Origin of the sequence: Tuberibacillus sp. Marseille-P3662 (genome assembly GCF_900178005.1) — a bacterium.
In the GTDB taxonomy this organism is placed as follows: Bacteria; Bacillota; Bacilli; order Bacillales; family Sporolactobacillaceae; genus Marseille-P3662.
The window spans coordinates 170,163-211,614 of sequence record NZ_FXBS01000002.1 but is presented as its reverse complement, the minus strand read 5'-3'; the positions used below and the strand labels follow the sequence as shown (position 1 = coordinate 211,614).

Genomic DNA, 41,452 nt, shown 5'->3' with positions numbered 1-41,452 from the left:
GATAAGTGCTGAAAGCATCTAAGCATGAAGCCCCCCTCAAGATGAGATTTCCCATGGCGTTAGGCCAGTAAGACCCCTTAGAGATGATGAGGTTGATAGGTCCGGTGTGGACGCGTGGTGACACGTGGAGCTGACGGATACTAATCGGTCGAGGGCTTATCCTAACAAGAGATGCATGTCTACCTTTCGTTGTTCATTCAGTTCTTGATTGCCTTTTATACAATTCCATAACAAGTCTGGTGGTGATGGCGAAGAGGTCACACCCGTTCCCATCCCGAACACGGTCGTTAAGCTCTTCAGCGCCGATGGTAATTGGGGCTTTGCCCCTGTGAGAGTAGGACGCCGCCAGGCATTTTAATATAAAGATAGGTATTTATACCTATCTTTTTACGTATTTCCGGAAATGCTTTCCGCTTCTAATTCTGGAACATCATGTTCTAGGCTGTTAGATAATATTTGATATGAAGGATGTTGACATTGATTTTTGGCTCAACATTGTTCTCATATATAAGCGGCAGTTATGTTAGAATTTAAATGAACATAATATTTGGTAAATTCCGTTTTAGTTAAGGGAGGAGTAATATGGGGATTGATCATGAAACTTGGGTAATCATTATTCGTTTAATGATTGCAGGGGGGCTCTCTGGATTAATCGGATTAGAACGTGAGGTTAAGCGGCATCCTGCTGGTTTTAGAACACATCTATTAGTAGGTGTTGGCTCATCCCTAATGATGGTTTTATCCGTTTTTGGATTTGAATCTTATCTAAGTACACATCCTAATCTAACCGGCTTTGATCCATCGAGGTTACCTTCATATGTTGTAAGCGGGATTGGATTCTTGGGAGCCGGGACTATATTGGTTCACGGGGTCACGGTACGCGGATTGACGACAGCAGCTTCCATTTGGGTTGTTGCTGGAATTGGTCTAGTTGTTGGAATTGGAATGTACTACGTGGCTATATTTGCAACAATTTTAGTGATTTTAAGTTTAATTTTCCTTAATAAATGGGAAAACTTATTTATGAAGGTAACGAAGACACAATCGCTATTTATTCTAGCGGAATACCGAAAAATTACACTTTCCTCGATAATTTCAGTAATGGAAGATGAAGGTATAAGGGTTGAGAAAATAACAGTTGAAGACCCTCCTGATAATGAGGACACTTTGATTAAGTATCATTTTTTTGTGGTTATGCCAAGTTCGAGATCGTTAATACCTATTTATGATCGTTTAGCAGAAACGGAATATGTCGAAAAAGTTTATACTGTAGATTAAGGCTTAAGACTTTTTAATTGACTATTTTTTGTGCATAATTATAATTATAGTCAAAGAAAGTCAAAGTCAGAAGGGAGGGCGTACATTGCAAAATATCTCGGATATTATTGAAGCTTATATAAAGCAAATGCTTCAGCAAAATAGCACGGCTGAATTACGTAGAAATGAATTGGCTGAAAAGTTCCAGTGCGTCCCTTCACAAATTAATTATGTTTTGAAAACTCGCTTTTCGCTTGAAAGAGGTTATGTCGTTGAAAGTAAGCGTGGCGGTGGAGGTTATATACGTATTATAAAAGTAAGGCCTGAGACAAATAAGGAGCTTATTGATGAAATGATTCAATTAGCCGATTCTAGAATTACGCAGGCTAATGCTCAATCTTTAATTGTCCGTCTACTTGAAGAAAGTATAATAAGCAAAAGGGAGGCTAGGTTAATGATTAGTGCCATTGATCGCTCAGTTATTAATTTAAGTATCCCTGTCAGAGATCAAGTAAGAGCTAACATTCTAAAGTCAATGCTACAAGCTCTTAAGTATAAGATGTAGTGAGGCATTTAAAGGGGCACATCCCTGCTTCACCAAGGACGAGGATATCATTTTGGGTATTAGGGAAATAAGGAGGCATATTGTCAATAGACTTTAACCTCCTGATTGTTGAACCGATGCTAACACATTCTGTGGGCCGCAACGAAATGATCATAGAGGGAGTGGTAACTTTATGGAGTGCCAAGAATGTCACAGTAGATCAGCAACATTGCATTTTACAAAAATCATTAATGGCGAAAAGATGGAATATCATTTATGTGAAGAATGTGCGAAAGAAAAAGGCGATGCTGTTTCCGAATCAAGTGGATTCTCAATACACAATTTGCTATCAGGGATGCTGAACTTTGACCAACCTATGGATAGTCAGGGTACCGCTAAACAGACTCAGCAAGTTTTACAATGTTCTAAGTGCGGATTAAGTTATCAAGAGTTTGCCAAAATAGGTAAATTCGGATGCGAAGAATGTTACGAAACATTTAAACATAAACTTGATCCTGTTTTGCGTAAGGTGCATAGCGGTAATACCACTCATTCAGGTAAAATTCCGAAACGGGCAGGCAAGGATATTAGCATTCGTAAACATATCAACTCTCTCAGGGAACAGTTGAAAACGCATGTGGAACAAGAAGAATTTGAAAAGGCGGCTGAGCTCAGAGATGAAATCCGATCACTGGAGAATGGGGGGGAAGCCTAGTGTCATTACAACATTTCATTAATCAAGCGGTCAGTCCTTGGATGAAAACTGACGGGCCTGATGCTGATATTGTTCTAAGCAGTCGAATTCGTCTTGCCAGGAACCTTAAGGATTACATTTTTCCAGTCATTGCTTCGGATCAGGAAACAGTTGAAGCCTACAATCATATGAAACATCATTTGGATGGTGCAACTTATCATTCAATGGGTCCATTCGAATGGTTGCAAATGAACAATATGGAGCCAATTGAAAAAAAAGTGCTTGTCGAAAAACACCTTGTGAGTCCGGCATTAGCTGATAAATCCCCTAATGGCGCTGTTTTACTCAATAATAATGAGTCCGTCAGTATTATGGTTAACGAGGAAGATCACCTAAGAATACAATGCCTGTTCCCGGGCTTTCAATTGAATGAAGCCCTAACGCTAGCGAGCGGTATTGATGATTGGCTTGAGGAAGAATTTAATTACGCATTTGATGAGCAGCACGGTTACTTGACGAGTTGCCCCACCAATGTTGGTACCGGCATGCGGGCATCAGTCATGATGCATTTGCCGGCGTTAATGATTACCCAACGCATGAACCGGATTGCCCCTGCCATTAATCAATTCGGCCTTGTCGTCCGTGGTATTTATGGGGAAGGTAGTGAAGCTTTAGGTAACGTGTTTCAAATATCTAATCAAATCACACTCGGAAAGTCAGAAGAAGATATCGTGGAAGATTTGCGAGGTGTGGTGATGCAATTAATTCAACAAGAGAGAGATGCACGAAAAGATTTAATGCAAATGTCCCGTGTCCAATTAGAGGATCGTGTTTTCCGTTCTTATGGAACGTTAGCATATAGCAGAATTATACCATCTAAGGAAGCAGCAAAATGTTTATCAGATGTACGTTTGGGCATCGATTTGGGTATGATTGATAATGTCTCAAGTAATATACTTAATGAACTTATGGTGATTACCCAGCCCGGCTTTCTTCAACATTATTTTAAGGAAACACTAGGGGCAAATGAAAGAGACGAACGTCGGGCTACATTAATACGAGAGCGATTGAAACTTGAAGGTTTGGGAAATTCTGAGGACTAAGGAGATGACGATCATATGATGTTTGGAAGATTTACGGAACGCGCACAAAAAGTATTGGCACTGGCTCAAGAGGAAGCTGTTCGACTAGGTCATAACAATGTTGGCACTGAACACATTCTTTTAGGTCTTGTGCGTGAAGGTGAAGGCATTGCTGCTAAAGCTTTGAATGCACTGAATTTGAGCTCAGAGAAAATACAAAAAGAAGTTGAAACCCTCATCGGTCGTGGTAATGAGACAGGCCAGACCATTCACTATACACCTAGGGCCAAAAAAGTCATTGAGTTATCAATGGACGAAGCGAGAAAAATTGGTCATTCCTATGTAGGTACAGAACACATCCTTTTAGGACTCATTCGTGAGGGAGAAGGTGTCGCGGCCAGAGTATTAAATAACTTAGGTGTCAGTCTTAATAAAGCGCGGCAACAAGTTCTGCAACTGTTAGGCAGTCATGAGTCATCAGGGTCGTCACAACAAGGTCGTAATGCAACAAGTGCTAATACACCGACACTTGATGGATTGGCACGTGATTTAACAAACATTGCCAAGGAAGGCGGCTTAGACCCTGTTATTGGCCGAAGCAAGGAAATTGAACGAGTGATTGAAATATTAAGTCGTCGAACAAAAAATAATCCTGTACTCATTGGTGAACCCGGAGTGGGAAAAACAGCTGTCGCTGAAGGGCTGGCACAGCAAGTTGTTAACAATGAAGTTCCAGAAACCTTACGAGAAAAACGTGTGATGACTCTGGATATGGGGACGGTTGTTGCTGGGACAAAATATCGCGGTGAATTCGAAGACCGTCTGAAAAAAGTGATGGAGGAAATTCGCCAAGCGGGTAATATTATTTTATTCATTGATGAGCTTCACACCTTAATCGGTGCTGGTGGTGCTGAAGGTGCTATTGATGCTTCCAATATCCTGAAACCATCATTAGCACGAGGTGAACTTCAATGTATTGGTGCCACGACTCTTGATGAATACCGCAAATACATTGAGAAAGACGCAGCCCTTGAACGTCGGTTCCAACCTATTCATGTGGATGAACCAACGAGTGAGGAGTCTGTATTAGTTCTAAAGGGGTTACGTGATCACTACGAAGCCCACCACCGGGTCAAAATTATAGACAGTGCTATCGAAGCTGCGGTTTCATTGTCTGACCGTTATATTTCAGACCGATTCCTTCCGGATAAAGCGATTGACTTAATTGATGAGGCAGCTTCAAAAGTGCGCCTACGTTCTTACACAGCGCCGCCGAACCTTAAAGAACTTGAGCAAAAGCTTGATGAAGTCAAAAAGGAAAAAGACGCGGCTGTCCAAAGCCAGGAATTTGAAAAAGCGGCGTCACTTCGTGATACAGAACAAAAACTGAAAGAAGAACTTGAACAGACACAGAGGGAATGGAAGGAGAAACAAGGGCAGGAGAATACAGAAGTTAAGCCTGAGGACATTGCTCAAGTTGTTTCGACATGGACGGGAGTTCCGGTTTCTAAACTAGAAGAGGCTGAAAGCGAACGTCTAATGAAGATGGAAGAAATTCTTCACAATCGTGTCATTGGCCAAGAGGAAGCAGTGAATGCTGTCTCCCAAGCGGTCCGTCGGGCTCGTGCTGGATTAAAGGATCCCAAACGACCGATTGGTTCATTTATATTCTTAGGGCCAACAGGTGTTGGTAAAACGGAATTAGCTCGTGCGGTAGCAGAAACGTTGTTTGGTGATGAAGAAGCCATTATTCGTGTAGATATGTCCGAGTTTATGGAAAAGCACACAACCTCACGTCTTGTGGGTTCACCACCAGGATATGTAGGTCATGATGAAGGTGGACAATTAACGGAGAAAGTACGGCAAAAACCTTATTCAGTTATTCTTTTGGATGAAATTGAAAAGGCTCATCCTGATGTGTTTAACATCTTGTTACAAGTTTTAGATGATGGACGGTTAACGGACTCTAAAGGGCGTACAGTTGATTTCAGGAACACAGCTGTGATTATGACATCCAATGTCGGAGCTAATGAATTGAAACGGAATAAGTATGTCGGCTTTACTACTCAAGGTGAAGGTCGAGCTTATGAAGAGATGAGAACCAAAGTGATGGATGAATTGAAGAAATCATTCCGTCCTGAATTTCTTAATCGAGTTGACGAAATCATTGTTTTCCATGAACTAAATAAAGACCAATTGAAGGAAATTGTGACCTTAATGTCACAAGAATTAACCAACCGTCTTAAAGAACAGGGGATTGAACTTGAGTTAACAGAAGCAGCCAAAGAAAAGATTGCTGATGAAGGCTATGACCCTGAATATGGCGCCAGACCGCTTAAGCGAGCAATTCAACGGAAAGTTGAAGACCGTTTGTCTGAAGAATTACTTCAAGGAAATCTTAGTGAAGGAAGCCAAGTCGTCATTGATTATGAGAATGAGGCGTTTGTTGTTAAAAAACAGGCATATTCCGAATCATAAAGAAGATTTTATACTTCTTTAAGTGACAAAAGCCGGGAACTTTTCCCGGCCTTTTTTCGTATAGATATTGAAAGGTGGGTGTGAATCGTGGCCAAAGCCAAAGCAAAAACGGTTTTTTTCTGTAAGGAATGCGGCTATGAAAGTCCCAAATGGATGGGAAAGTGTCCCGGCTGCCAGGAGTGGAATACTATAGTAGAGGAAAGAATTAAACCTGAACCCACGCATCATGGTGGGGCTGCTTTTATGAGCAAGTCGACCAAGCCACAGCCTATAAATCAAGTGGAACAAACCAAAGAAATACGTATTAAGACGCAAAATGGTGAATTCAACCGAGTTTTGGGAGGCGGCATTGTACCAGGATCTTTAATCCTTGTTGGCGGTGATCCGGGGATTGGTAAGTCAACGATTCTCTTGCAAATGTCTAATGAATTAGCCTTAAAGTCTCATAAAGTGCTATATATTTCCGGTGAAGAGTCAATGAAACAAACAAAAATGCGTGCTGAACGGCTTGAAATTCATTCGGACAACTTATATGTACTAGCTGAGACGGATATACATGAAGTAGAGAAGCAAATTAATGATGTTAATCCAGCTTTTATTGTGGCTGATTCAATTCAAACAATCTATAACAGTGAGTTATCGTCGGCCCCAGGAAGTGTTTCACAAGTCCGTGAATGTACGGGAAGTCTTATGAAAATCGCTAAGAACAGAGGCATTGCCATCTTCATTGTTGGTCATGTAACAAAGGATGGAGGTATTGCTGGTCCACGTTTGCTTGAGCATATGGTTGATGCTGTTCTGTATTTTGAAGGGGAAAGGCATCATACTTACCGTATTTTACGTGCGGTCAAAAATCGATTCGGTTCAACCAACGAAATAGGTGTTTTTGAAATGAAGGAAGATGGACTTGAGGAAGTGACCAATCCATCTGAGATCTTCTTACAGGAACGGACTAATGGTGTGGCTGGTTCAACGATTGTTGCCGCTCTTGAAGGTACAAGAACAATGCTTGTCGAAATCCAGGCGCTTGTCACTCCGACAAGCTTTGGAAACCCCAGACGCATGGCTACAGGTATTGACCATAACAGAATTTCCCTGCTGATGGCGGTGCTGGAAAAACGCGTTGGGTTACTAATGCAAAATCACGATGCTTATGTTAACGTGGCTGGCGGTGTTCGCTTAGATGAGCCAGCGACAGATCTAGCCGTGGCATTGAGTATTGCTTCAAGTTTCAAGGATGATACGACTCAACCAACGGATGTCATGATCGGGGAGGTGGGTCTGACAGGCGAGGTGAGACGTGTGTCGCGAATTGAACAGCGTGTTCATGAAGCTGAGAAAATGGGCTTCACCCGTGCATTAATTCCGAAGAAAAACATGGAAGGATGGACGATTCCTGAAAGTATTGAGGTCGTAGGTGTTTCCACTGTTCGAGAAGCCATGGATATTTCATTGGGAGGAGCCGCACATGAATTTTCAACAGCAACAGACCATTAATCATTTCCTTAAGTTTGTTGCACCGGGAACACCGTTGCGAGAAGGGATAGAAAACGTTTTACGGGCGAAGACAGGCGGTTTAATTGTTGTCGGTTATAATGAAAAGGTTAAAAGCCTAGTTGAGGGAGGATTTTCTATTGATTGCTCTTTTTCTTCGGCATCCCTTTATGAACTAGCGAAAATGGATGGAGCGATCATTCTAAGTGATCATGGAGAAAAAATTCTTTTCGCCAATACCCAACTCATACCCGATTCATCAATCATTTCGTCGGAAACGGGAATCCGGCATCGAACGGCTGAGCGGGTTGCCAAACAGACAGGCCAATTGGTGATTTCAATATCACAACGACGCAGTGTTATTACACTATATAAAGGAAATATCCGTTACTCACTAAAGGACATTGGTGTTATTTTGACAAAAGCCAATCAGGCTATGCAGACGTTGGAAAAATATCGGACTGTGATGGATAAAGGACTGGTTAACCTTGGTGCTTTGGAATTTGAAGAAATGGTCACTTTTCAAGAATTGACCCAAGCGATTCACCGGATTGAAATGGTATTGCGGATTCGCGATGAAATTCGAAATTATATTAATGAATTGGGAACAGAAGGTCGTCTTATTAGTATGCAGATGTCTGAATTGGTCGCCAATGTTGAAACGGAAGCGAAACTGTTAATTAAGGACTATATGAGTCTTCATGGTCTACCGCCCGAAAAAATTTTAAGCCGTTTGCGAACATTAAATAGTGACGACCTGCTTAATGAACATATTGTAGTGAGACATTTGGGATACATCCAGAGTAATGATAGCTCGGAAGAAGTTATTCTTCCAAGAGGATACCGCGCTTTAAATCGTATTCCGCGTTTGCCGCAACCGATCATTTCGAAACTTGCCGAAAGTTTCGATGGATTAAATTCTATTATGAAGGCGACTATCCAAGACCTCGTTAAAGTTGATGGGGTCGGAACCAAACGGGCAAAGAAAATTAAAGATGGTTTGGAACGCATACAAGAACAGCTTTTTATTGACCGGGTTGTTTAACGAGGATGTTGACAATGATTTCTTTTTTTGATAGTTTAAAGCTGTCTATATTGGAAATTTTTTATATAATATTTTGTGAAATTAACCATATTTAGGTTTCGAATAAGGGAATTTGTCTATAATGAGAATAGGAGGTGACTCGGGTTTTGATTAAGCGATTTTTGCAATTGTTTTTTGTTATTGTAGGTGGGACTTTAGGCTTCGTCTATGTACCCGACATTATCGAATTTATGTTTAACGATTATGAAGGTTGGATGGCTGCACCTTATACAGGAGCTATTTTTGGGGCGCTCTTATTTTTAATACTGACATTTTGGTTTGTTGATAGTCTTGTACGCCTTATCAAGCTTTTTGAAGAGAAGATTGTTAAGGCTCCTGTGACGGATGTGTTGTGCGGCACCTTGGGGCTAGTATCTGGTTTAATTGTTGCATTTTTGTTCCAGATCCCCCTTAATAATATCAAAGTAGCTGCATTTAGTACGGTTCTCCCGATATTTCTGACGGTGTTTTTAGGTTATCTTGGTTTTCAAATTGGTTTTAAAAAGCGCGAGGAATTAAAAAATCTCTTTATGATTTCCAAAGCTAAGGACAAGCGGAAAGAGACTCAAGATCATCAACCAGAGAAATCAGATGAAGATATTCAGCCAACAGGCCACACCCTCAAGATTCTAGACACCAGTGTCATTATTGACGGTCGAATTGCGGATATCTGTCAAACGGGTTTCCTGGAAGGCACCTTAGTGATTCCGCAGTTTGTCTTAGAAGAGCTTCAGCACATTGCCGATTCTTCTGATGTACTCAAACGTAATAGAGGCCGGCGTGGATTAGATATCCTAAACAAAATCCAAAAGGAACTACCGGTTCATGTCGAAATCTATGAAGGTGATTTTGAAGACATCGCCGAAGTTGATAGTAAGCTTGTTAAGTTAGCCAAACTCGTATCTGGCATTGTTGTCACCAATGACTTTAATTTAAATAAAGTTTGTGATTTGCAAGGTGTGTCTGTTTTTAATATTAATGATTTAGCTAATGCGGTCAAACCTGTTGTTCTTCCTGGAGAAGAGTTAGAAGTCCAACTGATTAAAGATGGTAAAGAGCATAATCAAGGGGTTGGTTACCTTGATGATGGTACCATGATCGTGGTTGAAGAAGGTCAAGGCTATATCGGAAAAACAATTGATGTCATTGTTACGAGTGTATTACAAACGTCGGCTGGCCGGATGATCTTTGCGAAGCCGAAGCTCATGGAACAAGCGTTATAAAAGGAGATATGGAGGTCTCAATGGGTTATCAGGTGATTTTGCCAGCTGCTGGAAGTGGCAGCCGAATGGGGGCATCATCCAATAAAATTTTTTTGGAACTTCTTGGTGCTCCTCTAATTGTGCATACACTTAAAGTATTTGAACATGATTCACAATGTAACAGTATTATACTTGCAATAAAAGAAGAAGAACAATCCATTTTCGAGACACTCATTCGTGATCATCATCTGACAAAGGTTAGACAATTCATTCATGGCGGTTCTGAACGCCAACATAGTGTCTACAATGCTTTAAAGGCGACGAGTGAAGAAGCCATTGTTCTCATTCATGATGCGGCAAGACCCATGATTCATCAACAATTAATTGAAAAGGTATATACGGCTGCTGTCCAGGAAGGCGCAGCCGTTTTGGCCGTACCGGTAAAAGATACGATAAAAAAAGTATGCGATGGGTTTGTGGACAAGACCCTCGATCGATCCGATTTGTGGGCGGTCCAAACACCGCAAGCGTTTCATCGATCGTGGATTCTTAGTGCCCATGAAGCAGCGGCCAAGCAGGGATGGGCGGTGACTGATGATGCTTCACTCATTGAGCAGATGGGTGGAAAAGTCACGATTGTTAAAGGTGATGATCGCAATCTTAAGGTGACGACACCGGAAGATTTGTGGGTGGCTGAGCATTTTATGCAGATAAGGAATGGTTAAGAAGGGGAGACAAGCATGAGGATAGGGCAAGGTTTCGATGTCCACCGGTTTGAAGTCGGGCGCCCGCTCATTATCGGCGGTGTGGACATCCCTTACGAAAAAGGTTTAACAGGTCACTCGGATGCTGACGTTTTATTGCATGCGATTTGTGATGCATTGTTAGGGGCCATTGGAGCTGGTGATATTGGTCGACACTTTCCCGATCATGATCCAGCTTATAAAGACGTGGATTCTAAAGTTTTGCTGACGAATGTTTGGGGAATGGTACAAGAAAAAGGTTATCAGTTGGCTAATTTAGATTGCGTGATTATGGCTCAAGCCCCAAAAATGGCGCCGTATATTGATGATATACAACATGTTATTGCTGAATATTTAGGAGCACAAACGAACCAAATTAATATTAAAGCAACCACAACCGAGAAGCTGGGTTTCACCGGCCGTGGTGAGGGAATTGCAGCTCAAGCGGTCTGCTTGATTGTCTCATCATGACCCGTTAATATTATTTAAAGAAGTATATTTGCTCTCATATTGTTTTTTGAAAATAAGATGGTGGTGGAATGAATGAATCAAATCAGGGTAAGGTATGCACCAAGTCCAACGGGCTACTTACATATAGGAAATGCGAGAACAGCCCTATTCAATTATTTATTTGCTCGGAGTCATAACGGTCAGTTTATTATCAGGGTTGAAGATACCGATCAAAAACGCAATGTTGAAGGTGGTGAATACAACCAGCTCAACTATCTCCAATGGTTAGGAATGGATTGGGATGAAAGCATTGATGTCGGCGGCGAATATGGCCCTTACCGGCAGATAGAACGTTTAGATATCTATAAAGATTATTGGCAGGACTTGCTTGAGCGTGGCTTAGCTTATAAATGCTATTGCACAGAAGAAGAATTGGAGCAGAGTCGCGAGGAGCAATTGAATAACGGTGAAGCCCCTAAGTATGATGGGAGATGCCGTCATTTGACCAATGATGAAAGGCAGCGCCTTGAGGCAGAAGGCCGGACGCCGAGTGTCCGCTTCAAAGTACCTAGGGATCAAGAATATGTTTTTGAAGATGTCGTTAAGGGAAAAGTATCCTTCGAGTCTAATGGCATTGGTGATTTTGTGATCGTAAAAAAAGATGGCGTGCCAACCTATAATTTTGCTGTTGCTATTGATGACCATCTTATGAAAATATCTCATGTTCTTCGCGGTGAGGATCACATTTCGAATACACCGAAGCAAATGATGGTGTACGAAGCCTTTGACTGGGGTATTCCCACTTTTGCACACATGACATTAATTGTTAACGAACAGCGTAAAAAATTGAGTAAAAGGGATCATGACATCATTCAATATATCGAACAATACGCTGATTTAGGTTACATGCCTGAAGCTTTGTTCAACTTCATTGCTTTGCTTGGCTGGTCACCAAAAGGTGAAGAGGAATTATTCAGCCAAGACGGTCTCATTGATGTATTTGACCCTGAACGGTTAAGCACGTCACCGGCAGTGTTTGATGCACAGAAATTGAAGTGGATGAATAATCAATATATTAAAAACGCTGATTTAGATCGGGTAATGGATCTGACCGTTCCCCATCTCGTCAAAGCTGAAAAAATTACAGAAACACGGACTGATGAAGAAGAAGCCTGGTTGCGTAACTTGGTATCTTTGTATCAAGAACAGTTGCAGTATGGTGCGGAAATTGTTGAGTTAACCGAATTATTCTTCCGTCAAACCATCGATTATGATGCGGAAGCGATGGATATTCTTAGAGGTGAACAAGTCCCTGAGGTTCTTAAAGTCTTTAAAGAAAAGCTTCAAGAATTGGATGAATGGAAAGCCGATGTCATCAAACCGCAAATTAAAGCTGTGCAAAAAACGACGGGACACAAAGGTAAAAAATTGTTTATGCCAATTCGTGTTGCCACGACAGGACAAATGCACGGTCCTGAATTACCATCTGCGATTGAACTCATCGGTCGGGAAACTGCTTTGGCTAGGCTTGATGCCGCATTAAGTCAATTAGAATCGTAACGGACAGATACTATATCATGAAACACGTTGACAAGGAGAAGTAAATGCTATCCCTGATTCACCAGAGACAATCGTCACCGGCTGAGAGCGATTGAATCACATAGGATTGAAGTGCACCTTCGAGTTCCTTTGCTGAACGTTACAATTAGGCAAGGGCGGAGACGAAAAATCCGTTATCATTTTAAGTGAGGACGACTAATACCTTAGTCGTCTTAAGCAGAGTGGAACCGCGTTTACGGCGTCTCTGTGTCTTAATAAAGACATGGAGACGTCCTTTTTTTATACCTATGAATAGGGGGGCTTAGCGGTTGTTTAAATTATTAAAGGAAGACCTTGATGTTGTGTTTGACCAGGACCCGGCAGCGCGCAATTATTTTGAGGTTATACTAACCTATTCCGGCCTGCATGCGATTTGGTCGCACCGTTTGGCCCATTGGTTTTGGAATAAAAAATCCTTTTTCATTGCCCGGTGTATCTCACAGCTGAGCCGGTTTTTAACGGGAATTGAAATACATCCAGGTGCGACCATTGGACGCCGATTTTTTATTGATCATGGCATGGGTGTCGTTATTGGCGAAACCTGTGAAATCGGCGACAATGTAACAATTTTTCAAGGTGTAACATTAGGTGGAACCGGAAAAGAAAAAGGGAAGCGCCACCCGACAATTGGTGATCATGTATTAATATCGACGGGCGCTAAAGTCCTTGGATCAATTACGATTGATGATTGTTCAAAGATTGGTGGAGGTTCAGTTGTTTTAAAGGATGTCCCGTATCATTCAACAGTTGTCGGTGTTCCTGGCCGTGTAGTTCGGCAAAATGGTGTTAAAATTGAACATGATTTAAATCATAGTTTACCTGATCCGATAGCTGATAAGATGAAAGAAATGGAACAAGAAATTAAACGCTTAAATCATGATATTGAACAATTAAAGGAAGGCGTGAAGGAAGATGGCTCTTAGTGTTTATAATACACTCACAAGGCAAAAAGAAACGTTCCATCCCATTGAGGAAGGTAAAGTCAAAATGTATGTCTGCGGTCCTACAGTATATAACTATATTCACGTAGGGAATGCACGTACAGCTGTTGCCTTTGACACTGTAAGACGTTATTTAGAGTATCGCGGTTATGATGTGACCTATGTATCCAATTTCACAGATGTTGATGATAAACTCATCAAGGCGGCAAATGAACAAAATGAAGATGTTCTTGACATTGCAGATCGATTTATTCGAGCCTACAAAGAAGATGTAGGAGCTTTAAATGTACAGGAAGCAGACATCAATCCTCGGGCAACAGAGACGATTAAGGAAATGATTGATTTGATCCAAAATTTAATTGATGATGGCTTTGCCTACGAATCGGCCGGTGATGTCTACTTTCGGACGAAACAATTTGATCACTATGGACAGCTTTCACAACAATCGGTTGATGAGCTGAAAGTTGGAGCTCGTATCGGTGTGGGTGAGCAGAAAGAGGATCCTTTGGATTTTACGCTATGGAAAGCAGCCAAACCCGATGAAGTGAGCTGGGATAGTCCATGGGGGCATGGGCGTCCGGGTTGGCATGTTGAATGCTCAGCGATGGTTAATAAATACTTGGGTGAGACCATTGATATTCATGCAGGCGGGCAGGATTTGATTTTTCCACACCATGAGAATGAAATCGCACAATCGGAAGCGGCTAACCATGAAACCATGGCCAATTATTGGATTCATAACGGATATCTAAATATTGATAACGAAAAAATGTCTAAGTCTCTCGGCAATGTAAAACTGGTTCACGACATGGTGCAAGAATATAATCCGAATGTGATACGGTTTTTTATAAATACCGTTCATTACCGGAACCCGATTAATTTCAGCGATGAATTATTGAAGTATGCAGAACAATCGTATGATCGTTTGAAAACGACTTACAATAACTTGCTACACCGTTTAGATAAAAGTGCTAATCTCTTAGAAGCAGAGAAGGTTGAAAAGGGAGAGCAAGCGATTCAGAGATTGCGTGCGGAATTCATTCAAGCGATGGATGATGATTTTAACACAGCCAATGCAATTACTGTAATGTTTGAGGCTGTCAAGGAAGCTAATAAACAATTGGAAGATAAGAACTCATCGGTCACATTATTAAAAGCTTATATTACCCTGTTGGATGAATTCTCCAGTGTCCTTGGAATTTATTTAAAAGAAGACGACGCCTTGCTTGATGAGCACATTGAACAAAAAATTCAGCAACGTGAAGCCGCTCGTAAACACAAAGATTTTTCAACGGCTGACCGTATCCGTGATGAATTAAAGGATCAAGGAATTGTGCTAGAAGATACCCCACAGGGCGTTCGTTGGAAGAGAGCTTGACTGTATGAAAACGATTGAGATGAATAGTTTAACTTTGGCTTATATGGGGGATGCCGTCATTGAGCTATATGTCCGCCGTCACCTCATTCATCAAAAAGCCGTCAAACCTGGGCAGCTTCACCAACAAGCCATTCACTATGTGTCGGCAGAGTCACAAGCAATGTTTTTAGCACACTTAATAGAAAAAAATCGCCTTACAGATCATGAGTCAGCGATCATTCGCCGGGGACGTAATGCCAAATCAGCATCCAAACCTAAAAACGCGGGGTTGGCTGAATATAAGTCAAGTACTGCTTTTGAGGCTTTAATTGGTTATCTCTATTTTGAAAATCAGCATGACCGGATTAACAGTTTGATGGAGCAATTATTTCATGATGTTGAAGAGAGGAGGGGTAAACATGAAGGGTGAGTTAATTATGGGACGACACCCCGTTTCCGAAGCCATTGCATCGGGAAGGGATATTAACAAGGTGTGGGTAAGTCAAAATGGACAGGGACTGTCTAAAAAACAGCAACAGACATTAAAAGAGAATCAAGTGACGATTCAATTTGTTCCGAAAAACAAACTCGATCAACTCGTTAACTCATCACAGCATCAAGGTGTTGTGGCGTCTGTTGCTGCTCATGAATATGCCGATATGGATGAGTTGTTTTCGATAGCTAATAACAGGAATGAACAGCCGTTTTTTATCATTTTAGACGGCATCGAAGATCCACATAACTTCGGATCTATTTTGCGAACGGCTGATGCGGTTGGAGCTCATGGTGTCATTATTCCAAAGCGCCGTGCCGTTGGCTTAACTCCAGTTGTGGCTAAAGCCTCGACTGGAGCCATCGAGCATGTTCCTGTTGTTCGAGTCACCAATTTATCGCGAACCATCCAACAGCTAAAAAAACAAGGTTTATGGTTTCTCGGCACGGATGCTGATGGACAAGCCGATTATAAAAATGCGGAGTTAGATCTTCCCTTGTGTCTGGTGATGGGTAACGAAGGAAGCGGCATGTCAAGATTAGTTAAGGAACATTGTGATTTTCTGATTCGGATTCCTATGGAAGGTACCGTTACTTCCTTAAATGCATCCGTGGCCGCCGCATTATTGATGTATGAAGTTCATCGACATAGGCATTCTGAAGGAGAATGATATGACATGGATGTCTTACTTGTCGATGGATACAATGTTATTGGTGCCTGGCCAGAATTAAATCAAATGCGTAAGATTGATTTTGCTAATGCCCGCGACTTGCTGATTGACAAACTAGCTGAATATCAAGCTTATAAAGGCTGGCGGGTGATGGCTATTTTTGATGCTCACCTTGTTCCGGGGATGGAGGCGAAGACCAAACATGCCAATGTTGAAGTGATATATACTCGTGAAAAAGAAACAGCTGATGAGTGTATTGAACGGCTTGTTTCTAAGATCAAAAATGTTAGAACCAGAGTCCATGTGGCGACAAGCGATTATACAGAGCAATGGACGGTATTTTCACAAGGGGCTTTAAGAAAATCGTCTCGGGAATTACATCGTGAGATTCTTAAAATAGAACAACAAATTTCGACGAAAGTCACAGAAACGAATCAACAAAAGAAGGCATCGAGGATCCAATTTAACGAGGATTTAACGAAACTATTTGAAAAATGGCGGCGCAGTGACTGAATTTTGTTGACGATTCAAAATTTTATACTATATAATAAGCGTATATTAGGCACCGTTATGGTCGGAGGGATTTGTGTGAAGGTCGAAATAGACGAACGAACGGCTTTAGGTTTTGCTGAACTAGAGGATGAACAAGTGGTTCGACAAGTGCATGACGGTGATATACAGGCTTTGGAGTATATGATTGACAAATACCGTAATTTTGTCCGTGCCAAAGCCAAATCGTATTTTTTAATTGGCGCTGATAGGGAGGACGTTGTTCAGGAAGGGATGATTGGCTTATATAAAGCCATTCGGGATTTCCAAGGTGACAAGCTCTCTTCATTCAAAGCGTTTGCTGAGTTATGCATAACACGGCAAATGATTACGGCGGTTAAGACGGCGACAAGGCAGAAACATATTCCCCTTAATTCTTACGTTTCTTTGGATAAGCCGATTTATGATGATGAATCTGATCGCACGCTTCTCGATGTTCTTAGAGGATCTAAGATGACCAACCCCGAAGAACTGTTAATTAACCAAGAGGAATTTGACGATATTGAAATTAAAATGGGCGAAATTCTCAGTGACCTTGAACGAAAAGTGTTGATGCTTTACTTGGAAGGCCGGACATATCAGGAAATCTCAGCGGTGTCCAAACGCCATGTCAAATCAATTGACAATGCACTTCAACGTGTCAAAAGAAAGCTGGAACGCTATCTTGAATTGAAAGAAATCAGTCTATAGCAAGAAGAGTCCCCTGTTTGTACTCATTGACAGATTTGTTTGATCTGTGCTAGGTTTAAACTAGTGTGTAAAAATAAGGTTTTAACGAATCGATTGAAATCAGGTGTCGATATATGAGAAAAAAGATTGTGTTAGAATGCTCGGTATGCCGGAGCAGGAACTATACCACAACAAAAAACACAACCAATCAGCAGGAAAGAGTCGCTGTTAAGAAGTTTTGCAAACGGTGCAATGAACATACGCTTCACCGTGAAACAAAGTAAGATTTTTTCTGGATATGTTTAAAATAGATAGAATGATATCAGACTGGTTGGGGGTTAATTAAAATGGCAGGTATCGTCAAAAAGGCGGGGCGGTTTTTCCAGAACGCATGGATTGAATTGAAGAGAGTCAGGTGGCCGAATCGTCGTGAACTGACAAGTTATACAGTAACGGTTGTCCTTACCGTTGTATTTGTGTCGGTCTTTTTTGCCTTGATAGATCTTGGGACATCGCAAGTATTGGAACTGATTACTGAATAGAATGATATAGACTGGATAATGCGTGGTTAAAGTCTGGAGGAACATTTGAATGGAGAAACAGTGGTATGTTGTCCACACCTACTCTGGTTATGAAAATAAAGTCAAAACGAACTTAGAAAAGCGTGTCGAGTCCATGGGGATGACCGACAAAATATTCCGCATATTGATGCCGACTGAAGAAGAGACGGAAATCAAAAATGGGAAAAAGAAGTCGACTATGAAAAAAGTATTTCCGGGTTATGTTATTGCGGAAATGGTTATGACCGATGACTCGTGGTATGTTGTTCGCAATACACCTGGTGTTACAGGTTTTGTTGGGTCAACCGGCGCAGGTTCTAAACCCATCCCGCTTTTACCCGAAGAAGTTGATGCTATTTTGAAGCAGATGGGGATTAAAGAAAAAAGAACCGACGTTGATTTTGAGATTAAAGAACAGGTTCAGGTCAAAGAAGGTCCGTTTGCTGATTTTGTTGGAACAATTGAAGAAATTGATACTGAAAAAGAAAAGGTTAAAGTTCATGTTAATATGTTTGGTCGGGAGACCCCGGTCGAATTAGACTTTGGCCAAATTGAAAAAATTTGATAATGGCTTGAAATCTTGATTCAGAGATTGTATAATTTTTATGTTTGATATGGTTTGCCCATTTTAGAAAAATATGAGGCAAGCTTTAAGTGGGAGGGACAACCCGTACCACATCACGGACTAAGGAGGTGTGTCTCGTGGCTAAAAAGGTTTCTCAAGTAGTTAAATTGCAAATCCCTGCTGGAAAAGCCAATCCGGCGCCACCGGTAGGTCCTGCCCTTGGTCAAGCGGGTATCAATATCATGGCATTTTGTAAAGAATTTAATGCTCGTACCCAAGAACAAGCAGGTATGATTATCCCAGCAGAAATTACGGTATATGAAGACCGTTCATTTACATTTATCACAAAAACTCCGCCAGCTGCGGTTCTGCTAAAGAAAGAAGCAGGCATTGAATCGGGTTCTGGTGAGCCGAACCGTAATAAAGTTGCTACTGTTTCTCGTGATCAAGTACGCCAAATCGCAGAAACAAAAGCTCCAGACCTTAATGCTGCAGACGTTGAAGCAGCCGAACGTATGGTTGAAGGAACAGCGCGAAGCATGGGTATCGTCGTAGAAGGCTAATAGCGTCTATTGTGTTGATGTGATGTTCCAGTATGAATGAAATTCTATGGTTGCGGGGGATCGTCTCGCAACCTTATTTAAGGATGCTACATCTACTGGTGCATTCTGTGTAAGTAGGTGGGAGGTACAACCGTTACAACCACAAAAGGAGGAACACGACTATGGCAAAAGTAGGAAAAAGACTTAAAGAAGCAACAGGTCAAATCGACCGCACTAAAATATATGACGTCAATGAGGCTGTTGAATTAGCTAAAAAAACCGCTTCGGCTAAATTTGACGAAAGCATCGACGTTGCTGTCCGGTTAGGTGTTGATACACGTAAAAACGACCAACAAGTACGCGGTGCTGTCGTCCTTCCGCATGGGACTGGTAAGAGCCAAAGGGTTCTCGTCTTTGCGAAAGGCGAAAAAGCGAAGGAAGCTGAAGAGGCTGGCGCTGACTACGTTGGTGATCAAGACATGATCAATCAGGTCAATCAAGGCTGGTTTGATTTTGATGTCGTCGTGGCTACACCTGATATGATGCCTGAAGTTGGTAAACTTGGTCGGGTGCTTGGACCAAAAGGTCTTATGCCAAACCCGAAGACAGGTACAGTAACTAATGATGTAACTAAAGCTGTTGGAGAAGTTAAAGCAGGTAAGGTTGAATACCGTGCTGGTAAAGATGGTAATGTTCATGCGCCGATCGGTAAGGTCTCATTCGATGATAAGGCTCTTGCTGAAAACTTTGAAGCATTAGTTGATGCGCTTATCAAAGCTAAGCCGGCAGCTGCAAAAGGCAAATATGTCAAAAATATTGCTGTGTCATCCACAATGGGTCCTGGGATTAAAGTTAACAATCCATTTGCTTAATTTTTTTTTGATTTGACAATCGGAGATTTATTAGATATAATCGTATCCGGTTTTGAATTGAATATCGGTTGATACCGTAGACAGTAGGGGCCTATGAACGGCTTAATGTCCTACCGAGGTGATTATAGGTCTGAATAGCATTCACTCAAAGTGTTTGAAATGATAATGACGCCTATTCCTCCATGTCTGCGTGACATGGAGGTTTTTTAATAATGCTGGAAGATGCGGTATCACGTACTAGGAGGTGGAACCATGAGTCAAGCAATTGAAAGCAAAAAGCAAGTTGTTGAAGAAATCACCGGCAAGTTGAACAATAGTATTTCAACCGTCATTGTTGACTACCGCGGATTGGATGTTGATGAAGTTACTGAACTTCGTAAGCAGCTTCGTGAAGCAGGCGTTGATTTCAAAGTATATAAAAATACTATGATGCGTCGTGCGGCTGATAATGCTGGATACGCAGAATTGAACGAACACTTTGTTGGGCCAACAGCGGTTGCCTTCAGTAATGAAGATGTTGTCGCCCCGGCGAAAATTCTTCACAACTTTTCCAAAGAGCACCAAGACCTAGAAATAAAGACAGGTGTGGTCGAAGGTGCAATTGCTGATTTTGATCAAATCAAAGCATTGGCAGAGATTCCTTCTCAAGAAGGTTTGTTGTCTATGTTGCTTAACGTATTGCAAGCGCCGATTCGCAACTTTGCGTTGGCATCTAAGGCTGTTGCTGATCAGAAAGAAGAAAGTGCTTAATCATTTAAAATTATAAGGAGGATCAATCATGAGTCAAGAAGAGATCATTAGTGCGATAAAAGAAATGTCTGTTTTGGAACTTAACGACTTGGTTAAAGCCATTGAAGAAGAATTTGGTGTTACAGCTGCTGCCCCAGTTGCAGTACAAGGTGGCGGTGAAGATGGCGGCGGTGCAGAAGAACAAACAGAATTTGATGTTGTTCTTACTGATGCCGGAAGTTCAAAAATTAAAGTCATCAAAGTTGTTCGCGAAATCACAGGTCTTGGCCTTAAAGATGCCAAAGAACTTGCTGACAATCTTCCAAAGCCGCTTAAGGAAGGCGTAGCCAAAGAAGATGCTGAAGAAATGAAAGGTCAACTAGAAGAGACTGGCGCAACTGTCGAGTTGAAATAAAATTGAACAATTAAAAAGCCCGCCTTATAGTGCGGGCTTTTTAATAATAAAAGTAAAACATCACTTTGGATATAATTAGGGTATCGATTGGGGCTGGATTAATGATGGAACATTACTATACTAAGAATCCGAACGCCGAAAGTCATCCTGAATATATATCAGCAGACTTGCTAGGCCATGCATTATCGTTCTATACTGACGCTGGCGTTTTTTCTAAGAAATCAGTGGATTTTGGCACCAAGGTTTTAGTAGAATCTTTTGTTCCTACAAGTTCTTCAGGCTCTATTTTGGACATGGGATGTGGTTATGGCCCGGTTGGTATTTCTTTAGGAAAGCATTTTCCGTCTGTTTCGATGACGATGGTCGATATTAATGAGAGAGCCATCCAGTTGGCACTAAAGAATGCACGGCTGAATGATGTTTCAAATGCCAAGATTCATCCTAGTGATTTATTTCGAAATGTGGAAGGGCGTTTTGATGATATTGTAACCAATCCCCCTGTCAGGGCAGGGAAACAGGTTGTGCATCAGATATTCGAAGATGCGTCTCGTTACTTAAATAACGGGGGACACTTGTGGGTCGTTATTCAGAAGAAACAAGGAGCGCCGTCTGCATTAGAAAAATTAAAAACCATCTATAACAAAGTCGAGACCGTAACAAAAGAAAAAGGTTATTATATTTTTCGAGCAAGAATCATTGACGGTGAAAGCTTGCTGTGATATTATATCTTAATGCCAATAAAAATAGCATTTGACTATACATGTATAGGTTTTTATTCTATTGGAAAAACTAATCAAATGCATTGTTTATGTTTTGTACGGTAAACATACCATGAAGTTTACCGATTTTCAATATGCATCATTTGAGGGGTGAATCAGTTGACAGGTCAACTTGTGCAATATGGACGCCACCGCCAACGCAGAAGCTATGCTCGCATCAATGAAGTGCTGGAACTGCCAAACTTAATTGAAATTCAGACGGCCTCGTATCAGTGGTTTTTAGATGAGGGGATCCGTGAAATGTTTCAGGATATTTCACCCGTTGAGGATTTCACAGGCAATTTAGTCTTGGAGTTTATTGACTATTCTTTGGATGATCCAAAGTATTCAGTTGAGGACGCAAAAGAACGAGATGTGACTTACTCCGCTCCTTTACGTGTCAAAGTGCGTCTGATTAATAAAGACACTGGTGAAGTTAAAGAGCAGGAAGTTTTTATGGGTGACTTCCCGTTAATGACGGAATCAGGGACATTTATTATCAATGGGGCTGAACGTGTTATTGTATCTCAATTGGTTCGTTCACCAAGTGTCTACTATAATCATAAGTTTGACAAACACGGGAAGAAGGGCTACACAGCAACCGTTATCCCTAACCGTGGAGCTTGGTTGGAATTCGAAACCGACGCTAAAGATATTGCATACGTTCGGATTGATCGAACAAGAAAGTTACCGATTACGGTTTTGCTACGGGCTTTAGGATTCAGTACTGATCAAGAAATTATTGATTTGTTAGGCGATGATGAGTACATTCGTAATTCGCTTGAAAAGGACAATACGGAAGGTACTGAGAAGGCATTAATTGAAATCTATGAACGCCTTCGTCCTGGCGAACCCCCTACGGTGGAAAATGCAAAAAGTCTATTACAAACAAGGTTTTTTGACCCCAAGCGCTATGATTTAGCCAAGGTGGGGCGTTACAAAGTTAATAAAAAACTACACATAAAAAATCGTCTATTTAATCAACGATTAGCTGAAAAACTTGTCGATCCTGAGACCGGCGAAGTTGTCGCTGATGAAGGCACACTGCTTGATCGCCGGACATTAGATCGATTGTTGCCAACTATTGAGAAGAAACTCGGCTATCAAACCTATACACCGGCTGCTGGTGTCATTGAGGGCCAAGAGATTACTTTGCAAAGCATTAAAATCTATTCTCCATTAGAAGGCGAAGATGAGAAAGTCATTAATGTAATGAGTAATGCTCAATCAGATGATAACGCTGAATCGAATGATGTTGTCAAAAATATAACACCAGCTGATATCATTTCATCAGTCAATTACTTCTTTAATCTGATGCATGGTGTTGGTAATACAGATGATATCGACCATTTAGGCAACCGGCGTATCAGATCTGTTGGTGAATTGCTGCAAAACCAATTTAGAATCGGCCTTTCACGAATGGAGCGTGTTATTCGTGAAAGAATGTCCATTCAAGATACGAGCTCAATTACGCCACAGGCATTGATTAATATTCGGCCTGTCATTGCATCAATTAAAGAGTTCTTTGGTAGCTCGCAGTTATCGCAATTTATGGATCAAACGAATCCGCTAGCTGAATTGACAAATAAACGCCGTTTATCAGCTCTAGGGCCAGGTGGATTGACGCGTGAACGGGCTGGCTTTGAAGTTCGTGACGTTCACTATTCACACTATGGACGTATGTGTCCCATTGAGACTCCAGAGGGTCCAAACATTGGCTTGATTAACTCGTTATCAAGCTATGGGAAGGTTAATAAATTTGGTTTCATAGAAACGCCATATCGAAGAGTCGATCCTGAGACAGATAAGGTTACGGATCAAATTGACTATTTAACAGCAGATGAACAAGATAACTATGTTATTGCTCAAGCCAATGCGAAATTAGATGATGATGGTTCGTTTGTTGATGATGAGGTTATTGCCCGCTTCCGGGAAGAAAACACTGTTGTCAAACAAGATCGCGTTGATTATATGGACGTATCGCCAAAACAAGTGGTATCTGCAGCGACAGCTTGTATTCCGTTTCTTGAAAATGATGACTCAAACCGGGCTTTAATGGGGGCAAACATGCAACGTCAAGCGGTACCGTTGTTGTTCCCTGAGGCACCAACCGTTGGTACAGGGATGGAATATGTATCGGCTCAAGACTCAGGTTCTGCTATTCGTGCGAAATATCAAGGTCGTGTTGAAGATGTCACATCTGAAGCTATCAAAATTCGGACGATAGATGAAGTTGACGGCAAAAAAGTCGAAGGCGATATAGTAACTTATAAACTCCAAAAATATGAACGCTCAAACCAAGGCACTTGTTATAATCAGCGGCCGATTGTTAGTAGAGACGATATCGTAGCCAAAGGTGAGCTGCTTGTCGATGGCCCATCAATGGAGCAAGGTGAACTTGCTTTAGGGCGCAACGCAGTTGTTGCTTTCATGACTTGGGAAGGCTATAACTATGAAGATGCCATTATTATGAGTGAACGTATGGTTAAAGATGATGTCTACACATCTATTCATATTGAGGAATACGAATCAGAAGCGCGTGATACGAAACTTGGACCGGAAGAAATCACTCGTGATATTCCGAACGTGGGTGAAGATGCACTTAAAGATCTTGATGAACGCGGGATTATTCGCGTTGGTGCTGAGGTAAAAGACGGCGATATTCTTGTTGGTAAAGTAACACCAAAAGGGGTTACTGAACTTACAGCTGAAGAGCGATTGTTGCATGCTATTTTTGGTGAAAAGGCTAGAGAAGTCCGCGATACATCATTAAGAGTACCACACGGTGGCGATGGCATTGTCCATGATGTGAAGATTTTCAATCGTGAAGACGGCGATGAGCTCTCACCAGGTGTTAATCATCTCGTTCGCGTTTATATTGTTCAGAAACGGAAGATCTCAGAAGGGGACAAGATGGCGGGTCGCCACGGTAACAAAGGTGTTATTTCCCGCATCCTTCCTGAAGAGGATATGCCGTATTTGCCAGATGGTTCACCCATTGATCTTATGTTGAATCCATTAGGGGTTCCATCACGAATGAACATTGGTCAAGTTTTGGAACTACACCTTGGAATGGCAGCTAAGCAACTGGGTATTCACGTTGCGACACCAGTCTTTGACGGTGCGCGAGAAGAAGATGTGTGGGGAACGCTTGAAGAAGCAGGTCTCCCACGAGATGGAAAGACTGTTTTATATGATGGCCGAACTGGAGAACCCTTTGATAACCGTGTCTCTGTAGGCGTTATGTATATGATTAAATTAGCGCACATGGTTGATGACAAATTGCATGCTCGTTCAACGGGACCTTATTCACTGGTTACGCAACAGCCGTTGGGTGGTAAAGCCCAATTTGGTGGTCAACGTTTTGGTGAAATGGAAGTTTGGGCACTGGAAGCTTACGGTGCTGCCTTTACATTACAAGAAATTCTGACCGTTAAGTCGGATGATGTTGTCGGGCGTGTTCAGGCTTATGAATCCATTGTTAAAGGTGAAAACATCCCTGATCCTGGCGTTCCGGAATCATTTAAAGTCTTGATTAAAGAACTTCAAAGTCTGGGAATGGATGTTAAAGTTCTTACCAGTGACGAAGAAGAGATCGATATACGAGACATTGAAGAGGAAGAAGAAGATACGTCGAGTCAAAATCTGAATGTTAATGCCTAGTTTGAGTGTGCTCATACTAGGCATAACACCGAATTATAAGGGAGGTTGCCCCCTTGTTAGATGTTAATAAATTTGAGTATATGAAAATCGGTCTATCATCACCGAATAAAATTCGGTCGTGGTCTCGTGGTGAAGTTAAAAAACCTGAGACGATCAATTATCGAACACTGAAACCGGAAAAAGACGGTTTGTTTTGTGAGCGGATATTTGGCCCGCAAAAGGACTGGGAATGTCATTGTGGGAAATATAAACGTGTCCGTTATAAAGGCGTTGTTTGTGACCGCTGCGGCGTTGAGGTCACTCGTGCCAAAGTTCGAAGAGAACGTATGGGGCATATTGAGTTGGCTGCCCCCGTTTCTCATATTTGGTATTTTAAAGGTATTCCAAGTCGTATGGGTCTTTTGCTCGACATGTCGCCACGGGCTTTAGAAGAGGTTATTTATTTTGCTTCATATGCGGTAACTGAGCCTGGTGATACACCGTTAGAGAAAAAACAACTACTGTCAGAGAAGGAATACCGTAATTATCGCGATAAATACGGTAAAACCTTTAAAGCTGATATGGGTGCTGAGGCTATCAAAAAACTCTTACAAGACCTTGACATGGATCAGGATGTTGCTGTCTTAAAAGAAGAGTTAAAGACTGCTCAAGGACAGCGCCGTACACGGGCTATTAAACGCTTGGAAGTGCTTGAGTCATTTAGACACTCTGATAATGATCCATCATGGATGATCCTTGAAGTGTTACCGATTATCCCGCCGGAGCTTCGTCCGATGGTTCAGCTTGACGGAGGACGGTTTGCAACGTCTGATTTGAATGATTTATACCGACGTGTTATTAACAGAAACAATCGTTTGAAACGATTGTTAGACTTAGGTGCACCTAGCATTATTGTTCAAAACGAGAAGCGTATGCTTCAAGAATCAGTTGACGCTTTAATTGATAATGGCCGTCGCGGTCGCCCGGTAACTGGTCCGGGAAACCGTCCATTGAAGTCTTTATCACACATGCTTAAAGGTAAACAAGGACGTTTCCGTCAGAACCTCCTTGGTAAACGTGTTGACTATTCTGGACGTTCTGTTATTGTTGTAGGTCCTAGTCTTGAAATGTATCAATGTGGCTTGCCTAAGGAAATGGCATTGGAACTGTTCAAACCATTTGTAATGAAAGAATTAGTTAATAAAGGCGTTGCTCATAATATTAAGAGCGCAAAACGGAAGGTTGAAAAAGTTCATCCCGATGTATGGGGTGTACTTGAAGAAGTCATTAAGGAACATCCGGTTCTGTTAAACCGTGCGCCAACTTTACACAGATTGGGTATTCAAGCATTTGAACCTATTCTTGTGGAAGGGCGAGCCATTCGTTTGCATCCGCTTGTATGCACTGCATACAACGCCGACTTTGACGGTGACCAAATGGCTGTTCACGTTCCGCTTTCTGCAGAAGCCCAAGCTGAAGCGCGTATTTTAATGCTGGCAGCGCAAAATATTTTAAATCCAAAAGACGGGAAACCGGTTGTTACACCGTCACAGGACATGGTATTAGGTAATTATTATCTAACACTTGAGCGTAAGGGCGCTGTTGGTGAAGGAAAAACATTTAAAAATGCTGACGAAGCATTTATGGCCTACCAAAATGGCTATGCGCATTTGCATACACGAGTGGCAGTACCGGCTCGTTCGGTTAATAATGCGACATTTACTGCTGAACAGAATGACAAGTATTTGGTGACCACAATAGGTAAATTGATCTTTAATAACATGTTGCCAGAGTCATTTCCATACATTAATGAGCCAACTCAGGAGAATTTAGAGATTGCAACACCGGATAAATTCTTTATTGATAAAGGTTCAAATATTGAGGATGACATTGCGAGTCGCGAAGAAATACCACCGTTTAAGAAAGGTATTCTTGGTGATATCATCGCGGAAGTTTTCAAACGGTTTAAAGTGACGGAAACATCAAGGATGCTAGACCGGATGAAAGACCTAGGCTTCTATTACTCGACAAAAGCGGGTATCACAATCGGTGTCGATGATATTGTTGTCTTACCTGAAAAACAAGAAATACTGGATCAAGCGGAAGAAAATGTCAACAATGTTCTTAAGCAGTTTAGACGAGGTTTGATTACAGAAGATGAACGCTACGAGCGGGTTATATCGATTTGGAGTGGGGCTAAAGATACGATCCAAGATAAACTAATGCATTCCTTGGATAAAACCAATCCTATTTTCATGATGCAGGATTCAGGTGCTCGTGGTAACGCATCAAACTTTACCCAACTTGCTGGCATGCGTGGCCTAATGGCTAATCCATCTGGTCGCATTATTGAATTGCCGATCCAGTCAAGTTTCCGTGAAGGTCTAACGGTATTAGAATACTTTATTTCAACACACGGTGCACGTAAAGGTCTTGCCGATACAGCGCTTAAGACGGCTGACTCTGGCTATCTTACTCGTCGGTTGGTTGATGTTGCTCAAGATGTTATTGTGCGTGAAGATGACTGTGGAACTGACCGTGGCCTTGTTGTTAGTGCTATTGACGATGGTAAAGAAGAAATTGAAGGTTTATATGACCGATTGGTTGGTCGTACGATTTATCAAGATGTTACACATCCAGAAACAGGCGAGATTCTGGCTCAAAAGGACGACGTTGTGACAGAAGACCAGGCTAATACAATTGTTGAAGCTGGTGTCAATGAAGTTACAATTCGCTCTGTCTTTATGTGTGAAACCCAACATGGTGTCTGTAAGAAGTGTTATGGCCGCAACCTTGCGACCGGCGTAGAAGTTGAGGTTGGTGAAGCTGTTGGAATTATCGCTGCTCAATCCATCGGTGAGCCAGGTACACAATTGACAATGCGGACATTCCATACTGGCGGTGTTGCTGGAGACGATATTACTCAAGGTCTGCCGCGTATTCAGGAGCTGTTCGAAGCTCGTAATCCAAAAGGTCAAGCACCGATTACAGAAATTGAGGGTCACATAAAGAGCATTAACGAACTTCGTGATAAACGTGAGATTGTTGTTGAAAATGACCTTGAATCTAAATCTTATGATATTTCGCTTAGTGCCCGAATGAAAGTGGCCGAAGGTGATAAGGTTGAAGCAGGTCAAGTCTTGACAGAAGGATCTGTAGACCCTAAAGATTTACTAGAAGTTTCAGGCCTACAAGCGGTTCAAGATTATTTGTTAGCTGAAGTTCAAAAAGTTTATCGGATGCAAGGGGTTGAAATTGGCGACAAACACGTTGAAGTGATGGTCCGTCAAATGATTCGTAAGATCCGTGTAGTCGAAGCTGGAGATACGGATGTTCTTCCTGGTACTCTTGTTGATATTCATGCTTTCAAGGGTGTTAATAAGGATGTCCTTCTTAACAGCGGTGAACCGGCGACAGGACGTCCGGTCCTTCTCGGAATTACCAAAGCTTCACTTGAAACTGAGTCTTTCTTATCAGCCGCATCTTTCCAAGAGACCACCCGTGTTCTTACGGATGCCGCTATTAAAGGTAAGCGAGATGAATTGCTTGGTTTGAAAGAGAATGTGATTATAGGTAAACTGATACCTGCCGGAACGGGAATTTCAAGGTATCGACAGATCGGTACAGATAAAGCTGATGAATCAGCTGAGGACATGGATATGATTGATACTGGTGATCTGGTCAATCAAGAAAGTTAATGGAGTATTGACAAGGAGGAATGCTCAGTGTTATTATAACTGAGTGTTCCTGAGACCTTGTTGCTTCGGAGGATATTTCAGATGTCTTATGATAAAGTAACACTGGCTAAGGATAATTTAATCATAGGAACAAAGCAGACGTTGAAGGCTTTGAAAGAGGGCTTGATTAAAGAAGTCGTCGTAGCCACAGATGCCGATGTGCGTGTCACTAACAAAGTCGTCGATTTAGCTGAACAGAAAAACGTTATGGTTTTCAAAGTTGATTCTATGAATCGACTAGGCAAATCTTGTGGAATCGATGTTGGCGCCGCAACAGTGGCCATAAAATATTAGTTTTGCCTGGGCAGCCAAGCAAATCTTTTTTTGTGTTAATATGAACCACCTGGGTCTGTGGGTTTGAATAAATGATTTTGAAGGGAGGAAATGAATATGCCTACAATTAATCAATTGGTTCGCAAAGGACGTCAATCGAGATCACGTAAGTCTGACTCACCAGCACTTAACAAGGGGTATAACAGTTTTAAGAAAACATTAACTGATAGCCCATCACCACAAAAACGCGGTGTTTGCACTCGTGTTGGTACTTTGACACCGAAGAAACCGAACTCTTCACTTCGTAAATATGCACGTGTTCGTTTAACAAACGGCATCGAAGTGAATGCTTATATTCCAGGTATCGGCCATAACCTACAAGAACACAGTGTTGTTCTTATGCGTGGCGGTCGTGTTAAAGACTTGCCTGGTGTCCGTTATCACATTGTTCGTGGTGCTTTGGACACTTCCGGTGTTGATGGTCGTAGACAAGGCCGTTCCAAATACGGAACTAAAAAACCTAAAAAATAGCATTGATTTAATATTTGAAAGGAGGGAAACCTATGCCACGTAAAGGTCCAGTTGAAAAACGAGAGGTATTCCCAGATCCAATTTATAATTCTAAATTGGTGAGTCGTTTGATTAATCGTATTATGCAGGATGGAAAGCGCGGAAAGGCACAGAAGATATTATACCGTTCTTTTGAGCTTATTAAAGAGCGCACTAATCAGGATCCTATGGAAGTTTTGGATGAGGCTCTGAAGAATGTTATGCCTGTCCTTGAGGTTCGTGCTCGCCGTGTTGGTGGTGCAAACTATCAAGTACCAGTAGAGGTTCGGTCTGAGCGCCGGACATCTTTGGGTTTGCGTTGGATTGTTAACTATTCACGTCTTCGGGGTGAGAAGACAATGGTTGAACGTCTTGCCAATGAAATAGCTGACGCTGCCAATAATACAGGTGCGGCTGTTAAAAAACGTGAAGATGTTCATAAAATGGCAGAAGCTAACAAAGCTTTCGCTCACTATCGCTGGTAATAGACTCTTATTTAGAAAGGAGAGAAACCTATGGGCAGAGATTTTCCCTTGGAGAAAACGCGTAATATCGGTATCATGGCCCACATTGATGCGGGTAAAACAACGATGACCGAGCGTATTCTGTTTTATTCAGGCCGGATTCACAAAATCGGTGAAACCCATGAAGGCGCTTCGCAAATGGACTGGATGTCTCAGGAACAAGAGCGCGGTATTACTATTACCTCTGCAGCAACAACTGCACAGTGGAATGATCATCGTGTTAACATTATTGATACTCCAGGGCACGTTGATTTTACTGTAGAAGTTGAACGTTCCCTGCGTGTATTAGATGGTTCTGTAGCTGTTCTTGATGCTCAATCCGGCGTTGAACCACAAACAGAGACTGTTTGGCGCCAGGCGACAACTTATGGCGTTCCTCGTATTGTTTTCGCTAATAAGATGGATAAAGTCGGTGCTGACTTTTTGTATTCAACAAATACATTGCATGAACGCCTTCAAGCCAATGCACATCCGATTCAATTGCCGATTGGCGCAGAGGACAATTTTGAAGGAATCATCGACTTAGTTGAAATGAAGGCTTACTATTATGAAGATGAGTTAGGCACACGTACAAGTGCCCGTGATATTCCAGATGAGTATCAAGATCAAGCTAATGAATATCGTGAAAAACTTGTTGAAGCCGTTGCTGAACTCGATGAAGAACTCATGATGAAATATCTTGAAGGTGAAGACATTGATAAAGGTGAATTGAAAGCGGCCATTCGTAAAGGTACTTGTAATGTTGAATTCTACCCAGTTCTTTGCGGTTCAGCATTTAAGAACAAAGGTGTTCAGCTGGTCTTGGATGCCGTTATTGATTACTTGCCATCACCTGTTGATGTACCAGCTATTAAGGGTAAAGATTTGAAAAACGATGAAGAGGTAGAACGGTTTGCTGAAGATGATGGACCGTTTGCTGCATTAGCGTTTAAGGTTATGTCTGATCCTTATGTTGGTAAACTCACTTTCTTCCGTGTGTATTCTGGTACAGCTGATGCTGGAACATATGTACAAAATTCGACTAAGAATAAACGGGAACGTTTAGGCCGGATTTTACAAATGCACGCCAATAGTCGTGAAGAAATAAAAACATGTTATTCCGGCGATATTGCTGCAGGCGTTGGTTTGAAGTCAACAGCTACCGGTGATACATTGTGTGATGAGAAAGAGCAAGTGATTCTCGAAACAATGGACTTCCCTGAGCCAGTTATTTCGGTTGCAATTGAACCAAAATCAAAGGCTGATCAGGATAAAATGGCGGTTGCTCTCGCTAAACTAGCTGAAGAGGATCCAACATTCAAAACTGAAACCAACGAAGAAACAGGGCAGACGATCATTAGAGGTATGGGTGAACTTCACCTTGATGTGATCGTTGACCGTTTGAAACGTGAATTTAAGGTAGAAGCTAATATTGGTGCACCTCAAGTGGCTTATCGTGAAACCTTGACCCAAAGCGGCCAAGTTGAAGGTAAGTTTATTCGCCAATCTGGTGGTCGTGGTCAATACGGTCACGTTTGGATCGAATTTGAACCGCAAGAAGAGGGCGCTGGATTTGAATTCGTCGATAAAATCGTTGGCGGTGTTGTTCCGCGTGATTATATTAACTCAGTGGGACAAGGCGTTGAAGAAGCGATGCAAAACGGCTTGCTTGCAGGCTATCCAATGGTAGATGTAAAAGCCACGTTATTTGATGGTTCGTACCATGATGTTGACTCTAGTGAGATGGCCTTTAAAATTGCTGCTTCCATGGCTCTGAAAAAATCGAAAGAGGTATGTAAACCAGCTTTGCTTGAGCCACTTATGAAAGTTGATATTGAAGCCCCTGAAGAATTCATGGGCGATATCATGGGTGATATTAATGGTCGCCGCGGACGTGTGGACGGTATTGAAAACCGTGCTGGTGCACAAGCTGTTCGTGCCTATGTACCATTGGCTAATATGTTTGGCTATGCAACAACATTGCGTTCAAGCACCCAAGGTCGCGGCACTTATACCATGCACTTTGATCACTATGAGCAAGTGCCGAAATCCATCGCTGATGAAATTATCAGCAAGAATACTGGTGACACTGAATAAAAGCATCTGATCTAACGATTCTTTTATTGTCAGCTAAGATAGTCGGGCCCCAGTGCCCTTCTGTCTTAGATAACATATAACTATCAAAAATACATTTCTCTATTTAAAAGGAGGACAATAGTAATGGCTAAAGAAAAATTTGACCGTTCGAAACCCCATGTTAATATTGGTACAATTGGTCACGTTGACCACGGGAAAACAACCCTAACTGCTGCAATCACGACAGTTCTTCATAAGACTTATGACAGAGGGGAAGCACAAGCTTACGACAGCATTGATGGTGCTCCTGAAGAAAAAGAACGTGGTATTACCATTTCCACGGCACACGTTGAGTATGAAACTGACAACCGTCACTATGCTCACGTTGATTGCCCAGGCCACGCAGACTATGTTAAAAACATGATCACAGGTGCTGCACAAATGGACGGCGCAATCTTAGTTGTGTCTGCTGCTGACGGACCAATGCCGCAAACCCGTGAACACATTCTTCTTTCTCGCCAAGTAGGTGTTCCTGCTATCGTCGTTTTCTTGAACAAAACCGACATGGTTGACGATGAAGAACTTCTTGAACTTGTAGAAATGGAAGTTCGTGACCTACTTTCTGAGTATGAGTTCCCTGGTGATGACATTGCAGTCTCCAAAGGTTCCGCTCTTAAAGCTATTGAAGGTGAGGAAGAGCACGAAAAAGCGATTCTTGAATTGATGGAACATGTTGACGAAAACATTCCAACACCTGAACGTGACCATGATAAGCCATTCATGATGCCAGTTGAGGACGTCTTTTCCATCACTGGTCGTGGAACCGTTGCAACAGGTCGTGTTGAGCGTGGTACTGTTTCCGTTGGTGACGATGCTGAACTTCTAGGTCTAACTGAAGAGCCTAGAAAAACAACTGTTACTGGCGTTGAGATGTTCCGTAAGCTGCTTGACTATGCTGAAGCTGGCGACAACATTGGGGCACTTCTTCGTGGTATTAACCGCGACGATGTTGAGCGTGGCCAAGTTTTGTGCAAACCAGGTTCCGTTAACGCTCATACATCATTTAAGGCAGAAGTTTACGTTCTTTCTAAAGACGAAGGTGGCCGTCACACACCATTCTTTGCAAACTATCGTCCACAATTCTATTTCCGTACAACAGACGTAACGGGCACCATCACCCTTCCTGAAGGCGTTGAAATGGTTATGCCTGGAGACAACGTTGAGATGGAAGTTGAATTGATTTCACCAATTGCTATTGAAGATGGCACTAAGTTCTCTATCCGTGAAGGCGGACGTACTGTTGGTGCTGGCGTTGTGTCAACCATTGTTAAATAATTGACTTAATGAATAAAAAGCACTCTCAATCGAGAGTGCTTTTTATAATATGTATGTTACTGTTATGCAGATATGATTTTTGTACTCACACAATATAATTAGTTTTCTCTATGTAAATTATGACAAATTCGTCAGCCAGCTAATTATACATTGCATTAAGTCAAATCCGTATGTATAATAAGAAAAGTGTTCGCAGAAACGCGAAAAAACTGTTGCATTCGCCTTTGGTTTTCTATATAATAGGTAATGTTGGTTTTTAGCGATGATGCGGAAGGTTGCGGACACACCCGGCCCCTTTGCCATGGGTGGGTGACCGGAAAATTTCCGTGGAGTTAGTCTGTTTAGAAAATGGACGATAAAGGAGGGAACAAAATGGCAAATAAACAGAATATCCGTATTCGTTTAAAGGCTTATGAACATCGTGTATTAGATCAATCGGCAGAAAAAATTGTTGAAACTGCTAAACGTTCAGGTGCAAAAGTTTCGGGTCCAATCCCGCTTCCAACTGATCGCTCTGTCTATACGGTACTTAGAGCGGTACACAAGTATAAAGATTCACGTGAACAGTTTGAAATGCGTACACATAAACGCTTGATTGATATTTTGGAGCCAACGCCGCAGACCGTTGATTCACTTATGCGGCTAGATTTACCATCTGGTGTAGATATTGAAATAAAACTATAATGAATTGATTCATATTTGTAGGAGGTGTAACGGATGACCAAAGGAATCTTGGGAAGAAAAATCGGTATGACACAAGTTTTCTCTGAAAGTGGTGAAGTTATTCCGGTAACTGTTGTTCAGACAGATTCCAATGTTGTTCTTCAGAAAAAAACAACTGAAACTGATGGATATAATGCTGTTCAACTCGGATTCGGCGATAAAAAGGAATCACGGACAAATAAGCCACAAAAAGGTCACGCCGAGAAAGCTAACACAGCGCCTAAGCGCTTCGTAAGGGAAATCCGTGAAATTAACATTGACGATTATGAACTAGGGCAAGAAGTTAAAGCTGATGTCTTTAACAAAGGTGACGTTGTCGATGTAACAGGGACTACTAAAGGCAAAGGCTTTCAAGGTGCTATTAAACGTCATGGCCAACAACGTGGTCCGAAGACTCATGGTTCACACTTTCACCGTGGTCCAGGTGCTTTAAGTGCCATTGACCCAATGCGTGTTTTTAAGGGTGAAAACATGCCTGGTCGTATGGGTGGTAAAAAAGTGACCGTACAGAACCTTGAAATCGTCAAAGTTGACTCTGAACGGAATGTTTTACTTATTAAGGGTAATGTTCCTGGAGCTAAAAGCAGTGAATTAGTCATTCAAACGACGATAAAAGAAACAGAAGCTAAATAAGAAAGGAGGATCTTCCATGCCAAAATTAAACGTATTGGATCAAAATGGCTCCCAAGTCGGCGATGTTGAACTAACGGATACTGTGTTTGGTATTGAGCCTAATCAAAATGCGCTTTATGAAGCTATTGTTATGCAACAAGCTTCTCGTCGTCAGGGAACACACGCAACTAAAAACCGTTCTGCGGTTCGTGGTGGAGGTAAGAAGCCATGGCGCCAAAAAGGGACCGGACGTGCCCGTCAAGGTTCAATTCGCGCACCACAATGGGTTGGTGGCGGTACTGTATTCGGCCCATCCCCGCGTTCTTACGGTTATAAATTACCTAAGAAAGTGCGACGTTTGGCACTGAAATCCGCGTTATCTTCTAAAGTACAAGATGGTAGCGCAATTGTACTTGACAATTTGACCTTTGATAAGCCAAAGACAAAAGAGTTTGTCAATGTATTAAATAATCTATCTGCAGATCAGAAGGTTCTTGTTGTTATCGGTGAGAACGATGATGCTGTTGAACGTTCTGGACGTAATCTTCCGAATGTCCAAATTGCGACCCCAGATCAAGTCAATGTCCTAGATGTTGTGAATCATGATCAACTGATTGTAACGAAGGACGCTGCTGCTAAGCTAGAGGAGGTGCTTGGATAATGAAAGATTCACGTGATGTTATTAAGCGCCCGGTTATCACTGAACGCTCAACTGAACAAATGGTTGATAAGAAATACACATTTATCGTTGATCGTCGAGCTAACAAAAGTGAAATTAAGCGTGCAGTTGAAGAGATTTTTAGTGTTGGCGTGTCTAAGGTTAATACGATGAATTATAACGGGAAACCAAAGCGCTTTGGTCGTTATTTCGGATATACAGCGCAATACAAGAAAGCCATTGTTACTTTGACGCCAGACAGTAAAGAACTTGAATTTTACGAAGGTGTCTAATATATAAGTGAAGGAGGGAGATACCAATGGCAATTAAGAAATTTAAACCTACATCGAACGGTCGACGTCATATGACCGCATCCGATTATAGTGAAATCACAACGGATCAGCCTGAGAAATCTTTGCTTGAGCCACTTTCGAAAAAGGCTGGGCGGAATAATACAGGTCGTATGACGGTTCGTCATAAAGGCGGCGGTCACAAACGTAAATACCGTATTATTGATTTCAAACGCAATAAAGATGGTATACCAGGTCGCGTTGCTACGATTGAATACGATCCGAATCGCTCTTCGAATATTGCGCTAATCAATTACGCTGATGGTGAGAAACGATACATTCTTGCACCAAAGGGTCTTGAAGTTGGTCACCAGATTATGGCTGGACCTGATGCTGACATTAAAGTCGGTAATGCTCTACCATTGAAAAACATTCCGGTAGGTACAGTGGTTCATAATGTAGAATTACGTCCTGGCAAAGGTGCGCAATTAGTTCGTTCAGCTGGATCAGAATCCCAGATTCTTGGTAAAGAAGGTAAATATGTTCTTGTTCGCCTCACTTCAGGAGAGGTTCGCATGATTCTTGAAACATGTCGTGCAACAATCGGTCAAGTTGGTAACCTAGAACATGAACTAATTAATGTGGGTAAAGCTGGCCGCAGTCGTTGGCAAGGCAAACGTCCGACTGTTCGTGGCTCTGTTATGAACCCAACAGATCACCCACACGGGGGCGGTGAAGGTCGTGCGCCGATTGGTATGCCATCACCAGTTACACCATGGGGCAAACCAACTTTGGGTCTTAAAACACGGAAACGCAACAATCCTTCTAACAAATATATAGTACGTCGTCGTGGCAAGAAGAAGAAAAAATAACTCTGGCTAGAATCTAAAGTATATGGAAGGAGGTTGACCTATGGGTCGCAGCCTTAAAAAGGGACCTTTTGCGGATGACCATTTGATGAAAAAAATCGAAACACAAAATGAGAACAGTGAAAAGCGTGTTATTAAAACATGGTCGAGACGTTCTACGGTTTTTCCTGAATTTATCGGTCACACAATTGCGGTGTATGATGGCCGTAAGCATGTACCCGTATTTATTACTGAAGACATGGTCGGGCATAAACTAGGTGAATTTGCTCCGACTAGAACCTATCGTGGACACGCCAAAGACGATAGGAAAACAAGACGTTAATGAGAGGAGGAACGTTCATGGAAGCTAAAGCAGTCGCAAAGCAAGTGCGCATTGCTCCTCGTAAAGCTCGTTTAGTTGTCGATTTGATACGCGACAAAGAAGTCGGCGAAGCTCTTGCGATTTTAAAGAATACGCCAAAGGCCATAACTCCAGACGTGGAAAAAGTGCTGAAATCAGCTATCGCTAACGCTGAGCACAACTATGAAATGGAGCCAAATGACCTTTATATTAATAAAGCATATGTAGATGAAGGTGCTACTTTAAAACGATTCCGTCCACGGGCAATGGGACGTGCAGGTCGTATTAATAAACGCACAAGTCACATTACAATTTTCGTAACCGAGAAGAAGGAGGGATAAGATTTGGGTCAAAAAGTTAATCCGATAGGTCTTCGAATTGGAGTTATTCGTGATTGGGAATCCAAGTGGTATGCAGACAAAAATTATGCTGACTACTTGCATGAAGACATTAAGATTCGTGAATATATTGATAACCGTTTGAAGGAAGCAGCTGTATCTGCTGTTGAGATTGAACGTGCAGCTAACCGCTTAAATATTACCATCAAAACGGCTAAGCCAGGTATGGTCATTGGTAAAGGCGGCTCAGAAGTAGAAGCATTACGTCAATCACTCAACGCATTAACTGGCAAAAAAGTACACGTAAATATTTATGAAATAAAACAACCTGATCTTGATGCACAACTTGTTGCTCAAAATATTGCCCGTCAATTGGAAAATCGTGTTTCATGGCGCCGTGCTCAGAAACAGTCGATTACTCGCTCAATGAGAGTCGGTGCTCAAGGTGTTCGTACGATGGTTTCTGGTCGTCTTGGTGGGGCAGATATTGCTCGTGCAGAAGATTACAGTGAAGGTACAGTGCCACTTCATACACTTCGCGCTGATATTGATTATGGTGCGGCAGAAGCCGATACAACTTACGGTAAACTCGGTGTAAAAGTATGGATCTATCGTGGCGAAGTCCTTCCGACGAAAGGATCGAATAACGAGGAAGGAGGCAATTAATTATGTTGATGCCAAAGCGCACTAAGTATCGTAGACATCACCGTGGCCGTATGAAGGGCCGTGCTAAAGGTGGTACCGAAGTTTCATTTGGTGAATATGGTTTGCAAGCAACGTCGTCCCAATGGATTACGAGTCGCCAAATTGAAGCAGCACGTATTGCGATGACTCGTTATATGAAACGTGGCGGTAAAGTATGGATTAAAATATTTCCACAAAAGCCTTATACAGCTAAACCTTTGGAAGTTCGTATGGGTTCCGGTAAAGGTGCTCCAGAAGGCTGGGTTGCTGTTGTTAAGCCTGGTAAAATCATGTTTGAAGTTGGTGGTGTGTCTGAAGAAGTTGCGCGTGAAGCGCTCCGTTTAGCATCCCACAAGCTGCCAGTTCAAACGAAGTTTGTAAAACGAGAAGAAGTGGGTGGTGAAGCAAATGAAAGCTAATGAAGCTCGTAATATGACCACCGCTGAAGTTGAACAAAAGATTAAGACCTTAAAAGAGGAATTGTTTAATCTGCGTTTCCAATTAGCGACAGGACAATTGGAGAACCCTGCCCGCATCGGCCAAGTGCGTAAGGATATTGCTCGAGCAAAAACAGTTTTGCGTGAACGTGAACTGAAAATCCAAAACGTTTAATGAGAGGAGGCTTTCCGAATGACTGAGGAACGTAACAGTCGTAAAGTCTACGTCGGCCGTGTTATTTCCGACAAAATGGATAAAACCATTACTGTGTTAGTTGAGACTTACACTAAAGATTCGCTTTACGGTAAACGTGTTAAGTATTCTAAGAAATACAAAACACATGATGAAAACAATCAAGCTAAAAACGGTGATGTTGTTAAAATCATGGAAACACGTCCGCTTTCCAAAGATAAACATTTTCGTTTAGTTGAAATTGTTGAAGAAGCAGTTATTATATAAATCTACGTGATGTCAAAATGAAGGGAGGTCACATAGATGATCCAACAGGAAAGTCGTTTAAAAGTGGCTGATAACTCTGGTGCTCGTGAACTCTTGACAGTTAAAGTTCTTGGTGGTTCCGGTCGTAAGACAGCTAATATTGGTGATGTTGTTGTTGGTACGGTAAAAAATGCAACACCCGGCGGCGTTGTTAAGAAAGGCGAAATTGTTAAAGCAGTTATTGTTCGTACAAAAAGCGGGGCTCGTCGTGAGGATGGCTCTTACATTCGCTTTGATGAAAATGCTGCTGTTATCATTCGCGACGACAAAGGGCCACGCGGCACTCGTATTTTTGGACCGGTTGCACGCGAACTTCGTGAAAATGCATTTATGAAAATCGTATCGCTCGCTCCGGAAGTTTTATAATTCAGTTGAAAGTGTAAAGGAGGTGCGCTAACGGCTATGGCTAATAAGTTACACGTAAAAACGGGCGATAAAGTCCAAGTAATTACCGGCAAAGATAAAGGTAAACAAGGCGAGATTTTACAAGCGTATCCCAAACAAGATCGCGTTTTGGTTGAGGGTGTCAATGTTGTGAAAAAGCACGCAAAGCCAACGCAGGCGAATCCGCAAGGCGGAATTATGGATATGGAAGCTCCGATTCATGTTTCCAATGTAATGCCTTTAGATCCGAGTACAAATGAACCGACACGCGTTGGTTATAAGTTTGAGGATGATAAAAAAGTTCGCATTGCTAAAAAATCCGGCGAATCATTGGATAAATAAGCGTTGTACGAAAGGAGGTTGTCCTGAGTGAATCGTCTCAAAGAGAAATATGAAAATGAAATTGTTCCAGCACTCATGGAGAAGTTTAACTACTCTTCTGTTATGGAAGCACCAAAGATTGAAAAAGTGATCGTTAATATGGGCATTGGTGAAGCCGCACAGAATCCTAAATTATTGGATGAAGCCGTCGATGAATTAACTGCACTTTCTGGCCAGAAACCGGTCATCACTCGTGCGAAAAAGTCAATTGCTGGCTTCAAAATTCGTGAAGGCATGCCAATCGGTGCAAAAGTAACCATGCGACAAACACGCATGTATGATTTCTTGGATAAATTGATTGCCGTATCTTTGCCACGTGTTCGTGATTTTCGCGGTATTTCGCAAAAATCATTTGATGGACGTGGGAACTATACATTGGGTATTCGTGAACAATTGATTTTTCCAGAGATTGAGTATGATAAAGTTAATAAAATTCGCGGTATGGACGTTGTTGTAGTAACAACTGCTAATACTGATGAAGAAGCTCGTGAATTGCTCCGTCTAATTGGTATGCCATTTAGAAAATAACCCATCGCAAGGAGGGACACTATGGCACGTAAATCAATGATTGCAAAAGCGCAACAGCCGAAAAAATTCAAAGTACGTGAATATACACGTTGTGAACGTTGTGGTCGGCCACATTCGGTTATTCGTAAATTTAAACTATGTCGCATTTGTTTCCGCGAACTTGCTTATAAAGGTCAAATTCCAGGTGTTAGAAAAGCTAGCTGGTAATTGTATTGTTTAAAAGGGAAGGAGGTTATCTCGCATGGTTATGACTGATCCAATCGCTGATATGTTAACTCGTATCAGAAACGCTAATAATGTACGCCATGAAAGACTAGAAGTTCCCGGTTCTCGTCTGAAACAACAGGTTGCTGAGATTCTAAAACGTGAGGGCTTTATTAAAGACGTCGAATATGTCGAGGACAACAAACAAGGTGTTCTTCGCATTTTTCTAAAATACGGTGCTAATGAACAACGTGTCATTACCGGTTTAAAACGTATTAGTAAGCCTGGTTTAAGAGTTTATGCAAAAGCTGACGAAGTACCGCGCGTTCTTGGCGGCCTTGGCATCGCCGTTGTTTCAACGTCAAGAGGCATTGTTACTGATAAAGAAGCTCGTCAAAACAATATTGGCGGCGAAGTTCTAGCATACGTTTGGTAATTACAGAATGAGAATGGAGGTGTTATGATGTCTCGTGTCGGTTACAGACATATTGAAGTACCTAATGACGTCACCCTTAACATTGACGGTACGGACGTGACAGTTAAGGGACCAAAAGGTGAATTGTCTTTTACCTTCCATCCTGACATGCAAATCATTCAAGAAGAGAATATTGTCAGAGTTGAACGTCCAAGCGACGCAAAGAAA

The 41,452-nt window shown here is 41.9% G+C and carries 49 protein-coding genes, 2 rRNA genes and 2 other annotated features (1 of these 53 running past the window's edge); all 51 genes read left to right on the top strand.

Annotated features, from left to right (window positions below):
• Positions 1-164, top strand: a 23S ribosomal RNA gene (locus B9Y89_RS01350); the annotation flags it as partial.
• A 71-nt stretch (positions 165-235) separates the two neighbouring features.
• Positions 236-351, top strand: a 5S ribosomal RNA gene (rrf, locus tag B9Y89_RS01345).
• Between the two features lie 231 nt (positions 352-582).
• Positions 583-1,278 carry an MgtC/SapB family protein gene (locus B9Y89_RS01340; protein WP_085520844.1) on the top strand — a complete coding sequence of 232 codons (696 nt, stop codon included), beginning with the start codon at positions 583-585 and terminating at the stop codon, positions 1,276-1,278.
• Between the two features lie 85 nt (positions 1,279-1,363).
• Positions 1,364-1,822, top strand: coding sequence for a CtsR family transcriptional regulator (locus tag B9Y89_RS01335; protein WP_085520842.1), 459 nt, complete (start codon positions 1,364-1,366; stop codon positions 1,820-1,822).
• A gap of 172 nt (positions 1,823-1,994) precedes the next feature.
• Positions 1,995-2,516, top strand: a complete 522-nt coding sequence (locus B9Y89_RS01330) for a UvrB/UvrC motif-containing protein (protein ID WP_085520840.1) — start codon at positions 1,995-1,997, stop codon at positions 2,514-2,516.
• Positions 2,516-3,598, top strand: coding sequence for a protein arginine kinase (locus tag B9Y89_RS01325; RefSeq protein ID WP_085520839.1), 1,083 nt, complete (start codon positions 2,516-2,518; stop codon positions 3,596-3,598). The genes B9Y89_RS01330 and B9Y89_RS01325 overlap by 1 nt, the downstream gene beginning before the upstream one ends.
• A gap of 15 nt (positions 3,599-3,613) precedes the next feature.
• Positions 3,614-6,055 carry an ATP-dependent protease ATP-binding subunit ClpC gene (gene clpC, locus B9Y89_RS01320; protein WP_085520837.1) on the top strand — a complete coding sequence of 814 codons (2,442 nt, stop codon included), beginning with the start codon at positions 3,614-3,616 and terminating at the stop codon, positions 6,053-6,055.
• An 87-nt stretch (positions 6,056-6,142) separates the two neighbouring features.
• Positions 6,143-7,552 carry a DNA repair protein RadA gene (radA, locus tag B9Y89_RS01315; protein WP_085520835.1) on the top strand — a complete coding sequence of 470 codons (1,410 nt, stop codon included), beginning with the start codon at positions 6,143-6,145 and terminating at the stop codon, positions 7,550-7,552.
• The gene (gene disA, locus B9Y89_RS01310; RefSeq protein WP_085520834.1) at positions 7,524-8,594 is read left to right on the top strand and encodes a DNA integrity scanning diadenylate cyclase DisA; all 1,071 of its coding nucleotides are present in this window, start codon (positions 7,524-7,526) and stop codon (positions 8,592-8,594) included. Before radA ends, disA begins: the two co-directional genes overlap by 29 nt.
• A gap of 146 nt (positions 8,595-8,740) precedes the next feature.
• The gene (locus B9Y89_RS01305; RefSeq protein ID WP_085520832.1) at positions 8,741-9,856 is read left to right on the top strand and encodes a PIN/TRAM domain-containing protein; all 1,116 of its coding nucleotides are present in this window, start codon (positions 8,741-8,743) and stop codon (positions 9,854-9,856) included.
• A gap of 20 nt (positions 9,857-9,876) precedes the next feature.
• Positions 9,877-10,560 carry a 2-C-methyl-D-erythritol 4-phosphate cytidylyltransferase gene (ispD, locus tag B9Y89_RS01300; RefSeq protein ID WP_085520830.1) on the top strand — a complete coding sequence of 228 codons (684 nt, stop codon included), beginning with the start codon at positions 9,877-9,879 and terminating at the stop codon, positions 10,558-10,560.
• 15 nt (positions 10,561-10,575) lie between these two features.
• Positions 10,576-11,049, top strand: coding sequence for a 2-C-methyl-D-erythritol 2,4-cyclodiphosphate synthase (gene ispF, locus B9Y89_RS01295; RefSeq protein ID WP_085520828.1), 474 nt, complete (start codon positions 10,576-10,578; stop codon positions 11,047-11,049).
• 72 nt (positions 11,050-11,121) lie between these two features.
• Positions 11,122-12,588 (top strand): glutamate--tRNA ligase, encoded by a 1,467-nt coding sequence (gltX, locus tag B9Y89_RS01290; RefSeq protein WP_085520826.1) that lies wholly within the window; start codon positions 11,122-11,124, stop codon positions 12,586-12,588.
• A gap of 18 nt (positions 12,589-12,606) precedes the next feature.
• Positions 12,607-12,837, top strand: a binding site (T-box leader).
• A 59-nt stretch (positions 12,838-12,896) separates the two neighbouring features.
• The gene (gene cysE, locus B9Y89_RS01285) at positions 12,897-13,550 is read left to right on the top strand and encodes a serine O-acetyltransferase (protein WP_085520824.1); all 654 of its coding nucleotides are present in this window, start codon (positions 12,897-12,899) and stop codon (positions 13,548-13,550) included.
• Positions 13,540-14,946 carry a cysteine--tRNA ligase gene (gene cysS / locus B9Y89_RS01280; protein WP_085520822.1) on the top strand — a complete coding sequence of 469 codons (1,407 nt, stop codon included), beginning with the start codon at positions 13,540-13,542 and terminating at the stop codon, positions 14,944-14,946. The genes cysE and cysS overlap by 11 nt, the downstream gene beginning before the upstream one ends.
• 4 nt (positions 14,947-14,950) lie before the next feature.
• A complete protein-coding gene (locus tag B9Y89_RS01275) occupies positions 14,951-15,355 on the top strand; it encodes a Mini-ribonuclease 3 (RefSeq protein ID WP_085520820.1) in 405 nt (134 codons plus the stop codon).
• On the top strand, positions 15,345-16,088 hold the full coding sequence (rlmB, locus tag B9Y89_RS01270; RefSeq protein ID WP_085520819.1) for a 23S rRNA (guanosine(2251)-2'-O)-methyltransferase RlmB: 744 nt from the start codon (positions 15,345-15,347) through the stop codon (positions 16,086-16,088). The genes B9Y89_RS01275 and rlmB overlap by 11 nt, the downstream gene beginning before the upstream one ends.
• 6 nt (positions 16,089-16,094) lie before the next feature.
• Positions 16,095-16,601: an NYN domain-containing protein gene (locus tag B9Y89_RS01265; protein WP_085520816.1), complete on the top strand. Its 507-nt coding sequence runs from the start codon at positions 16,095-16,097 to the stop codon at positions 16,599-16,601.
• 57 nt (positions 16,602-16,658) lie between these two features.
• Positions 16,659-17,327: an RNA polymerase sporulation sigma factor SigH gene (gene sigH / locus B9Y89_RS01260; protein WP_085520863.1), complete on the top strand. Its 669-nt coding sequence runs from the start codon at positions 16,659-16,661 to the stop codon at positions 17,325-17,327.
• Between the two features lie 113 nt (positions 17,328-17,440).
• Positions 17,441-17,590, top strand: coding sequence for a 50S ribosomal protein L33 (rpmG, locus tag B9Y89_RS01255; protein WP_085520814.1), 150 nt, complete (start codon positions 17,441-17,443; stop codon positions 17,588-17,590).
• Positions 17,591-17,653: 63 nt separating this feature from the next.
• The gene (secE, locus tag B9Y89_RS01250) at positions 17,654-17,848 is read left to right on the top strand and encodes a preprotein translocase subunit SecE (RefSeq protein ID WP_085520813.1); all 195 of its coding nucleotides are present in this window, start codon (positions 17,654-17,656) and stop codon (positions 17,846-17,848) included.
• Positions 17,849-17,897: 49 nt separating this feature from the next.
• A complete protein-coding gene (nusG, locus tag B9Y89_RS01245) occupies positions 17,898-18,431 on the top strand; it encodes a transcription termination/antitermination protein NusG (RefSeq protein ID WP_085520811.1) in 534 nt (177 codons plus the stop codon).
• 137 nt (positions 18,432-18,568) lie between these two features.
• A complete protein-coding gene (rplK, locus tag B9Y89_RS01240; protein WP_085520809.1) occupies positions 18,569-18,994 on the top strand; it encodes a 50S ribosomal protein L11 in 426 nt (141 codons plus the stop codon).
• A gap of 161 nt (positions 18,995-19,155) precedes the next feature.
• Complete coding sequence (gene rplA, locus B9Y89_RS01235; RefSeq protein ID WP_085520807.1) at positions 19,156-19,845, top strand: 50S ribosomal protein L1; 690 nt, start codon at positions 19,156-19,158, stop codon at positions 19,843-19,845.
• A gap of 56 nt (positions 19,846-19,901) precedes the next feature.
• Positions 19,902-20,062 (top strand) — a sequence feature (ribosomal protein L10 leader region).
• Between the two features lie 35 nt (positions 20,063-20,097).
• A complete protein-coding gene (gene rplJ, locus B9Y89_RS01230) occupies positions 20,098-20,595 on the top strand; it encodes a 50S ribosomal protein L10 (RefSeq protein ID WP_085520805.1) in 498 nt (165 codons plus the stop codon).
• A 28-nt stretch (positions 20,596-20,623) separates the two neighbouring features.
• The gene (gene rplL, locus B9Y89_RS01225) at positions 20,624-20,989 is read left to right on the top strand and encodes a 50S ribosomal protein L7/L12 (protein ID WP_085520803.1); all 366 of its coding nucleotides are present in this window, start codon (positions 20,624-20,626) and stop codon (positions 20,987-20,989) included.
• A 101-nt stretch (positions 20,990-21,090) separates the two neighbouring features.
• A complete protein-coding gene (locus B9Y89_RS01220; protein WP_085520801.1) occupies positions 21,091-21,708 on the top strand; it encodes a class I SAM-dependent methyltransferase in 618 nt (205 codons plus the stop codon).
• A gap of 159 nt (positions 21,709-21,867) precedes the next feature.
• Positions 21,868-25,410, top strand: a complete 3,543-nt coding sequence (gene rpoB, locus B9Y89_RS01215; protein ID WP_085520799.1) for a DNA-directed RNA polymerase subunit beta — start codon at positions 21,868-21,870, stop codon at positions 25,408-25,410.
• A 53-nt stretch (positions 25,411-25,463) separates the two neighbouring features.
• Positions 25,464-29,087: a DNA-directed RNA polymerase subunit beta' gene (rpoC, locus tag B9Y89_RS01210; protein ID WP_085520797.1), complete on the top strand. Its 3,624-nt coding sequence runs from the start codon at positions 25,464-25,466 to the stop codon at positions 29,085-29,087.
• An 81-nt stretch (positions 29,088-29,168) separates the two neighbouring features.
• Positions 29,169-29,420: a 50S ribosomal protein L7ae-like protein gene (locus tag B9Y89_RS01205; RefSeq protein ID WP_085520796.1), complete on the top strand. Its 252-nt coding sequence runs from the start codon at positions 29,169-29,171 to the stop codon at positions 29,418-29,420.
• 96 nt (positions 29,421-29,516) lie between these two features.
• Entirely contained in the window at positions 29,517-29,930 is a 414-nt protein-coding gene (gene rpsL, locus B9Y89_RS01200) for a 30S ribosomal protein S12 (protein ID WP_085520794.1), read from the top strand.
• Positions 29,931-29,962: 32 nt separating this feature from the next.
• Entirely contained in the window at positions 29,963-30,433 is a 471-nt protein-coding gene (gene rpsG / locus B9Y89_RS01195; protein ID WP_085520792.1) for a 30S ribosomal protein S7, read from the top strand.
• A gap of 30 nt (positions 30,434-30,463) precedes the next feature.
• A complete protein-coding gene (fusA, locus tag B9Y89_RS01190) occupies positions 30,464-32,548 on the top strand; it encodes an elongation factor G (protein WP_085520790.1) in 2,085 nt (694 codons plus the stop codon).
• 123 nt (positions 32,549-32,671) lie between these two features.
• Complete coding sequence (gene tuf / locus B9Y89_RS01185; RefSeq protein WP_085520788.1) at positions 32,672-33,862, top strand: elongation factor Tu; 1,191 nt, start codon at positions 32,672-32,674, stop codon at positions 33,860-33,862.
• A gap of 372 nt (positions 33,863-34,234) precedes the next feature.
• Positions 34,235-34,546, top strand: coding sequence for a 30S ribosomal protein S10 (rpsJ, locus tag B9Y89_RS01180; protein WP_139822666.1), 312 nt, complete (start codon positions 34,235-34,237; stop codon positions 34,544-34,546).
• A gap of 33 nt (positions 34,547-34,579) precedes the next feature.
• Positions 34,580-35,218, top strand: a complete 639-nt coding sequence (rplC, locus tag B9Y89_RS01175; protein ID WP_085520785.1) for a 50S ribosomal protein L3 — start codon at positions 34,580-34,582, stop codon at positions 35,216-35,218.
• A 16-nt stretch (positions 35,219-35,234) separates the two neighbouring features.
• Complete coding sequence (gene rplD, locus B9Y89_RS01170) at positions 35,235-35,858, top strand: 50S ribosomal protein L4 (protein WP_085520783.1); 624 nt, start codon at positions 35,235-35,237, stop codon at positions 35,856-35,858.
• Positions 35,858-36,148: a 50S ribosomal protein L23 gene (gene rplW, locus B9Y89_RS01165; protein ID WP_085520781.1), complete on the top strand. Its 291-nt coding sequence runs from the start codon at positions 35,858-35,860 to the stop codon at positions 36,146-36,148. The genes rplD and rplW overlap by 1 nt, the downstream gene beginning before the upstream one ends.
• A 26-nt stretch (positions 36,149-36,174) precedes the next feature.
• A complete protein-coding gene (gene rplB, locus B9Y89_RS01160; RefSeq protein WP_085520779.1) occupies positions 36,175-37,017 on the top strand; it encodes a 50S ribosomal protein L2 in 843 nt (280 codons plus the stop codon).
• A 40-nt stretch (positions 37,018-37,057) separates the two neighbouring features.
• Positions 37,058-37,336, top strand: coding sequence for a 30S ribosomal protein S19 (gene rpsS, locus B9Y89_RS01155; protein ID WP_085520777.1), 279 nt, complete (start codon positions 37,058-37,060; stop codon positions 37,334-37,336).
• Between the two features lie 17 nt (positions 37,337-37,353).
• A complete protein-coding gene (gene rplV, locus B9Y89_RS01150) occupies positions 37,354-37,695 on the top strand; it encodes a 50S ribosomal protein L22 (RefSeq protein WP_085520775.1) in 342 nt (113 codons plus the stop codon).
• A 3-nt stretch (positions 37,696-37,698) separates the two neighbouring features.
• The gene (rpsC, locus tag B9Y89_RS01145) at positions 37,699-38,358 is read left to right on the top strand and encodes a 30S ribosomal protein S3 (protein WP_085520773.1); all 660 of its coding nucleotides are present in this window, start codon (positions 37,699-37,701) and stop codon (positions 38,356-38,358) included.
• 2 nt (positions 38,359-38,360) lie between these two features.
• Positions 38,361-38,795: a 50S ribosomal protein L16 gene (gene rplP, locus B9Y89_RS01140; RefSeq protein WP_085520771.1), complete on the top strand. Its 435-nt coding sequence runs from the start codon at positions 38,361-38,363 to the stop codon at positions 38,793-38,795.
• Positions 38,785-38,988 carry a 50S ribosomal protein L29 gene (rpmC, locus tag B9Y89_RS01135; RefSeq protein WP_085520769.1) on the top strand — a complete coding sequence of 68 codons (204 nt, stop codon included), beginning with the start codon at positions 38,785-38,787 and terminating at the stop codon, positions 38,986-38,988. The genes rplP and rpmC overlap by 11 nt, the downstream gene beginning before the upstream one ends.
• 18 nt (positions 38,989-39,006) lie before the next feature.
• Entirely contained in the window at positions 39,007-39,273 is a 267-nt protein-coding gene (gene rpsQ, locus B9Y89_RS01130; protein WP_085520767.1) for a 30S ribosomal protein S17, read from the top strand.
• A gap of 36 nt (positions 39,274-39,309) precedes the next feature.
• Entirely contained in the window at positions 39,310-39,678 is a 369-nt protein-coding gene (rplN, locus tag B9Y89_RS01125) for a 50S ribosomal protein L14 (RefSeq protein WP_085520765.1), read from the top strand.
• 36 nt (positions 39,679-39,714) lie between these two features.
• Positions 39,715-40,038, top strand: coding sequence for a 50S ribosomal protein L24 (rplX, locus tag B9Y89_RS01120; RefSeq protein ID WP_085520763.1), 324 nt, complete (start codon positions 39,715-39,717; stop codon positions 40,036-40,038).
• Between the two features lie 27 nt (positions 40,039-40,065).
• On the top strand, positions 40,066-40,605 hold the full coding sequence (gene rplE, locus B9Y89_RS01115) for a 50S ribosomal protein L5 (protein ID WP_085520761.1): 540 nt from the start codon (positions 40,066-40,068) through the stop codon (positions 40,603-40,605).
• Between the two features lie 21 nt (positions 40,606-40,626).
• The gene (locus tag B9Y89_RS01110) at positions 40,627-40,812 is read left to right on the top strand and encodes a type Z 30S ribosomal protein S14 (protein ID WP_085520759.1); all 186 of its coding nucleotides are present in this window, start codon (positions 40,627-40,629) and stop codon (positions 40,810-40,812) included.
• 34 nt (positions 40,813-40,846) lie between these two features.
• A complete protein-coding gene (gene rpsH / locus B9Y89_RS01105) occupies positions 40,847-41,245 on the top strand; it encodes a 30S ribosomal protein S8 (RefSeq protein WP_085520758.1) in 399 nt (132 codons plus the stop codon).
• Between the two features lie 27 nt (positions 41,246-41,272).
• Positions 41,273-41,452, top strand: the 5' portion of a protein-coding gene (gene rplF, locus B9Y89_RS01100) for a 50S ribosomal protein L6 (RefSeq protein WP_085520756.1). The gene runs 357 nt beyond the window's last position; 180 of the gene's 537 nt are visible here — the first part of the coding sequence; its start codon is at positions 41,273-41,275; the stop codon falls past the right edge of the window.

Coding starts and splice junctions, on each gene's coding strand:
- rpsJ (WP_139822666.1), top strand. CDS start 34,235: ATGGCAAATAAACAGAATATCCGTATTCGTTTAAAGGCTTATGAACAT.
- rpsG (WP_085520792.1), top strand. CDS start 29,963: ATGCCACGTAAAGGTCCAGTTGAAAAACGAGAGGTATTCCCAGATCCA.
- clpC (WP_085520837.1), top strand. CDS start 3,614: ATGATGTTTGGAAGATTTACGGAACGCGCACAAAAAGTATTGGCACTG.
- B9Y89_RS01340 (WP_085520844.1), top strand. CDS start 583: ATGGGGATTGATCATGAAACTTGGGTAATCATTATTCGTTTAATGATT.
- disA (WP_085520834.1), top strand. CDS start 7,524: ATGAATTTTCAACAGCAACAGACCATTAATCATTTCCTTAAGTTTGTT.
- gltX (WP_085520826.1), top strand. CDS start 11,122: ATGAATCAAATCAGGGTAAGGTATGCACCAAGTCCAACGGGCTACTTA.
- rplB (WP_085520779.1), top strand. CDS start 36,175: ATGGCAATTAAGAAATTTAAACCTACATCGAACGGTCGACGTCATATG.
- rplP (WP_085520771.1), top strand. CDS start 38,361: ATGTTGATGCCAAAGCGCACTAAGTATCGTAGACATCACCGTGGCCGT.
- B9Y89_RS01265 (WP_085520816.1), top strand. CDS start 16,095: ATGGATGTCTTACTTGTCGATGGATACAATGTTATTGGTGCCTGGCCA.
- fusA (WP_085520790.1), top strand. CDS start 30,464: ATGGGCAGAGATTTTCCCTTGGAGAAAACGCGTAATATCGGTATCATG.
- B9Y89_RS01330 (WP_085520840.1), top strand. CDS start 1,995: ATGGAGTGCCAAGAATGTCACAGTAGATCAGCAACATTGCATTTTACA.
- B9Y89_RS01110 (WP_085520759.1), top strand. CDS start 40,627: ATGGCACGTAAATCAATGATTGCAAAAGCGCAACAGCCGAAAAAATTC.
- sigH (WP_085520863.1), top strand. CDS start 16,659: ATGGTCGGAGGGATTTGTGTGAAGGTCGAAATAGACGAACGAACGGCT.
- rplV (WP_085520775.1), top strand. CDS start 37,354: ATGGAAGCTAAAGCAGTCGCAAAGCAAGTGCGCATTGCTCCTCGTAAA.
- rplN (WP_085520765.1), top strand. CDS start 39,310: ATGATCCAACAGGAAAGTCGTTTAAAAGTGGCTGATAACTCTGGTGCT.
- rplX (WP_085520763.1), top strand. CDS start 39,715: ATGGCTAATAAGTTACACGTAAAAACGGGCGATAAAGTCCAAGTAATT.
- ispD (WP_085520830.1), top strand. CDS start 9,877: ATGGGTTATCAGGTGATTTTGCCAGCTGCTGGAAGTGGCAGCCGAATG.
- rpsL (WP_085520794.1), top strand. CDS start 29,517: ATGCCTACAATTAATCAATTGGTTCGCAAAGGACGTCAATCGAGATCA.
- rlmB (WP_085520819.1), top strand. CDS start 15,345: ATGAAGGGTGAGTTAATTATGGGACGACACCCCGTTTCCGAAGCCATT.
- B9Y89_RS01275 (WP_085520820.1), top strand. CDS start 14,951: ATGAAAACGATTGAGATGAATAGTTTAACTTTGGCTTATATGGGGGAT.
- rpmC (WP_085520769.1), top strand. CDS start 38,785: ATGAAAGCTAATGAAGCTCGTAATATGACCACCGCTGAAGTTGAACAA.
- B9Y89_RS01205 (WP_085520796.1), top strand. CDS start 29,169: ATGTCTTATGATAAAGTAACACTGGCTAAGGATAATTTAATCATAGGA.
- rplD (WP_085520783.1), top strand. CDS start 35,235: ATGCCAAAATTAAACGTATTGGATCAAAATGGCTCCCAAGTCGGCGAT.
- cysS (WP_085520822.1), top strand. CDS start 13,540: ATGGCTCTTAGTGTTTATAATACACTCACAAGGCAAAAAGAAACGTTC.
- rplJ (WP_085520805.1), top strand. CDS start 20,098: ATGAGTCAAGCAATTGAAAGCAAAAAGCAAGTTGTTGAAGAAATCACC.
- secE (WP_085520813.1), top strand. CDS start 17,654: ATGGCAGGTATCGTCAAAAAGGCGGGGCGGTTTTTCCAGAACGCATGG.
- rplA (WP_085520807.1), top strand. CDS start 19,156: ATGGCAAAAGTAGGAAAAAGACTTAAAGAAGCAACAGGTCAAATCGAC.
- ispF (WP_085520828.1), top strand. CDS start 10,576: ATGAGGATAGGGCAAGGTTTCGATGTCCACCGGTTTGAAGTCGGGCGC.
- rpsH (WP_085520758.1), top strand. CDS start 40,847: ATGGTTATGACTGATCCAATCGCTGATATGTTAACTCGTATCAGAAAC.
- rpmG (WP_085520814.1), top strand. CDS start 17,441: ATGAGAAAAAAGATTGTGTTAGAATGCTCGGTATGCCGGAGCAGGAAC.
- rplL (WP_085520803.1), top strand. CDS start 20,624: ATGAGTCAAGAAGAGATCATTAGTGCGATAAAAGAAATGTCTGTTTTG.
- B9Y89_RS01220 (WP_085520801.1), top strand. CDS start 21,091: ATGATGGAACATTACTATACTAAGAATCCGAACGCCGAAAGTCATCCT.
- rplC (WP_085520785.1), top strand. CDS start 34,580: ATGACCAAAGGAATCTTGGGAAGAAAAATCGGTATGACACAAGTTTTC.
- rplW (WP_085520781.1), top strand. CDS start 35,858: ATGAAAGATTCACGTGATGTTATTAAGCGCCCGGTTATCACTGAACGC.
- rpsQ (WP_085520767.1), top strand. CDS start 39,007: ATGACTGAGGAACGTAACAGTCGTAAAGTCTACGTCGGCCGTGTTATT.
- nusG (WP_085520811.1), top strand. CDS start 17,898: ATGGAGAAACAGTGGTATGTTGTCCACACCTACTCTGGTTATGAAAAT.
- tuf (WP_085520788.1), top strand. CDS start 32,672: ATGGCTAAAGAAAAATTTGACCGTTCGAAACCCCATGTTAATATTGGT.
- rpsS (WP_085520777.1), top strand. CDS start 37,058: ATGGGTCGCAGCCTTAAAAAGGGACCTTTTGCGGATGACCATTTGATG.